Origin of the sequence: Streptomyces sp. NRRL F-2664 (genome assembly GCF_000719345.1) — a bacterium.
GTDB lineage: Bacteria > Actinomycetota > Actinomycetes > Streptomycetales > Streptomycetaceae > Streptomyces.
In genome coordinates, this window is sequence record NZ_JOFX01000002.1 from 396984 (window position 1) to 452487 (window position 55504).

Consider the following 55504-nt stretch of genomic DNA (forward strand, 5'->3'; position numbering starts at 1 on the left):
CGCCGCGTCCCCCTGCGCCAGGCGCAGGTCGCAGGGGTCCATCCCGCCCGGGGTGATCGCGATGGAGGTCTCGGCCGCGAACTTCTGGTCGTCCTCGAAGGCGCGCAGGGCGGCCTTCTGCCCGGCCGCGTCGCCGTCGAACGTGAAGATCACCTCGGCGGTGGCGTTGTCCATCAGCAGCCGGCGCAGGATCTTGATGTGGTCGCCGCCGAAGGCGGTGCCACAGGTCGCGATCGCGGTGGTGACGCCGGCCAGGTGGCAGGCCATCACGTCCGTGTAGCCCTCGACGACCACGGCCCGGGAGGTCTTCGCGATCTCCTTCTTCGCCAGATCGATGCCGTACAGGACCTGGGACTTCTTGTAGATCGCCGTCTCGGGGGTGTTCAGGTACTTGGGCCCGTTGTCGTCGTCGCGCAGCTTGCGCGCGCCGAAGCCGACCACCTCGCCGCTGATGTCGCGGATCGGCCACATCAGGCGGCCGCGGAAGCGGTCGATCGGCTTGCCGCTGCGGCTGTCCTGGGCGAGCCCCGAGGTGATCAGTTCCTTGTCGGTGAAGCCCTTGCCGCGCAGGAAGCGGGTCAGGTGGTCCCAGCCGGCCGGGCTGTACCCGACGCCGAAGTGGGCGGCCGCGGCCTGGTCGAAGCCGCGCTCCGCCAGGAACTTGCGGCCGATCTCGGCCTCGGGGCCCTCCAGCTGGCCGACGTAGAAGCGGGCGGCCTCCCGGTGGGCCTCGACCAGCCGGATGCGCTCACCGCGGCCGCTGGTGCCGGCGGTGTAGCCGCCCTCCTCGTACCGCAGGGTGATCCCGGCCAGGCCTGCCAGGCGTTCGACCGCCTCGGAGAAGGAGAGGTGGTCGATCTTCATGACGAAGTCGAGGGTGTCCCCGCCCGCCTGGCAGCCGAAGCAGTGGTAGAGGCCCTTGCTGGGGCTGACCTGGAAGGAGGGGGACTTCTCGTCGTGGAAGGGGCACAGGCCCTTGAGGTTGCCGCCGCCGGCGTTGCGCAGTTGGAGGTAGTCGGAGACCACGGCGTCGATCGGGACCGCGTCCCGTACCGCCTTCACGTCGTCGTCGTTGATCCGTCCTGCCACCCGTGAAGTCTACGGCCGGGCGCGGACAAACCCGTCAGGCCCCCTCCACCGGAACCAGCGAGGCAAGCGGAACCGACGGGTCCGAAAGGGCTTCGCGGTCCACGGCGGTCTTGGACCTGATCAGGGCCTGGATGTGCTCGGTGACGTCCCACACGTTCACGTTCATTCCGGCGAGGACGCGTCCCTCCGACAACCAGAACGCGATGAACTCCCGCTTGCCCACGTCCCCCCGGATCAGCACCTGGTCGTAGCCGCCCGGCGGGGCGTAGCCCGAGTACTCCAGGCCCACGTCGTACTGGTCGGAGAAGAAGTACGGCACCCGGTCGTAGCTGACCGGGTGGCCCAGCATCGCGCGGGCGGCGGCCGGGCCGCCGTTCAGCGCGTTCGCCCAGTGCTCCACGCGCAGCCGGGTCCCCACGGCGGGGTGGTGGGCGGCCGCCACGTCGCCCACGGCGTAGATGTCGGGGTCCGACGTGCACAGGGAGGCGTCCACGGCGATGCCGCCACCGTGCTCCCGGTCGACGAGGGCCAGTCCCGAGGTCTCCGCGAGCGCCGTCCGCGGCGCGGCCCCGATCGCGGCGAGCACCGCGTGCGCGGGGTGCTCCTCCCCGTCGTCCGTACGGGCGGCCAGCACCATGCCGTCCTGGCCGATGATCTCGGTCAGCCGGGCACCGAAGTGGAAGCGGACCCCGTGGTCGGCGTGGAGGTCGCCGAAGAGCCGGCCGATCTCGGGGCCGAGCACGGCGTGCAGCGCGGTGGCCTCCGGCTCGACGACGGTCACCTCGGCGCCGTACCCGCGGGCCGCGGCGGCGACCTCCAGGCCGATCCAGCCGGCGCCGGCGATCAGCAGATGGCCGTTGTCCCTGCCGAGGCCCGCCAGGACGTGGCGCAGCCGCTCGGCGTGCGCGAGCCGGCGCAGGTGGTGCACCCCGGCCAGCCCGGTGCCGGGGATGTCCAGGCGGCGCGGCTCGGCACCGGTGGCCAGCAGCAGCTTGTCGTAGTGCACGACCGTGCCGTCACCGAGGACCACCCGCTTGGCCTCCCGGTCGAGGTGGACCGCGGGCTGGCCGAGGTGCAGCTCGATGTCGGACGCCGCGTACCAGGACGGCTCGTGGACGAAGACGCTCTCGCGCTCCTCCTTGCCGGTCAGGTAGCCCTTGGACAGCGGGGGGCGCTCGTACGGATGGTCACGCTCGTCGCCGATCAGGATCACCCGCCCCGTGAACCCCTCGGACCTCAGCGTTTCGGCCGCCTTCGCCCCGGCGAGCCCCGCGCCGACGATGACGAACGTCCGGTGTGCGTCGACCACCTGATGCCTCCTCATAACCTCTGCGCCACATGCGAGCACATGCGAGCGTCCCGCACTGAGCCTGCCGCGTGAAGGGGGAGTGGCTCGATCGGCTCACCCCTCGGCGCGTCGGGTGCGCCGGGTGAGACGCGCGTGCAGGGAACGGGCGGAAGCGTCGGTGAGGCACGCGATCTGGTCGATGACCGCCCGCTTCCTGGCCTTGTCGTCGCCGGCGGCGTCGAAGATGGCGCGGAACTGCGGGTCCAGGCCCTCGGGGGCGCGGGCGCTGAGCGCCTCGGCCAGTTCGGCCAGGACGATGCGCTGGTCGGCGCGGATGCGCTCCTGCTCCTCACGCTGCATGACATACAGGTCGGCGACGGCCTTGAGGACCGCGCACTCCTGGCGCGCCTCGCGCGGGACCACCAGCTCGGCGCCGTACCGGGTGAGGCGGCCCGAGCCGTACGCCTCCCGGGTGGCGCCCTCCGCCGCCAGGCAGAACCGGCCGATCAGCTGGCTCGTGGCGTCCTTCAGCCGGGCCTGGGCGACGGCGGAACCGTCGTACCCGTGCGGCCACCACTCCTGCTCCATCAGCCGGTCGAGGGCGGCGCGCAGTTCCTCGGGGGAGGTGTCGGCGGGGACGTACCGGCCGATGGCGACCTGCCAGATCGCGGCCCGTTCGGGCTCGGCGAAGAGGAGGTTGGGATCGAGGTGCCCGGCGTGCAGGCCGTCCTCGAAGTCGTGGACGGAGTAGGCGACGTCGTCCGCCCAGTCCATGACCTGGGCCTCGAAGCACTTGCGGTCGGCGGGCGCGCCGCGGCGCAGCCACTCGAAGACCGGCAGGTCGTCCTCGTACGCGCCGAACTTGACCGAGTCGGGGTCGGTCGGGTGGCCGCCGCGCGCCCACGGGTACTTGGTGGCGGCGTCCAGGCAGGCCCGGGTGAGGTTGAGGCCGACGCTGACCGGCTGCCCGCTCGCCGGGTCGGGCACGAAGCGCTTCGGCTCCAGCCGCGTCAGCAGGCGCAGCGACTGGGCGTTGCCCTCGAATCCGCCGCAGTCCTTGGCGAACTCGTTGAGCGCCTCCTCGCCGTTGTGGCCGAAGGGCGGGTGGCCCATGTCGTGCGAGAGGCAGGCGGCCTCCACGAGGTCGGGGTCGCAGCCGAGGGCGGCGCCGAGCTCGCGTCCGACCTGGGCGCACTCCAGCGAGTGCGTGAGGCGGGTGCGGGGGCTGGCGTCCCAGTCGTAGGAGCGGGTGCCGGGGGTGACCACCTGGGTCTTTCCGGCGAGGCGGCGCAGCGCGGCGGAGTGCAGAACGCGGGCGCGGTCGCGCTGGAAGGCGGTGCGCCCGGGCCGTTTGTCGGGCTCGGCGGCGAAGCGCTCGGTGTCGGCCGGGTCGTAGGGCGAGTAGAGGTCGTCTGCGGGGGCGTGCGCGGTGCCTTCCATGACAAGACGGTAACCGCAACGACTGACAAACCGGGATCAGGCGGAGACGAGTTCCGGCCGGAGGCGGGCCGCGGGACGGCCCAGGGCCTCGTCGTAGCGGCGCAGCAGCAGCCGGGCCAGGGCCGGATGGTCGCCCAGCGGGGCGGCGGCGAGGGCGGGCGAGGCCGCGGCGGTCTGGGTGGCGAAGCGGCCGGGAGCGGCGAAGTACGAGGCCACGGCGATCCGGTGGTGGCCGCGGGCGGCGAGCGCCCGGACCGCCTCGGGCGCGCTGGGCGCGGCGGCCGAGGCGTAGGCCGGCACCACGGGGACGCCGCCGAGACGGCCGGAGAGCAGCGCGGCGGTGCGGCGGGTGTCGGCCGCCGAGTCGGGGTCGCGGGAGCCGGCGGCGGCCAGCACCACGGCGGTGCCGGCGCTCCAGCCGGCCTCCACGAGCCGGTCGCGCAGCGCCTCGGCGAGCAGGGGGTGGGGGCCCAGTGGGGAAGCCACGCGGATGCGCAGGTGGGGGGCCCGGGCGGCGGCCGCGGGAAGGTCGTGCTTGACGTGGTGCCCGCGGCCGAGCAGCAGCGGGACGAGCACGGCCGCGCCGGACGTCGCGCGCAGCGTGTCGTCGAGCAGCGGCTCGTTCAGCTCGATGTGGCCGAGCCGGACGTCGAGCCGCGGGCGGAGCTCGCGGACCCGTTCGAGGAGGGCGAGGGCGGTGCGCAGGGCGCGCGGGTCGCGGCTGCCGTGGGCCACGGCGACGAGGGTGGGCTGCTGCATGGGTGGTCTCCGAGGGGGCGGGTGCGGGGCGGTCGCAGTCCGCTGAGCTGCGTGCCGAGTTGGGTGGTGATCCGGGTCAGCAGCTCGGCCGCGCTGCCGAACGGGAGGGAGGGGATGTCGGGAGGGTGCACCGGCTCCGTCATGGACCGATCCTGCGGGGTGGACGTTGCCGCTGCGTTGCGCGGGGGTGACGGGTGTTTGCCGGGTGCTCACTCGGTCGTTCGTACGAGTGAAAGGGGGCGGGAACGGAACTCCGCGCCGGGCGGTGATCGTCAATGTGTGCGAACGGTGTGTGGTCCGGGCGGTGTGCGGGAGGGGCGGTCATGGAGATCAAGAGCCGGGTGGGGGCACGGGTGCTGGTGCCGGCGCTGGTGCGGATCCGGGTGGGCGTGCTGGTGCGGGCGCGGGCTGTGGTGGGCGCGGTGGGTGCCGTGGGGGAGTGGCGGCCGGAGCGATCGAGGCGGTCGGGGCGGCCGGAACGGCCGCGGTGGCCGAGACGGCCGCGCGGGGTACGGGGCAGGCGGCTGGCGGTGCAGGCGGTCATGGCGGGCTGCGTGCTGGCGCTGCTCCCGTCGGCGTGGACGCACGCGTCGGCCGCCGACCGGCTGCGGACGACGGCCGACGCGCCCGCCGCCGACGTGGCGGTGGTGTTCGGGGCCGGCCTGTGGCGCGGGCGGCCCACCCCCTACCTCGCCGACCGGCTGGACGCCGCCGCCGAGTTGTACCGCACCGGCAAGGTCAAGGTCGTCCTGGTCACGGGGGACAACAGCCGCCGGGAGTACGACGAGCCCGACGCCATGCGCACGTACCTGACGGGGAAGGGGGTCCCGGACGGGCGGATCGTCAGCGACTATGCGGGCTTCGACACCTGGGACTCCTGCGTGCGGGCCAAGGAGATCTTCGGGGTCGACCGGGCCGTGCTGGTCACCCAGGGCTTCCACATACGCAGGGCCGTCGCCCTGTGCCGGGCGGCCGGCCTGGACCCCTACGGCGTCGGAGTCGCCGATGTGCACGACTCCACGTGGTACTACGGCCAGGCGCGCGAGTTCTTCGCCTCGGGGAAGGCGGCTCTGGACGCCGCCTTCAAGCCGGCCCCGCACTTCCTGGGGCCGAAGGAACAAGGGGTGTCGCGGGCGCTGGCGGCTCTGGCAGACTGACGCACCGCTGGATTTTCCGCCTACGCGGTCGCCGAGTTCGGCCGGATCGACGGCCTCGTGAACAACCCCGGCATCGCCTCCGGCCGGTTGCTGGAGCACGAGAGCGTCGAGGCCTTCCGCCGGGTCGTCGAGATCAACCTGGTCGGCGTGTTCATCGGGATCAAGACCGCGATCCCCCTGCTGCGGGCGCAGGGCGGCGGTTCCATCGTCAACACCTCCTCCGCCGCCGGCCTGACCCCCATGGGCCGCGTCGGCGTCCCCGAGGAGGTGGCCGCCGCGGTCGCGTTCCTCCTGTCCGACGCCGCCGGGTACATGACGGGCGCCGAGCTCGCGGTGGACGGCGGCTGGACCGCGGGCTTCACGGTGCAGCACCTGAGGGGCCACTGACCGCTGGACGGCTGCCGCTGCCGTGGTGGCTGCCGGCCGCTGCCGCACCGGCGGCCGGTGGGCACCGCATCTCCGGCGGTCTCGGTCCGTAGGGGCCGTGAAAGGGGCGCGCCGCGGACGGGGGTGCCGGGTTACGGTCGGCCCGTGCACCAGGACGACCACACCGCCGCACCCCTCATGCGCGACGTCCTCCCCGGGCTGAGCGCCGAACTCGTGCGGCTGCTGGAGGAGGAGGGCGAACGCGATCTCGCCGTCTGCGCCCACGACCTCCGGCTCGTCGCCGACTGCGGCTGCGGCGACGACTTCTGCCAGAGCTTCCGCACCGCACCCCACCCGGCGGGGACGCCGTACGGGCCGGGCCACCGCTGCGTGCAGCTGCTCCCGGACCGGGGACACCTGATCCTCGACGTCGTCCACGGCCGGATCGTGTTCGTGGAAATCCTCGACCGGCCCGAGCTGCGGCCGGCTCTCACCGCAGCCCTCACCGGCGGCGGCGCACCGCGCTGAGGTGCAGCACCCCCATCCGTAACGCGGCAGTGGCGGCGGGCGTAACACCGCCGACGCACGCTGGACCGCATGCACACGCCGGAAGCCACCGCCACCGCCACGCACTGCCCCTACTGCGCGCTGCAGTGCGGGATGAACCTGCGCCCCCAGCCGGGCGGCACGGGCGTGACGGTGGAGGAGCGCGCCGACTTCCCGGTCAACCGGGGCGCGCTGTGCGGCAAGGGCCGCACCGCCCCCGCCGTGCTCTCCTCCCGGGTGCGCCTGACCGAGCCGCTCGTCCGCACCCACGCAGGGCGGCTCGAACCCGCCACCTGGGAGGAGGCCCTCGACGCGGTCGCCGCGGGACTCGCCCGCACGGCCCACGTGCACGGGCCGGACGCGGTCGGGGTCTTCGGCGGCGGCGGCCTCACCAACGAGAAGGCGTACGCGCTCGGCAAGTTCGCCCGCGTCGCCCTGCGCACCTCGCAGATCGACTACAACGGCCGCTTCTGCATGTCCTCGGCCGCCGCCGCCCACCAGAAGGCCTTCGGGCTGGACCGCGGCCTGCCCTTCCCGCTGGAGGACATCCCCCGTACCGGCTGCGTGATCCTCGTCGGCTCGAACCCGGCCGAAACCATGCCGCCCGCCCTGCGCTTCCTCACCGAGCTCAAGGCGAACGGCGGCACCCTCATCGTCGTGGACCCGCGCCGCACCCGCACCGCCGAACAGGCCGACCTGCACCTGGCTCCGCGCCCCGGCACCGACCTCGCCCTCGCCCTGGGGCTGCTGCACCTCGTGGTCGCCGACGGCCGCACCGACGAGGAGTTCATCGCCGCCCGCACCACCGGGTGGGAGGAGGCCCGGGCCGCCGCCATGGCCCACTGGCCCGAGCTGGTGGAACGCATCACCGGCGTCCCGGTCCCGGCCCTGCGCGAGGCGGTCGGCCTCTTCTGCGCCCCCGAGTCCGCGATGGTCCTGACCGCCCGCGGTCCGGAGCAGCAGTCCAAGGGCACCGACACAGTCGGCGCCTGGATCAACCTGTGCCTGGCCACCGGCCGGGCCGGCCGCCTCCACTCCGGCTACGGCTGCCTCACCGGCCAGGGCAACGGCCAGGGCGGACGCGAGCACGGCCAGAAGGCCGACCAGCTCCCCGGCTACCGCAAGCTCACCGACCCCGCCGCGCGGGCGCACGTCGCCGAGGTCTGGGGCGTCGACCCGGACGCCCTCCCCGGTCCCGGCCGCAGCGCCTACGAACTCCTCGACGCCCTCGGCACCGACGTGAAGTCCCTGCTGCTGATGGGCTCCAACCCGGTGGTCTCCGCCCCGCGCGCCGCCCACGTCGAGGACCGGATCCGCTCCCTGGACTTCCTCGCCGTGGCCGACGTCGTGCTCTCCGAGACGGCCGCCCTCGCCGACGTCGTCCTGCCCGTCACCCAGTGGGCGGAGGAGACCGGCACCACCACCAACCTGGAGGGCCGCGTCCTGCTGCGGCGCCGCGCCCTCACCCCGCCCCCGGGCGTCCGCAGCGACCTGGAAGTCCTGCACGGGCTCGCCGCCCGCCTGGGCGTGGAGAAGGGCTTCCCCACCGACCCCGAAGAGGTCTTCGGTGAACTGCGCCGTGCCTCGGCCGGCGGCCCCGCGGACTACTCGGGTATCACCTACGACCGCATCGTGTCCGAACAGGGCGTCTTCTGGCCGTGCCCGGAAGGGTCGCCCGGCACCGAGCGGCTCTTCCTGGACCGCTTCGCCACCGACGACGGCCGGGCCCGCTTCGTCCCCGTCGTCCACCGCGACGCCGCCGAGGTCCCCGACGCGGACTACCCGCTCCTGCTCACCACCGGCCGCGTGGTCGCCCAGTACCAGTCCGGTGCACAGACCCGCCGGGTGGACGAGCTCAACGAGGCCGCTCCCGGTGCCTTCGTGGAACTCCACCCGCGCCTCGCCGCCCGCATCGGTGCGGTCGACGGCAGCCCCCTGGCGGTCGTCTCCCGCCGCGGCCGCGCCGTGGCACCGGCGCGCATCACGGACGCCATCCGCGCGGACACGGTCTTCATGCCCTTCCACTGGCCGGGCGAGGGCCGCGCCAACACCCTGACCAACCCGGCCCTCGACCCCACTTCCCGCATGCCGGAGTTCAAGGTCTGCGCGGTCCGCATCGAGCCCGTCCAGCCGGACACCGTCTGAGGCGCGCCCGGGGGCCGGACCGGGCATACCGGGCATACCGGCAGACCATGGGCCGGGGGGCCGGCCCGGCCGGTCACCAGCGCCGCCCGGTCGAAGTACGCGGGCCGCACCAGTGCGAGGCGGCGCTCGACGCCGCTCATGGCCGTGCGGTCCCGCAGGGCCGGCATCGGCTGCGACACCAGCCGCCCCGCGCCGACCGGATGCGGGTGACCGCCAACTCCCTTGCAGGACACCGACGTCGCGTCGCACGGGCTTCGCCGCGTCCACGCCGCGCACCGGCAGGCGGGTTGCGTACCCGCGCCTGAAGACGATCATCTCGGACATGCGTCCGAGCCGCATCGGGGTTCCCGGGCGGGGGTAACCATCGGTCACGCGCCGGACTCAGAAAGTGCTCGCACGCCCCTCGTGGCAGCGATGTGTCTTACCCCACACTGAATGCGGTGCCCCCGTCCTCGGAGCCCTGGAGGTCGCCCCCGTGCAGACCCGGACCCTGACCGTGAACGCGAGCGAGTCCTCGGAGGCCGAAGCCGTGGACGAAGAGCCCGAGGTACTGGAGCTCATCGAGCCCGTGCCCGTGCAGCGCAGCCGGGACAGCGGCGACAACGCGGGCGGAGCGGGACCCTCCGCCGACCTGTTCCGCCAGTACCTGCGCGAGATAGGCAGGATCCCGCTGCTCACCGCCGCGGAGGAGGTCGACCTCGCGCGGCGCGTCGAAGCCGGGCTGTTCGCCGAGGAGAAGCTCGGCTCCACCCCGGACCTGGACTCCCAGCTCGCCCTCGACCTCGACCGGCTCGTCGTCATGGGACGCATGGCCAAACGGCGCCTCATCGAGTCGAACCTGCGCCTCGTCGTCTCGGTCGCGAAGCGGTACGTGGGCCGCGGACTCACCATGCTCGACCTGGTGCAGGAGGGGAACCTGGGGCTGATCCGGGCCGTTGAGAAGTTCGACTACGCCCGCGGGTACAAGTTCTCCACCTACGCCACCTGGTGGATCCGGCAGGCGATGTCCCGGGCCCTCGCCGACCAGGCCCGGACCATCCGCGTGCCCGTCCACGTCGTCGAGCTCATCAACCGCGTCGTGCGCGTCCAGCGCCGCATGCTCCAGGAACGCGGCTACGAACCCACCGCCGAAGAAGTCGCCGTCCACCTGGAGCTGACCCCCGAGCGGGTCCTGGAGGTACTGCGCCTCGCCCAGGAGCCGGTCTCCCTGCACGCCCCCGTCGGCGAGGAGGACGACGTCGCGCTCGGCGACCTCATCGAGGACGGGGACGCAGCGTCCCCCGTGGAGTCCGCCGCCTTCTTCCTGCTGCGCGAGCACCTGGAAGCGGTCCTGTCGACCCTCGGCGAACGCGAGCGCAAGGTCGTGCAGTTGCGGTACGGACTCGTGGACGGACGGCCGCGCACCCTGGAGGAGATCGGCCGGATCTTCGGCGTGACGCGCGAGCGGATCCGGCAGATCGAGTCCAAGACCCTCAACAAGCTGCGCGACCACGCCTTCGCCGACCAGCTGCGCGGGTACCTCGACTGAGACCGGTCGGGCCACGGCGCAGCGGACGGGAGAGGGGCGCCCCGCAGGACGCCCCCCGCCCCCTCGGGCCCCATCCGCTCGGGCCCTGCCCGCTCGCCCCCACCCCCCCGGCCGGCATGCGCTCGCGCTCCCATGCCGCCGCCGCGGTCAGTCGACCTCGGCGACCGCCTGGGCGAACTGCGCCGCGTACAGCCGGGCGTAGGCGCCGTCCGACGCCAGCAGCTCCTCGTGCGTGCCCTGCTCCACGATCGAGCCGCTCTCCATCACCAGGATCAGGTCGGCGTCGCGGATCGTGGAGAGCCGGTGCGCGATCACGAACGACGTGCGGCCGTGCGCGAGCCGCGCCATCGCCTTCTGGATCAGCACCTCGGTCCGGGTGTCCACCGAACTCGTCGCCTCGTCGAGGACCAGGATCACCGGGTCCGACAGGAACGCCCGCGCGATGGTGATCAGCTGCTTCTCGCCCGCGCTGACGCCCGAGCCCTCGTCGTCCAACACGGTGTCGTAGCCGTCCGGCAGGGTCCGGATGAACCGGTCCGCGTGCGCGGCCCGCGCCGCCTCCTCCACCTCGGCCCGCGTGACCTCGCGCGCAGCACCGTAGGCGATGTTCTCCGCGATGGTGCCCCCGAACAGCCACGTGTCCTGGAGCACCATGCCGATGCCGCCGCGCAGTTCCTCGCGGGTCATCTTGGCGATGTCGACCCCGTCCAGGGCGATCTCCCCGCCCGTGACCTCGTAGAACCGCATGAGCAGGTTCACCAGGGTGGTCTTGCCGGCGCCCGTCGGGCCCACGATCGCGACCGTGTGGCCCGGCTCCACCGACAGCGACAGGTTCTCGATGAGCGGCCGGTCGGGCTCGTAGCGGAAGGCCACCTTGTCGAAGGTGACCCGGCCGCGCAGCTCCTGCGGGCGCTCCGGCACGTCGGCGTCGCGCTCCTGCTCCGGAGCGTCGAGCAGCTCGTAGACCCGCTCCGCCGAGGCGACGCCGGACTGCACGAGGTTCGCCATCGACGCGACCTGGGTCAGCGGCATCGAGAACTGCCGCGAGTACTGGATGAAGGCCTGCACGTCACCGATCGACAGGGTGCCGGAGGCGACCCGGAGCCCGCCGACCACGGCGATCAGCACGTAGTTGATGTTCGAGATGAAGAACATCACCGGCTGCATGATGCCGCTGACCAGCTGCGCCTTGAACGAGGCCCGGTACAGCGCCTCGTTCTGCTCGGCGAAGACCGCCGCGGACTCCTTCTGCCGGCCGAACACCTTCACCAGGGTGTGCCCGGAGTACATCTCCTCGATGTGGGCGTTCAAGGCGCCGGTCGTCTTCCACTGCTCCACGAACTGCGGCTGCGACTTCTTGCCGATCTTCGCGGCCACGTACACCGAGACCGGGACGGTCCCGACCGCGACCAGCGCCAGCAGCGGCGAGATCCAGAACATCATCGCGAGCACACCGACGATCGTCAGCAGGGAGTTGAGCAGCTGCCCCATCGTCTGCTGGAGCGTCTGGCCGATGTTGTCGATGTCGTTCGTGGCCCGGCTCAGCACCTCGCCGCGCTTCTGCTGGTCGAAGTACGACAGCGGCAGGCGCGACAGCTTTGCCTGGAGCTCCTCGCGCATCCGGTACAGGGTGCCGTTCATGACGTGGTTCGACAGCCTGGTCGCGACCAGCATCAGCAGGCCGGCCAGGGTGAAGACCACCAGCGCCCAGACCGCCACCACGCCGACCGCGCCGAAGTCGATGCCCCGGCCCGGAGTGAAGTCGGTGCCCGACAGCATGTCCGCCATGCCCTCGTCGCCGCGGGCGCGCATCGCGTCCAGTGCCTGCTGCTTGGTGACACCGGCCGGCATCTCCCGGCCGACGATCCCCGCGAAGACCAGGTCGGTCGCGTCGCCGAGGATCTTCGGCCCCACGACGGCGCAGGCGACGCTGCCGACGACGGCGAGGACCATGCCCCACAGCTTGGCCCGGTCCTGCGCGAGCTGGGCCAGCAGCCGTTTGCCCGACCCCTTGAAGTCCAGGGACCGCTGGGCCGGCCCCATCATCATCCGTCCTCCGGGCCCGCTCATGCGGCCTCCGCCTCCGTCAGCTGGGAGAGCACGATCTCCCGGTAGGTCTCGTTGCCGGCCATCAGCTCGTGGTGGCGTCCCTCGCCCACGACCTGCCCCTCGTCCAGGACGATGATCCGGTCGGCGTCGCGGATCGTCGCGACCCGCTGGGCGACGATGACCACGGTCGCGTCCTCCGTCTCGCGGGCGAGCGCCGCGCGCAGCGCCGCGTCCGTCGCGTAGTCCAGGGCCGAGAAGGAGTCGTCGAAGAGGTAGATCTCCGGGCGCTGCACCAGGGTGCGGGCGATGGCCAGGCGCTGGCGCTGGCCGCCGGAGACGTTCGTGCCGCCCTGGGTGACGGGGGCGGCCAGGCCGCCCTCCAGCGCCGAGACGAACTCCTTGGCCTGGGCGACCTCCAGGGCCCGCCACAACTCCTCGTCGGTGGCGTCGGGGCGTCCGTAGCGCAGGTTGGAGGCAATGGTTCCGGAGAACAGGTAGGGCTTCTGCGGGACCATGCCCACCGTCTTGGCCAGGAGGTCGGGGTCGAGGCGCTGTACGTCCTCGCCGTCGACCAGCACCTGGCCGCCGGTCGCGTCGAAGAGCCGCGGCACCAGGCCCAGCAGGGTGGACTTCCCACTGCCGGTGGAGCCGATGACCGCCGTGGTCTCGCCCGGACGGGCCACCAGGTCCACGCCGCGCAGCACCGGAGCCTCGGCGCCCGGGTAGCGGAAGTCGGCGCCGCGCAGCTCCAGGACCCCTCGGCGGCCGAGCTCGCGCACCGGGTCGGCGGGCGGGACGACGCTGGACGCGGTGTCCAGCACCTCCTGGATGCGTTCGGCGCAGACCTCGGCGCGCGGCACCATCATGAACATGAAGGTGGCCATCATCACCGACATGACGATCTGCATCAGGTAGGCGAGGAAGGCCGTCAGCTGGCCGATCTCCATGCCGCCGCTGTCGACGCGCATGGCACCGAACCAGATGACGGCGACGCTGGAGATGTTCACGACCACGATCACGGTCGGGAACATCAGCGCCAGCAACTTGCCGGAGGCCAGCGAGACGCCGGTGAGGTCGGCGTTGGCCTCCCGGAAGCGGTCCTTCTCGTAGTCGTCGCGGACGAAGGCGCGGATCACGCGGTTGCCGGTGATCTGCTCGCGCAGCACCCGGTTCACGGTGTCCAGGCGGTCCTGCATCTGGCGGAACAGCGGCCGCGTCCTGAGGACGACGGCGCCGACCGAGACCCCGAGCACGGGGACGACGGCCAGCAGGACGCCCGACAGCTGCACGTCCAGCGAGAGCGCCATGGCGATGCCGCCGATGCACATGATCGGGGCCGAGACCATCAGGGTGAAGGTCATCAGCACCAGCATCTGGACCTGCTGGACGTCGTTCGTCGTACGGGTGATCAGCGACGGGGCGCCGAACTGGCCGAGCTCCCTGGCGGAGAAGCTCTGCACCCGGTCGAAGACGGCGGCGCGGACGTCGCGGCCGACGGCGGCGGCGGTGCGGGCGCCGTAGTAGACGGCTCCGACGTTGCAGACGAGCTGGACGAGCGAGACGCCGAGCATCAGCGCACCGAAGCGCAGGATGTAGCCGGTGTCGCCGTGGACGACACCGTTGTCGATGATGTCGGCGTTCAGGGTGGGCAGGTAGAGGCTGGCGCTGGTCTGCAGCAGTTGCAGCAGGATCAGCGCCGCGATGGGTTTCCGGTACGGACCCAGGTGGGTCCGCAGAAGTCGTATGAGCACGCGCAGGCTCCGGTCGGCACGATCGAGGGGTTCAACCCATCTTCGGCCAATCGGCTCTGCGACCCCACCCGATTTCGCAAAGGCCGGTCAAAAGGACGAGGCCCGGGCCGGGGACCGGGGCGGGGGTCCTACGACCCCGGCCCGGGGCCGGGCCGTACCGCTCAGAACGCCCCGGGGTGGATCTGCTCGCGCGTCGCGACGTACTGCTGCCGCACGCCCTGCCAGGCTGCGAAGTCCTCGTCCGGCTCGAACACCTGCGCCGCGGGGGCGGGCCAGACCGGCGGGGTGTGCGGAGCCAGAGTGCCCTGAGCCACACCGAGCGCCCAGGCGGCCTGGCGGGCCGCGCCCAGCGCCGCGTAGGCGGCCGGCGCCGGTACGACGATCTGCGTACCGAACAGCCCGGGGGCCGCGGCCTGCACGGCGGGCAGCTCGGCGGCCGCGCCGAGCAGGAACACCCGGCGAATCTCGACCCCGCGCGAACGCAGCACGTCGAGGGCGTCCACCAGGCCGCACAGCATGCCCTCGAAAGCCGCGCGGGCCAGGTGCTCCGGCTTCATCGAATCCCGGCGCAGCCCGGTGAGGGTCCCGGCGGCCAGCGGCAGGTTCGGGGTCCGCTCACCCTCCAGGTACGGCAGGAGGACGAGGCCGTGCGCGCCCGGCGTCGACTTCAGCGCCAGCTCGGACAGCCCCTCCAGGTCAGTGCCCAGCAACTCGGCGGTGCCGCGCAGGGCCCGTACGGCGTTGGAGGTGTTCACCACGGGCAGGTGCATCCCGGTGGCGTCGGCCAGGGAGGTGATCAGCCCGCCCGGCTCCGACAGCGCCTCATGGTGCACCGCCATGACCGAACCGGAGGCCCCGAGGGACACCACCGCGTCGCCGGGGCCCAGCCCCAGGCCGAGGGCGGCGGCCATCGTCTCGCCGGTGCCGGCGGATATCAGCAGCCCCTCGGGCGTGGTCCCGGCCGCGTCGGCCGGGCCGAGCACCTCGGGCAGCAGCGCCCGGTGCCCGAGCGCCAGTTCGACCAGGTCGGGCCGCCAGGCCCCGGCGGCCGCCGACCAGAAACCGGTGCCGGACGCGCCGCCGCGGTCGGTCGTCCGCCGCGCCGGGCGGCCCAGCAGCTGCCAGACGAGCCAGTCGTGCGGGGACATCAGCACCGCCACCCGGCGGGCCGCCTCGGGCTCGGTGCGGGCCAGCCAGGCCAGCTTGGCGACCGGCTGCGCGGAGTGCGGGACCGAGCCCACGGCCTCGGCCCAGGCGTGCCGCCCGCCGAGGGCCTCGGTGAGGTCGGCGGCCGCGACCTGGCCGCGCTTGTCGTTGCCGACGAGGGCCGGGCGGACCAGGGCGCCCTGCGGGTCCAGCGGCAGCAGGCCGTGCTGCTGCGCGGACACGCCGATGGCCTGGACCCCCTCCAGGATCCCGCCGCCGGCTGCCTCGCCGAGCGAGAGCAGCCAGGCCTGCGGGTCGGCCTCGTGGGGACTGGCGCCGTCCGGTTCGCCCACGGGCTGCGGATGGGGCGCGTACCCCTGGCGCAGCACCGCGCCGGTGTCGGTGTCACAGACGACGATGCGTGTGAACGCGGAAGAGCTGTCCAGCCCGGCGACTATCCCCATGCGGAGAATTCTGCCGCACGCGGCACAGGTGTCGCCCGTCCCGGAGCCCCTGGAACCGCAGGGGTCCCAGGGGCTCCGGGCGCGGCCGGTGCGCGTCAGGTGTTGCTGGTGCCCCAGTCGTCCTCGACGGCCTGGCCGTTGCTGCGACCGCGCAGCCCGCGCACCCGTCCGGCGAGCGACTCCGGCACGGCGTCGCCCACCTTCTCGCTCACCACGGCGAACGCCTTCCCGGCGTACTCGCGCCCGGTGTGGCCCGCGGTCTCGGCGGCGTTGCGCACCGCCGGATTCTGCGCGACCTGCCGGGCGGACTTCTTCAGCTTCTCGTAGCGCTCGCGTCCGGCCCGTGTTCCGAGCACGTACCCGAGAGCCAGTCCGACCACGAACGTGACCTTGTACCGCATGCCTGTCACCCTTCGTCGTGTGGTGCCCGGCCTGCTGTCGATACCGATTGGCGGAGCACCCCCCTGCTTGCGCTAATCTATGTCTCGCAACGGGCGCTCGCCCCCCGGCAAGGCCGGAGGTGGGCTGTTCGATGCACCGCAGCAATCCCCTGTAGCTCAATTGGCAGAGCAGCCGGCTGTTAACCGGCAGGTTACTGGTTCGAGTCCAGTCGGGGGAGCGCAGTCCCCTGTAGCTCAATTGGCAGAGCATTCGGCTGTTAACCGGAGGGTTGCTGGTTCGAGTCCAGCCGGGGGAGCAAGGAAGACAAGAGGGCCCCACGGGGCCCTCTTCTTTCTTTGCCGCCCCGTCCGGGAACCGGGCAGCCTTCAGCGCGGTCTCACTGAGCAGGCGAAGCCGATCATGCGGGGCATCCGAAGCAGGAGATCGTATGAGCGGCTATGCTGCGGCAGACGGCGCGCACAGGTGTACGCGCCACGCCGTGAAGGGGCGGTAGCTCAGCCGGTTAGAGCAGCGGACTCATAATCCGTCGGCCGTGGGTTCGAGTCCCACCCGCCCCACCGCAAGCCGCAGGTGCAGAAACGTTCGCACCTGCGGCTCCGGCGTTTTCCGGGGCTATCGCGCCGTCGGCGCGCACGAGGGACGCAGCCTTCCCGGCCGCGTCGCGCCCGACTCCACCCAGCAGGCGGGAGCACAGGTCTGTGGTGATCGTCACCGCGGAGTGCCCGTGGCGCTTCGGCACGTCGGCCGCCCAGGTGGGGTCCTGGACGGTGGTTGGCAGCGCCTGGCGGCAGTGCGGCGGCACAGACAGCCGAGCAGGCGTTGACCAGCAGCGGCAGGACGTCGGTAGCGACGGTGAGTGAGATCCACCGCTAGTGAAGTTCCTGCCCCTCCACCGGACCGTCGCAGACACTGCATGTGCTGATGGCTGTCGTGCCCCATTTCTTGGGGTCCAGCGCAGCGAGTGGCTGCCAGGAGCGATGTCACCCGTACTCCGGAGTCGGGGGAAGGGAGGGCGCAGCCTGAAGTTGCCGAACAGCGAGCGGGTGCTGACCGTGCTTCTCACCAGCTTTGAGCAGCGGGTGAGGCCGGCGTCAGGCCCGTTGACTCAGGCCATCGGTTCGGAAGCGGGGTGGGATCGGGGCGGGCGGCATCCATACGGTCACGACAGAAAACTGGCAGGGCGATCCCACCTGCGGCTCCGGCCTTTTCGGCCGAGGGGGTCGGGATCCGGTCGGCGGGGGCGGTCCGCCCGTCCGGTCCGGGGGATGTCCGAGGAGAGGTTCCGGGTGCTGACGTGTCGTCAGTGCAGTGAGGGTCACCGCCCGGGGAGGGGGCGAGCAGGAGACGGCGATGATCCCGACCGCCCTTCGCGGTCGGTGCTCCCTTGGTACGCTCGAACGGCCGCATGGGGGTACGGAGCCGGCGATGGAGTCCTGATTGACGGACGTTTACGTGAGCGTGCTCGGGGCCACCACGCTCGAACGGGGAGGCGCCCGCATCCGGCTCACCCCCCTCACGGCCAAACTGCTGTTACGCCTGGTCGCGGCGGAGGGCGAGGCCGTCGCCTCCGGGGAGCTGTACGCGGACCTCTGGGGCAGGCCGGAGCGGGGCCGGATCACCCGGGCCCACCGGACCGAGGTGCAAAAGCGCGTCCTTCAGCTGCGCCGGGCGCTGGAGCCGGCCCCCGGCGGCCCGGACGAGCCCGTGCTGCGGACCGAGAGCTCCTGACCTGCGGCGGCCAGGAGTCGGCCTACCGGCTGGTGCTCGGCCCGGACCGGCTCGACGCCCTGCAGTTCACCGAACTCTTCCACCGGGCCGCCCACACCGGCTCGGCCACGGCGACGATGCTCCTCAACCGGGCGCTCGGGCTGTGGCGGGGACGCCCGCTGGGCGAGGTGGCCGACGCGGAGTTCGCCCGGCCCCTCGTGCGGCGGCTGGCGGGGATGTACGAAGCGGCCTGCGCCGAATTGATCCGGACCCACACCCGGTGGGACCGGCCCGAGCTCGCCCTGCCCGTCGCGGAGCGGCTGGTGGCGCAGCGGCCCGACGACGAGGCGGCGCTTGCGACGCTCCGGGGCCTGTGGGCGCAGCTGCGCGAACGCGACGGCGCCGAGCTGCTGCGCCAGGAGTTCCCCCGGCTGCGGACCACGGTCGTCGTCAAGAGCGGCGACCTCTTCGAGGAGACCGACGCGAGCCTGGTCGCCGGCTTCGGGGACACCTTCGACACGGCCGTCGAGGACGGCCTCGACATCAGCCGGGGCAGCGTGCAGGGACAACTGCTGCGCCGGGTCTTCGGCGGCGACCGGGCGTTGCTCGACCGGGAACTCCGCAAGGGGCTGCGATCGGTGCAGCCGGTCGGGCGGGAGAGCGCCCGGGACAAACCGAGGGGCAAACGCCTGCGCTACCCGATCGGGACGGTGGTCCCGGTGCCGCTGGCCGAGCCCGGCCGCAGGGTGTTCGCGGTCGCCCACGGCAGACGGGGGCAGGACCTGATCGCCCGGTCGAGCTCGGACGCCCTGCGGGTCGCCCTGGACCGGCTGTGGGAGTCCGTCTCCGTCCACGGCCTGCTCAGACCGGTCGCGCTCCCTCTGGTGGGGTCCGGGCCGGCGGGGGTCACCGCTCTCCCGGGCCACGAGTTGATCGCCCTGATCGCGGACACCTTCCTGCGTGCCTGCCGGGACCGGCCGGTCACTCCGGAACTACGGGTCGTCGTACGGCCGGAGGAGCTGCGCGGGATCGGCCTCCCCGACGTCGCACGCTACTTCCAGGGACTCGACGGCGACGGGCTCCGCTCGCAGGAGGCGGCACCGCGATGATCCTCGACCAGCAGTCCGATCCCGGGTGACCCTGCGCCGCCACCACATCGCGCTCCTGCTGTCCCGTCATCGCCGTGCATCGTCGCGGCACCGGCTTCCCGTTGTCTCGTTCCCCGCCCCCGGCGGCCTTGCAGCCGCAGGTGCGGGCGGCGGCACCTGCGGCTGCGGCGTACCCGGGTGCCGTCGGGGCGCCGGCCGGGTCGCGGGTGGGTCAGAAGTCCTCCGTTTCGTCCACCAGGTGGCGCAGGACGTCCGTCAGGTCCTGGCGGCGGGCGTAGGCCGCGCGTTGGCGGTGGGCGCCCGAGCCGTCGCGCAGGAGGGCGGCCAGGGTCTTGGCCGCGTGGTCCAGGTCGCCGGAGGCGGCCAGTTCCGGTGCGACATGGTCGAGCAGGGCCTCCGCGAGGTCGGCCGCCGGCAGCTCCGTGCCGGTGTACGGGTCGAGGCCGAAGCCCTCCAGGCCGTCGTGGGCCGCCCGCCAGCGCGCCAGGCGCAGTACGTCGTCCCGTACGGCCGGCTCCGGGATCCGCTCGGCGGACTCGCGCAGCGCCGTGGCGACCAGTGCGCGGGCCAGTTCGGCCTGGAGGACCGCGCAGTCCACGCCCGGGGACATGTCCGGCGCCCGGAACTCCAGCGTCGGCCAGTGGCCGGAGGGGCGGAGGTCCCAGTAGACCATCTTGGTGTCCAGGGCCGCCCCGGAGCCGAGCAGGGTCTGCACGGAGCGCCGGAAGTGGGCCGTGGACGTGAAGTGCGGGGGCGGGCCCGCCGAGGGCCAGCCCGACCAGGCCATCGCCCGCCAGCTGGAGTGGCCGGTGTCACGGCCGCCCCAGAAAGGCGAGTTCGCGGCCAGCGCGATCAGCGTGGGCAGCCATGGTCTGATCCGGTTGGACACCGCCACCGCCGCGTCCACGTCGAGCGTGCCGATGTGGACGTGGCGGCCGCAGCTGACCAGGGTGTCGGTGAGCGCGCCGAAGCGGCGGTGCTGCTCGCGCTGGCGCGGCAGGTCGTCCGTCAGGTGCAGCGGCCCCTCCAGTGCGACGACCGGAGAGGGAGCGGCCAGCAGCCGGCAGCCGTGGGCGCGGGCGGCCCGTCCGAGCGTGCGCCGCAGCGCGACGAGTTCGGCGCGCAGCGAGGCCGCCGAGTCGGCGACCGGGGTGGATATCTCCACCTGGTAGCGGGTGCCTTCGGGGTGCATCTCGCCCGGCAGGCCGGCGGCCGTCGCCAGGACCAGCGGGGCGGCGGGGACCACCCGGAGGGTGCGGGCGTCGACGAGCAGGAACTCCTCCTCGACGCCGACGGTGAGGGGCACGGTGGGGCGCACCGTGTTCTGCGTCGTGCCGGTGCTCGCGGTGCTGTTGCCAGGTTCGATCACTACGCCTCCCTGGACATACGAGTCTTTTCATCATGAGCTGAACACGTAGGGAGGAGCGCACGTCGAATCAGTCAAATGTCCGGTGATAGTGGCGAGTTACCGGTAATGCGCCGCCCGCGCCGGGAGCCCGGAGCAGGATGGGGCGACTGGTGCCGGTGGGTGGCGCAGGCGGGCCGGGGCCCTGGGAGCGCCGACGGGCCGATGCTTATCATCCGATGTGACTCGTACCAGCGCGCCGACCCGCCCCCGGCGGCGGATATTCGCCGACCTCACTCCGCTCCGTACGTCCCCGGACTACCGCAGGCTGTGGTTCGGCGGAACGATCTCCTGGGTCGGCCAGGCGATGACCGCCCTCGCGATCTCGCTCCAGGTCTACGACATCACCCGGTCCAGTTTCGCGGTCGGGCTGGTGGGGCTCTTCACCCTCGTCCCGCTGATCGTCTTCGGCCTCTACGGCGGGGCCATCGCCGACACCGTCGACCGGCGCAAGCTCGGCCTGTACAGCTCCCTCGGCGCCGCCGCGCTGTCGGTCGCGCTCGCCGCGGCCGCACTGCTCGGCCACCACCGGTTGTGGCAGCTGTACACCGTCGTCGCGCTCCAGGCCGTCTGCGGGGCGTTGACCGGACCGGCGCGGTCAGCCATGATCCCGCGGCTGCTGCCGACGGAGCAGCTGCCCGCCGCGAACGCCCTGAACTCCGTGTCCATGACCTTCGGCACGATGGTCGGCCCCGCCCTGGGCGGGCTGATCGTCGCCGTCGGGGGCTACGCGTGGGCCTACGCGATCGACGCCGTCACCTTCACCGCCGCGCTGTACGCGATGTGGCGGCTGCCGTCGATGAAGCCGGACCGGGCCGAGGGCGCGCGGGGGAGGGCCTCGGTCGCCGACGGGCTGCGCTTCCTCGGGACCCGGCCCAACATCCGCATGACCTTCTTCACGGACCTGGCCGCCATGGTGCTGGCCCAGCCCAAGGCGCTGTTCCCGGCCATCGCCGTGCTGCGGTACGGGGACGACGCCAGGACGGTCGGCCTGATGGTGGCCGCGATCGCCGCCGGGGCGCTGCTGGGCGGGCTGTTCTCCGGCTGGCAGGCGCGGATCCGGCGGCACGGGTTGGCGATCCTGCTCGCCGTCACCGGATGGGGGCTGGCCATCGCCGTGTTCGGCCTCACCCGGAACCTGTGGCTGGGGCTGTTCTTCCTGGCCCTGGCCGGGTACGCGGACACCGTCTCGATGGTGTTCCGCACCACCATGCTGCAGGCCGCCACCCCCGACGACATGCGCGGACGCCTCCAGGGCGTCTTCATCGTGGTCGTCGCGGGCGGGCCACGGCTCGGGGACTTCCTCGCGGGCAGTGCCGCCGACCTGACCTCCCCGCCGGTCGCCGTCACCTGCGGGGGACTGGCGTGCGTCCTGGTGGTGGTCCTGCTCGCGCTGCGCTGGCGCAACTTCGCCCGCTACGACGCCCACCACCCCCAGGCCTGACCGACCCGGCCCGACCGGCCGGCCGCGGCACGCGCCCCCCGGCCGGCCGCCGGCGTCAGGCGGTGTCCGGGCCGACGATGCCGCGGGCCACGCCCAGCGCCACCAGGTCCTGGGGGCGGATGCGCAGCTGGTCCGCGGTGGCGGGGGCGGCCGACGGAGGGCGTTTGAGGATGGCCGCGGCCAGTTCCGGGGCGATGACGGAGAAGTAGCTGTCCGGGGTCACCCAGGTGTTGCCGGGCGCGGCCAGCGCGAGGGCGCCGCCCGAACCGCCCTCGCCGATCAGGAGGGTGGTGACGGGGACGGTGGCCGCGGCCAGCGCGGCGAAGGTGTCGGCGATGGCGGGGCCCGCTCCCGCGCGTTCGGCGTCCGCGTCGTTGGCCGCGCCCGGGGTGTCCACGAGGGTGAGGACCGGGATGCCGAGCCGGTCGGCGAGGCGGACCACGCGAGCGGCCGTGCGGTAGCCCGCCGGGCGGGTGGCGGTGCCGCACTGGGCGGCGTACGCCACGGCTCGGCCCCGCCGCAGTCCGAAGCCGCACAGCATCCCCGGATCCCTGCCGCCCGCCCGGTCCCCGGAGAGGTGCAGCCGGATGTCGAAGTACGCGTCCAGGTACGCCTCGGCGTGCGGCCGGCCCGGATCGCGGGCCAGCCGCACCGCGTCCCAGCCGGTCGTGGGCGGGGGTACGCGGGCCGGCGCGCCCGGGGGCTCGACCGGGTCGCCGGAGCGGGGCGCCGCCAGGACGCGGAGCCAGTTCGCGAGGGTGCCCGGCAGCCGGTCGGGCGGGACCACGGCGTCCACGTGCCCGGCGGCGTACTGCCCCTCGGCGGTGTAGGCCGCCGGGTCCGCGTCCGCCGGCCGTACCCGGGACCCGGCGAAGCCGACCTGGGCGCCGGGCAGCGCGAGGACCACGTCGGCCCCGGCGCCCAAGGTGGCCCAGCCGCCGCCGGTGGTCGGATCGCGCAGGACGGCGAGCTGGGGGAGCCCGGCGGCCCGGGTCAGCACGCTCTGGCGGGCCACGCGCTGCAGCTGGGTCAGCGCGAGCATGCCCTCCTGCATGCGGGATCCGCCCGTGGCGATCAGCGAGACCAGGGGGAGGCGCTGCGCGCGGGCGTGCGTGTACGCGGCTTCGAGCCGGTCCCCGGTGCGTCCGCCCAGCGAGCCGCCGAGGAAGCCGAACTCGAAGGAGACCAGGACCGCTTCGTGACCGCCGATGCGGCCGGTGCCGGTGACCACGGACTCCTGCTCGCCGGTGCGCTCGGTGGCACGGGCGCGGGAGTCGTCGTAACCGGCCCAGGCCAGCGGGCCGTCGGCGGGGGACTGCGCACCGGGGGCGGGCAGTTCGGTGAAGCTGCCCGGATCGGTCACGGAGGCGATGGCCGCGCGGGCCGAGAGGCGGGTCGTCGTCACGGGTTCACCCCAGGTCGGATCGTTCGAAACGGTGTCCGGGCGACAGTACTTCGGCCGGGCCGGCGGTGGTCAGCGCAGGAACGGGACGACGTAGAGCGTGCCCACTCCCGCGGCCAGGGTGCCGAGCAGGAGGCGGAGCGCGTTTTCGGGCAGGCGGGGTTGGAGCCGGGCGCCGAGGTGTCCGCCGAGCAGGCCGCCCAGCCCGCAGCACAGCCCGAGGAGCCAGTCCGGGGCGACCGCGCCCGTGGCGGCGAGGGAGAGCAGCCCGTAGGTGGCCGCGCCGACGACCGAGGTGACGAAGGTCGCGGCCAGCGCGGCGGGTGCGACGGCGGCGACCGGTGCTCCGCGGCCGACCAGGATCGGCCCGAGGAGGGAGCCGCCGCCGATCCCGTAGACGCCTCCGACCACGCCGACGGCCAGGGCCGTCGCCCTGGTGGTGCGGGGCGAGGGCGGGCGGGGCGCGCGGTCGGGCGCCGGGCGCAGCGTGCGCAGCAGCAGCCACAGGCCGAGGGGCAGCAGCAGGGCGGCGACGAGGAGCCGGAAGACCTGCGGGCCGGGGACGGCGAACACGCGCACCACCGCGCCGAGGACGACGCCCGGCACGGTGCCGGCGAGGAGCAGGCGGGTGAGCGGCCCCCGCAGACGTCCGGTCCTGTGGTGGCGCAGCAGGGCGCCGGGGCCGGCCACGACGTTGTAGAGGAGGTTGGTCGGTGTCACCGCCGGGCTGGGCACCCCCAGGACGCTGACCTGCACGGGCAGCAGGAAGACCGCCCCGGACACCCCGACGGGCGCGGTGACCGCGGAGATCAGCAGCCCGGCGGCGAACCCGAGCAGCCCTTGCGGCCACGTCACGCCCGCCCCCGTACGCGTTCCTCGTTCACCGTCCACCCTTCACCGGCCCAGGATCGCGCATCGCGTGCAGGCCGTACGTGACGATCTCGTGAACGCAGGCGGGGCGCGGGCCGGTGGCGGACGTGGTCCGGCGGGGCAGGGACCCGGCCGGGGTGGAGCCCGTTACGCGGCTGTCGGTGCCGTGCGGTGCCGGAGGTCTCCGTTCACGGCAGCGGCAGGGCGATCCTGACCGCGTAGGCGGCGACCAGGCCGTAGCCCAGGCGGAAGGTCCACAGGCGGGCCGTCGGGGAGATGCGCCCGCCCGCGAGGGAGCCGAGGGCGACCAGGGACTGCTGCCACACGAGGGAGGCCGCGCCGACACCGACGAGGAAGGCGGCACCCGCCGGGCCGGAGTCGAGGCCGGCGCCCTGGGCGGTGGTGAGCGCGGCGAAGTAGAGGGCGGTGGTGGGGTTGACGGCGGTCAGCGCCACGTAGCGGGCGAAGGCCCTGGAGGGGCGGAGTGCGGTGGCGGTCGGGGCGCCCCCCGCACGGCCGGCGGCAGCGCCCGGGCCGTCGGCCCCGGGGGACGGCGGGGCCGCAGCTCCGCGGCGGGCTCCGGCGAGGCCGTGGGCCGCGATGGCCAGCAGGATCGCGGCCGAGGCCAGCCGGACCCACGCCTCCACCGGCGTGACGTGGGAGGCCACCCAGGGGCCCACGGCCGTGGCGAGGGCGGCGTAGCCCAGGTCGACCACCGCGACCCCGGCGGCCGCGGCGACCGCCGTGCGGCGGTGCCGCATCGCCTCCTGGAGCAGCAGCACGCTCATCGCGCCCATCGGCATCGCCACGCCCAGACCGGCGGCGGCGCCCGCCACGGCCGGTGACATCAGATCGCTCATAGGGGGCAGCGTCCGCCCTCACCCCCGCGGTCCGCGCACGAATACCGGGCCGGACTGCGAGAATCGCGGTATGGACCGCCTCGACAGGGAAATCCTCGGCATCCTGCAGCTGGATGCGCGGATCTCGTACCGCGATCTCGGCGTTCGCGTCGGCCTCAGCGCCAACGCCACCGCCGACCGGGTGCGGCGGATGCGCCGCGAGGGAGTGATCCGCGGGTTCACCGTCGTGGTGGACCCGGCCGCCGACACCGGGGGCGGTCTCGTCGTCTTCATCGACGTCACCCTGCGCCAGGACACCACCAACGAGGAGTTCGAACGCCGGGTCGCCGGACTCCCCGGGATCACCGAGGTCGTGCACGTCACGGGCGCGCACGATTACCTCGTCCGCGCCCGGGCAGCCGATCCCGCCGCCCTCGACGCACTGCTGCGCCGCCTGAAGCGTGAGGCCGGGGTGGCGCAGTCCAACACCCGCATCGCCCTGCGCGCCGCCGACCGCCCCGGCCAGCCCTGACGCGGTCCGGGTTCGGCACAGGGTCAGAGCGCCGACTCCCACGTCACCGTCGCGCCCCGGCCGCCCGACTCCGTGCGGCCGTCGTCCGTGACCGTCAGGCGGACCCGACCGGGGGACGCGTCCACCAGTACCTCGATGGAGGTGACCCCGCTGCGCCGGTGCGCCGCGGCCAGGGCGCCGCGCAGGGCCGTCAGCACGCCGCCCGCCACGGCGGCCGGGAGCAGGGCGTCCACCGCACCCGTGAACTGCACCGACGGCTGGAAGCCGAGCAGCACCGCCGCGCCTCCCGTCTCGCGCAGGACCCGGCCCCGGAAGGTGGTCGGCGCCTCGCTCGGCGGCTGCTGGAGGGCGAAGATGGCCGTGCGGACCTCCTGGATCGTGGAATCCAGCTCGTCGACGGCACGGGTGAGTTCATCGCCGACGGTGTCCCCGCAGGGGGCCTTCTCGGCGCGCCGCCGGGTGCTCTCCAGCATCATCTCGGTGGCGAACAGCCGCTGGACCACGAGGTCGTGCAGGTCCCGCGCGATCCGGTCGCGGTCCTCGTACACGGCGAGCTGCTCGCGGTCGTGCTGGGCGTCCGCCAGGACGAGGGCCAGCGCGGCCTGGGAGGCGAACTGCGAGGCGAGCAGCCGGTCCACGGCGTCGTACGCCGGACCGCCCCGGGCGCGCGGCAGGGCCAGGGTGCCGATCAGCCGGCCGCCGCTCTGGAGCGGCAGCATCATGCTGGGCCCGAACCGTTCGCGGACGGGGGTGGTCATCCGGGGATCGGTGGCCGAGTCGTCGACGAAGACGGGCTCGCCGCCGAGGAGCTGCTCCAGGACCGGTGATCCGGGGGCGATCGCCGTTCCCACCAGGTCCCCGGGATCGCCGTGGGTGGAGGCGGCCACGATCTCCATGCCGCCCTCGGGGGTCGGCTGGAGCACCACGCCGGCCGCGGCGTCGGCGAGGAGCCGGGCCCGTTCGGCCACGCACCTCAGGGCGTCCGCCGCCGGACTTCCCGCCAGCAGGCTCGTCGTCACGGCGGCGGCCCCGTCGATCCAGCGCTCCCGGCGGCGCGCGGTCTCGTACAGCCTGGCGTTGCCGATCGCGATGCCCGCCTGCGCGGCCAGGACGCGGACCAGGGCGAGGTCCTCCTCCGTGAAGGGGCCGCCCCCGCGCTTCTCGGTGAGGTAGAGGTTGCCGAAGACCTCGCTGTGGACCCGGACGGGGACGCCCAGGAAGCTGTGCATGGGCGGATGGCCGGGTGGGAAGCCGGCGGCCCGCGGATCCTGGGTGAGGTCGGCCAGCAGCAGCGCCCGTGGGTCCTCGACCAGGACCCCGAGGAGGCCCGAGCGGCCGTCGGGCAGATGAGGGACGGCCGCCCGCTGCTCCTCGGTCAGCCCCGCCGTGAACAGCTCGGTCACCAGGACGCGCTCGGGATCGACGATCCCGAGCGCGCCGTAGCGGGCCGAGCACAGCTCGGCCGCCGAATCCACGATGTGCTGGAGGGTGGCGTGCAGTTCGAGCTCGGAACCGACGCTCAGCACCGCCTCCAGCAGCACCGGGAGGCTCGCCGCGTCCTCGTCGGGCCGGTGGGCGGGCCTCCCGTCGGGTTCCTCGGCCGGTTGCCGTGCGGCGTCCGTCATCCGGCCAGCGGGTCGAGGACCATGGGGGCGATCTTCCCTTCGAGCATCGCGCCGAGGCCCATGACGGCGCACACGTCCGGCCGTTCGGCGATGGCGACGGGCATTCCGGTGGCGTCGCGCAGCATCTGGTCCAGCCCGGGCAGCAGGGCGCTGCCGCCCACCATCATGATTCCCCGGTCCGTCAGGTCGGCCACGAGGTCGGGCGGGCAGTCCCGCAGGACCTTGCCGATGCCGTCGAGGACGGCGGTGAGCGGCGTGTGGATCGCGTCCCGCACGGCAGCGGTGTCGACGTGGACGGAACGAGCCAGTCCGGTGGCGACGTCGCGGCCGTGGATGAGGGTGGAGGCCGGCCCGCCGTCGGTGAGGCCGTTGCCGTGCAGGGCCAGCTGGAGCGGCCGGACGGCCTGGCTGGGCAGCATCAGCTCGTGGGCGTGGCGCAGGTGCTGGACGACGGCGTGGTCGATGGCCTCGCCGCCGACGGGGATCCGCTGGGCGGTGACGATCGAGCCGAGGGAGAGCACGGCGACCTGGGTGGCGGCGGCGCCGCACACCATGATCATCGTCGCGGTCGGCTGCTCCACGGGCAGTCCGCAGCCGACGGCCGCCGCGATCAGGGTGTCGACCAGTTCGACGCGGCGGGCGCCGAGCCCGACCAGGGTCTCCACCGCCGCCCGCTGGGCGAGCGGGTCCGCGTCGTGGGGGGTGCAGGCGGCGGCCCGCAGCCGCGGCTTGCGCCGCAGGGCGCGCCGCAGCTTCTCGCCGAGGAGGTGGCGCAGCATGCGCTGGGCCATCTCGATGTCGACGACGGTGCCGCCGGAGACGGGGCGCACGACCCGGATGTAGTCGGGGGTGCGGCCGGTCATGCGCTCGGCGAAGGTCCCGACGGCGATGAGGGCGCCGGTGCGGGTGTTGACCGCGGCGACGCTGGGTTCGTCGACCACGAGGCCGGCGCCCTTGACGTACACGCGGGTCCGGGCCGCCCCCAGGTCGACGGCGACGTGGCAGCGGCGCAACTGCTCAAGACTGACGGTCACGGCAGAACCTCCCGAGAGCGCTGACGCAAGAGAACCGGCGGAAGTGCCGGTTGCTTGTCCTATCATCGCGGGCATTTCGGACTATTCGCCCGCTGGAATGCTCCGGCCGTGGGTGTGTCGCGGCTGCATGGGGGTGGATTTCTGTACCGACAGGCAGCAGCATGCCCGCACTGCACGCGCTACTCGCGCGTAACAAGGTAAGGGGGGACCCATGCTGACGGCCCGACAGGGACTGGCCGCGCTCCTGACGCTCTGCCTGGCGTTCATGGCGCCCGCCGCGGCCCACGCCGCCGGACGAGGTCCGGCCGCCGCCCCTGACCGGGCATCACCGCGCACCCCGGTGGTCCTCGTGCACGGCTACAACGCGGACCCGGGCGTCTGGGGGTCCCTCCGCGCCGATCTGCGCGCGGACGGGTACACCGACGGGGAGCTCTTCTCCTTCGGCTACGACACCCACCAGTCCGTCAACGAGGTCCTCGCCGGCCGGCTCGCCGCGTACGTCGAGCAGGTCCGCCGGGAGACCGGCGCGGCCAGGGTCGACGTCGTCGCGCACTCCTTCGGCTCGCTGGTCAGCCGCTGGTACATCACGTTCGGCGGGGGCGCGGCCGTCGTCGACCACTGGGTCTCGCTCGCCGGGCCCAACCGGGGCACCTCCACCGCATGGGCCTGCGCCCTGTGGGACCAGGCATGCCGGGACATGACCCCGGGGTCGTACGTGGTGAAGAACCTGGGCAGCGGGGACCCGACCCCGGGCGCGGTGAAGTACGCGACCTTCTGGTCGAACTGCGACGAGGTGATCAACCCCGACGACAGCGTCCCGCTCACGGGCGCCACCAACACCCCGGTCGGCTGCCTGGCCCACAACGACCTGCTCGGCGACGACGCCGCCTCGGCCGGAGTGCGGGCCTTCCTCGCCTCGTAGGGGTGCCTTGCCGCTCGGGTCGCCCGTGCCGCCTACCGCTGAACGCTGACGCGCTGGAGGAGGCCGTAGGTGAACTCCGCCAGGCAGGGGCGGCCCCCGGCGGTGAAGGCGAGGCGCCAGCGCGTCGGCGCGGTCCCCTCCATCGGCCGGACCGGCGCGAAGGCCCGCGCCACCTCGTCGACCGTCGCCGACCAGGGCCGCAGGTCGTCCGCCGACCCCAGTACGGGCCCCGGCGCGCCCGGAGCCCGTACGAGCCATTCGTTCCACACCGCCCCGTCCGGTGCGGCCAGCACCTCGAAGCGCAGGTCCGGCCAGAGCGGCAGCGGCCACAGCAGTGCCTCGCACGTGAGGTCGCCGATCGTGCGGGGCTCGGCGGACTCCGGCGCCCCGAGCACCGAGCGGTACCGGGCCAGCGCCCCGCGGGAGCGCGGCGAGCGCACCATCGCCTGCCAGCGCTTGTTCGCCTCCCGCTGGTCAGCGAGCGAGGCGCCCAGCCGGTGCCGGGCCTCGTCGGCGAGGTCGGGCTGGAAGTCGGCCATCCGCCGCAACAGCACCAACTGGAACGCGGCCGGCCCGAAAAACGTCATGGAGCGAACGATTCCACACAGGATCCTTACGTTCTCGGGATCCTGATGTTGCCGGTCACGGCGTAGCCTGCGGGCGCCATGAACTATTGCCATGCCTGCCGGAGGCACCTCAACGGCGCGCTGGCGTGCGCCGGATGCGGAACGCCTGCCGAGTACCTGATACCCGCCGCGCCCGCCCCCGGGCCGCCCCGGCCGCCCGTCGTCGGGGGGCCGGCCGCGGATCCGCCGGCCGCCCTGGCCGACGTGTTCGCGGACTCGCTCGTGGTGCTCTCCGCCCCGGAGGGGCGCAGGGCCGGCGCCCGCCGCCGGGGCGCGAACCGGCGCCGTCGCCGGACCGTGGTGACCCTCTCCCTGGGGGTGCTGCTCGCGGCCGCGGGCTCCCTGATGGTGGCGGGCATGGCGGCCGACGGGGAGCCCACCGACCGGGCCTCCGCGGTGGTGCTGACCGATGACGGCCCCCAGCAGCCCGACCCGCTGCCGGACATGCCCACGGCCGGTGCGCCCACCGGCTCCGGCAAGGCCACGGCGAAGACCGGCGGCGGGGCGGCGAAGAAGTCCGGGACCGGCGCGCCCACCGCGGGCGCCGCTGGGCCGGGGCCGGACGAGGCCGTCCCCGACCCCGCCCCCTCCGCGTCCGGCCGCGCCTCCCGCAGCCCGGGCCCGAGGCCCTCCCTCCAAGGCGGCGGTTCCGGCTCGCCCTCACCCGGCGGGACCCGGGGCGGTCAGAGCCCGACGTCGACCCCGACCGGCGGCACCACCCCCTCGCCGACGCCGACGCCGACCAAGGACTGCTGGCTGTTCTGCTGGTTCTGAGGAGCGCCCGTGCGCTCAGGCCAGCATCCGCTTGAGCAGGTCCCTCAGCACGGCCCGCTCCGCCGGGGACAGCCCGGCCAGGGGCTCGCGCGCGAAGTCCAGCGACTCGCGCAGCCGCTCGGCCGTCCGCAGGCCCTCCTCGGTGGGGGCGGCCAGCTTGACCCGGCGGTCGGCGGGGTCCGGACGGCGCTCCACCAGCCCGCGCCCCTCCAGCCGGTCGATGATGCCGGTCACGTTCGAGGGCTCGCAGCGCAGCTTCTGCGCAATGCGCCGCATGGGTGTGGGCTCCGTCGCCAGCAGGTTCAGCACCTTCGCCTGGGCTCCGGTCAGCTGATGGCTGGCGGCCGCGTGCTCGTACTCCGCGTGGTAGCGGCTCACGACGTCACCGATGAGTTCGACGACTTCGACGGTCACTGGGTCTGCGCGACGAGTGGGCATGGGCCCAGCGTACCCATTTGCTTGACAACATGAAATATCCAGGCGCATGGTTGTTTCACCCAGTGAAGCATTCCGTTCTGACCAGGAGCGCCGTCATGTCTGAGATTCCCGCCGTGAGCCGCGAGTGGCACCTCGTCCGTCGCCCGCAGGGCTGGCCCGTCGCCGAGGACTTCGCCCTGCGCGAGGTGCCCGTGTCCGCCGAGCCCGCCGCCGGCCGGATCCTCGTGCGCAACCTGCACATGTCCGTCGACCCGTACATGCGCGGCCGGATGAACGACGTGAAGTCCTACATCCCGCCCTTCCAGCTCGACCGCCCGATGGAGGGCGGCGCGGTCGGCGAGGTCGTCGCCTCCGGCGCCGAGGGCTTCGCCGTCGGCGACCACGTCCTGCACGGCCTGGGCTGGCGCGAGTACGCCGAGGTCGACGCCCGGCACGCCACGAAGGTCGACGCCTCCCTCGCCCCGCTCTCCGCCTACCTCGGCGTCCTGGGCATGCCGGGCCTGACCGCCTACGCGGGCCTCTTCGAGGTCGCCTCCTTCAAGGAGGGCGACGCCGTCTTCGTCTCCGGCGCCGCGGGCGCGGTCGGCGGCCTCGTCGGCCAGTTCGCGAAGATCAAGGGCGCCTCCCGGGTCGTGGGCTCCGCCGGCTCGGACGAGAAGGTGACGCTCCTCACGGAGAAGTACGGCTTCGACGCCGCCTTCAACTACAAGAACGGCCCCGTCGCCGAGCAGCTGCCGGCCGCCGCCCCCGACGGCATCGACGTCTACTTCGACAACGTCGGCGGCGACCACCTGGAGGCGGCCATCTCGTCCATGAAGGTGGGCGGCCGCGCCACCCTCTGCGGCGCGATCGCCCACTACAACGACACCGAGGCCGCCCCCGGCCCGCGCAACCTGATGCAGGTCATCGGCAAGCGCCTGCGCCTGCAGGGCATCCTCGTCAACGACCACGCCGGGCTCCAGCAGCAGTTCGTCCAGGACGTCGCCGGATGGCTGCGTTCCGGCGAGCTGCGCTACGACGAGACGGTCGTCGAGGGCGTCGAGAACGCCGCCTCCGCCTTCCTCGGCATGCTCCGCGGGGAGAACACCGGAAAGATGATCGTTTCCTTCACCGGTTAGGCTCACCCCACGACCGTCGTGACCCGTGGGCGCGAGTCGCGGCGATTACCAGGAGGAACATTCTTCATGTCCATCCAGCAGTCCGACGTCGCGTACACCGCCGTGGCCACCGCCGAGAACGGCCGCGACGGCCGCGTCGCCACCGACGACGGCAAGCTCGACGTCGTCGTGAACCCGCCCAAGGAACTCGGCGGCAGCGGCGCCGGCACCAACCCGGAGCAGCTCTTCGCCGCCGGCTACAGCGCCTGCTTCCAGGGCGCCCTGGGTGTCGTCGCCAAGAACGTGAACGCCGACATCTCCGGCTCCACGGTCACCGCCGAGGTCGGCATCGGCAAGAACGACGAGGGCTTCGGCCTGATCGTCAAGATCTCCGCCGTGATCCCGAACGTGGACGCCGCCACCGCCAAGGAGCTCATCGAGAAGGCCCACGAGGTCTGCCCGTACTCCAAGGCCACCCGCGGCAACATCACCGTCGAGCTCGCCGTCTGATCCGGCAGCCGTACAGCGAGGGCCGCACCCCGATCGGGGTGCGGCCCTCGCCGTAGACTGGCGCCATGCACGATCTTGCGGGGGGCTTCCGGTACCTGTTGGCCGGACAGCGATGGGTGTTGCGCCACGGCCGGTGGCTGGGCTTCGGGCTGCTGCCCGGGCTGGTCTCGCTCGCCCTGTACGCCGGAGCCCTCATCGGGCTCGGATACGGGGCCGACGACCTGACCGCCTGGGCGACCCCCTTCGCCGACGACTGGGCCGCCCCCTGGCTCGGCCTCTTCCGCGGTTTCCTCACCGCGCTGTTCTTCGGACTCGGCCTCTTCCTCGCGGTGATCACCTTCACCGCCGTCACCCTGCTGATCGGCCAGCCCTTCTACGAGTCCCTCTCGGAGCAGGTCGACCGCAGCGAAGGCGGCGAGGTCCCCGAGTCCGGCCTCCCGCTCTGGCGCGAGCTGTGGATCTCGGCCCGGGACAGCCTGAAGGTGCTGGGGCGGGTCGTGCTCTACGGCGCCGGGCTCTTCGTCCTCGGCTTCGTCCCGGTGGTCGGCCAGACCGTCGTCCCGGTGCTCGGGTTCTGTGTCTCCGGGTACTTCCTGACCCAGGAACTCACCGCCGTCGCCCTCCAGCGCCGCAAGATGGAGCTGCCCGAGCGGCTGGTGCTGCTGCGGTCCCGGCGGCTGCTGGTGCTGGGCTTCGGCGTGCCGCTGGTGCTGGCGTTCCTGGTACCGCTCGTCGCGGTGTTCCTGATGCCGGGCGCCGTCGCCGGAGCCACGCTGATGGCACGCGACCTGATGCGCAGCGACGAGCAGCCGGCCCCCGACGCCACCCCCGCGGGCTTCGGACCGCCGCCGCCGGCCTTCCCGTAGGCCCGGCCCCGCCGGCCTTCCCTCAGACCCGGCCCGGCGGGCTGCTAGCTCTTCAGCAGCAGGATGGCGCCCGCCGTGTCCTCCCCGCCGTGGGCGGCCGGGTCCGCCGTCAGCCGCCGGCGCATCAGGTCCAGGTACGGGGAGATCAGCTCGGCACTGACCCCCTGCTCCTGCGCGGTGCGCAGCAGGGTGCCGCTCGCCGCCACCTGCATCGCGAGGTTGGACACCACCCCGGTGGTGAAGTCCCGCGACGTGAGCCGCTCGGCTGCGTTGCCCACGAAGAAGCCCATCGCCCCCAGCCACTCGGACAGCAGCGGAGCCAGGTCCTTGGGGGCGACGTCCTCGCCCTCGGTCAGCGCGTAGGCGTGCGAGATGCCGGCGAACAGGCCGTACCTCGCGCTGAGCAGCGCCACGTCGTGCAGGGCGGCGTGCCCGGGGTCCTCTCCGACGAAACGCGCCCCGGCCGGGACCTCCAGCGTCGAGCGGTGGGTGTCGAAGGCGGCGCGCGAGCCGCTGTAGAAGACGTACCCGCCGGCCTCCGGGACGCCGATCATGTCCGGCGTGGCCATGATCCCGCCGTCCGTGTACCGGGCGCCGCGGGCCTCGGCCCAGGCGGCCCGGGCGCGTGCCTCGGCAGGGGTGCCGGTGGTGAGGTCGACGAGGTCCTTGCCGGCGAGGTCGGTGCCCTCCAGGGTGGAGCGGACGCTGGCGTCGTCCAGCAGACAGGTCACGACCAGCCGGTTGGCCGCGACCGCGGCCGCGGCGCTCGCGGCGACGTCGGCACCCTCGGCGGCGAGCGGCCCGGCCTTGGCGGGCGTGCGGTTCCAGACGGTCAGATCGTGCCCGGCGGCGAGCCAGGTGCGGGCGAGGGCGGTGCCCATGTCGCCGAGTCCGAGCAGGGTGAGGGAAGTGCGTGATGTGGTGTCGGTCATGCCGTTTAGCCTGGTGGCAGGCAATGGGGGCGCTCAAGTACGCACTTGGGAGTGGGTGGTTACCCCCAGGTGAGCGAGCAGGTCGGGAGGGTGCGCGATGGCGGTGACACGGAGGCCCGGTGCGGATCACTGCGGGATCGCCGCGGCGATGTCCGTGATCGACGGCAAGTGGAAGGTGTCGCTCCTGTGGGAGCTGGAGCAGTGTCCGCGCCGCTTCGGTGAACTGCGCCGGCTGGTCCCCGGCGTCTCCGAGAAGGTGCTCGCCGCCCAGCTGCGCGAGCTGGAGGCCGACGGCATCGTGCACCGCGAGGTGTACGAGGAGGTCCCACCGCGCGTCGAGTACTCGCTGACGCCGCTGGGCCAGGAGCTGAACGCAGCCCTGGAACCCCTCGGGCAGTGGGGATCCCGGCACCTCCTCCCGGATTCGGCCCGGCCCGCGGGGCCCGTAGGATGCATGGCAACACATGCCAAGGCTGTCACTCGCTGCCCTTGAGTCCGCCCTGGCCCGCAGCCGCGGCGGGGGCCGGAGTCGCGCAGCGGCTTGCGCGCCACGAGCGGCCACGGGCCGAGGACCGACCAGCAGTAGGGACCCAGCAGTGACAGTCAGTACCGAGGGCACGGCCACCGTGCTGCCCCCGGGCGGGCCGGCCGCGTCCGCCCGCCGCATACCGGCCGCCCGGCGCGGGCTCGGCTCACGCGGCACGCTCCTGTTCCTCGAAGCCGCCGTCGCCTTCGCCGCGGCGCTCGTGCTCCCGCTGCTGGCACGCGGCTTCAACTTCAACCCCCTCGACCGCATCGCGCAGGTCAGCGGCCTCGCCGCGATCCAGCTGCGGTTCGCGCTCATCGGCCTGGTCTGCATCGGAGCGGTCGGCCTGGCCGTGCGGCTGCGCCGGGGCCGGCACTTCGACCTGGCCACCCGGTTCGCCTCCGCCGCCCTCGCCGGCCTGGCCAGCGGCTTCGTCGCCGCCGGTGCGGTCGTCGCCCTGCACGGAACCCCCTGGCCGATGTTCGGCCTCAACGGCGACAGCGGCCGCATCGTCGAGTGGGCCCACGCGCTCGCCAACGGCCGTCCCTCCGGCTCGCCGGTCTACCCGCCCGCGCCCCTGTACACCCTCGGCCACTACGCCGAGTGGTTCCGCGGCGGAAACACCGCGTACGCCTTCAAGGACCTGCAGATCCTCGGCGCCGCCGCGTTCGGACCGCTGGTCTACCTCGCGTGGCGCATGCTGCTCGGCCCGGTCCGGGCCCTCGCCTTCGGCGTGGCCCCCGCCTTCGCGCTGATCGACGCGTACAAGCCGTACAGCCAGACCGTCCTCGTGGTGCTCGTCCCCGTCCTGGTGGCGATGGTGGTGTCGCTGAGCCGCAGCGCCTCGCAGAGCTGGCGTCCGCTCCTGCTCAAGGGCGCGGGATTCGGCGCACTCCTCGGCGTGCTCTTCCTCACCTACTCGGGCTGGTTCCTGTGGAGCGCGGCGGGCGTGCTGTTCGCCGCACTGCTGTACTTTCCGTGGCGCGACGGCCGGCTCGGCCGGCTCAAGGGCGCGGGATTCCTCGGGGCCTCCCTGGCGGCGTTCCTCGTGGTCGCCGGGCGCTACCTGATGGTCATGCTGACCGAGGGGCAGACCACCAAGGACTACAACTTCCGGTTCGACAACTTCACCGACCCGGCGTACTACCTCATGTGGCGCACCGACATGCCCGGCAAGGTCGGTGAGTGGCCGCTGCCCGGCGAGTACGGCGGGGTCGGGCTGTTCGCGCTGGTCACCTTCGCCGGCCTCGGCGCCGCGATCTGGCTCGGCATGCGCAAGCCGCTGGTCGTCACGATCGCCGCCATGTTCATCAGCGCGTGGGTGATGCGCATGTACATCGCCTCGCACATGTACGAGACGCAGACCGTGCAGCTCTACACCCGCACCAACAACCAGCTGCTCTACTGCGGGCTGCTGCTGTGCGCGCTGGTCGTCCACCTGGTCTCGCAGCGGATGGCCGGGCGCCGGGAGGCGCAGAGCGCGGCCGGCGCCGAGCCCGCCCCGGCGGGTGCGGCTGCCGCGGGCCCGGGTTTCCCGGGCCGCGAAGGCGCGGTCATCGGGACCATGTGCGCTCTGCTGCTGCTCCTCGGTACCGTCTCCTCCTCGATGGCCGACCGCTACATGCCGGCCAAGGAGAACACGTACCGGATCCTGCCGTGGGTGTCGCACACCATCACCGAGCAGGACGGCAGCTGCCCGAAGTACGCGCCCGGCGGCACGTGCTCCAAGGACGGCGACCAGAGCTGGCTCAGCTTCATCCGATGACCCCGGGGGACCGATGACTTCCGCACTGACGCGGCTGGCCGAGCGGTCGGCCAGGACACCCAAGCGGCTCTGGCTGATCTCGTTCGCGCTGTTCTTCACGCTCACGGGTGCCTGGGCGGCCGCCAGCCCCCTGGGCAGCTCCCCCGACGAGCACGCGCACTTCATCCGCGCCGCCGCCGTCGCCCGGGGCCAGATCGGCGGCACCGAGGTGATGGTCCCGCACACCGTGGCGGGCATCGAGGGCCACTTCGCCGAGACCGGCGTGCAGCTCCCGGAGTGGTACCGCAACCTGCCCACCGTGCACGAGTGCTACTCGTGGCGGCAGGCGCAGCCCGCGTCCTGCGCGCCGTCCCTCGGCAACTCCGGGAAGACCGCGCAGGCCACCACCGCCGCAGGCCGCTACCACCCCGGCTACTACCTGGTGACCGGCTGGCCGAGCCTGCTCGTCGACGGCCCCAAGGGGCTGTACCTGATGCGTTTCATGGCGGCGCTGCTGTGCTCGGCCCTGCTCGCGAGCGCGGTGGTCACGGCCGCCGAATGGCGTCGCCGCTCGCTGGCGATGCTCGGCGTGTTCGCCGCGGCCACGCCGATGACGCTCTACATGGCCGGCATGGTCAACCCCAGCGGCGGCGAGATCGCGGCCGGGATCCTGGTGTGGACGGCCCTGCTGTCGATCGTCCTGTCTCCCGACCCGGTGCTGCTGAACCGCCGGCTGGCCAGGCTCGGCGTCGGCGGTCTGGTACTGATCAACATCCGGCCGCTGGGACTGATCTGGTTCGGCGGGGCGGTCGTCTTCTGCCTGCTGCTGGCGCAGCGCCGCGGGGTGCTGGGGCAGGTGCTGCGCCGCAAGGCGCTGTGGCTGTGGACGGGCCTGCTGGGCCTGGCGACCGCCGGTGCGCTGCTCTGGGCGGCGCGGCACCCCGACAACTCGAAGATAGACATCCCCGACACGCTGACCACGGGCGTCGCGGCGAAGAAGACCCTGGGCAACACCGAGGTCTACATCAAGCAGATGCTCGGCTTCTTCGGTTGGCTGGACACTCCCGCCCCGGCCCTCACGTACCTGGTGTGGACGGCGGTCCTCGCGGCCCTCGTCGCGCTGGCCCTGGCGTACGGCCGCGGGCGCGACGTGGTGGCGGTGCTCGGCATGCTCGTCGCCGTCGTGATGGTGCCGGTCGTCGCGCAGGCCTCCCAGGCGGAGCGGATCGGCATGGTGTGGCAGGGCCGCTATCTGCTGCCCTTCGCCGTCGGCCTGCCGCTCATGGCCGTGCTGATCTGCGCCACTCGCGCCCCCGCGCAGGGCTTCCCCTGGCGGCGGCTGGCCGGCTTCGCCGTCGCCGGCCTCGCCCTGGCCGACGTGGCGGCCTTCTACTGGACGCTGCGCCGGTTCGCCGTCGGCACCAAGGGTTCGTGGGTGGCGACCTCCGCGCACTGGGCCCCGCCGGGCGGCTGGGCCCTGTGGACCTGCGTGTACGCGCTGGCCGCGGTCGCCGTCGTCCTGCCGGCCCTGCTCCCGGACCGCAAGGACGCGGGTGCGCAGCTGCCCGGTCCGGCCGCCCCGCGCCCGGACCGCCACCCCCGGGTGCCCGAGCCGGCCTGACGCACGCCGGGCGGCGGCTTCGCTAGTCGATGCGGAGCTCGCCCATCCGGCTCCAGCCGTTCGCGCCCTGGATGGTGGTGCTGACGATCTCGGGCGTACGGGTCACCATCGGGCGCATGGTCTCCAGTGCGGCCTTGAAGTGATCGGAGGTGACGTGCGCTTCGGCGGCGTCGTCCTGGAAGGCCTCGACCAGGACGTAGGTGTCCGGCTCCTCCAGGCTGCGCGACCACTCGAACCAGAGGTTGCCGGGTTCGGCGCGGGTGGCTCGGGTGAAGGGCGCGACCTTGTCGGGCCACGCGTCGACGTATTCGGGCTTGACGGGGAATTTCACCACAATGAAGATCACACCGGCATTTTATGCAGGTCGGTCCGCACCGCGGGAGGACTGAGGGGTGTCCGGCCCCCGCAGCAGGGTCAGGAAGGCGCGGAAGGCGGCCGGCATGTCCACGGACTCGGGGGACAGCAGCCACTGGTACTGGAGGCCGTCCATCACCGCCGTCAGCAGCGGGGCCGCCTGCTCCGGGGTGAGGCCCGAGGGCAGGCGGTCGCCGAACTCGGCGCGCAGCACCGCCGCCATCTCCGCGCGGACCTGCGCGTAGCGCTCGGTGAAGAACTCCCGCGCCGGGTGCCCGTCGGTGACGCTCTCGCCCAGCAGCGCCGAGAAGGTCTGCACGATGCCCGGGCGCATGGCGTTGTACTCCACCAGCGAGGCCAGCAGGTCGAGCCGCCAGGAGTCCGCCGCGGCGCGCGAGCCGCCGCCCGTGTCCCAGCGGTCGCGCTCCTCCAGTACCGCGACGAGCAGCGCCTCCTTGGTCGGGAAGTAGTGCAGCAGCCCCTGCTGGGTCAGGCCCACGCGCTCGGCGACCGTGCCCAGGGACGCGCCCCGGTAGCCGCGCTCCGCGATCACCTCGACGGCCGCGCGGACGATCTCCCCGCGCCGCTCCTCGCTCCTCGCCCTGGCCATCGCCGCGGCACCCCTTCCGTCCACTGCCGTCCGCAGGACCGTAGGAGGACCGTACGACATTTATATATCACGAAGAGATAACAAACCCTACCGTCCGACAGGTGGCGGGTCCACGATGGAGCATCGCGCCCCACCGCACCCGCGCAACCGCACGGTGCACCGCTCCCCACGAGGAGGCACGGCCGTGACCCCTGCCGATCAGGCCCGCGACCGGATACGGGACGACGCCGTGGAGGCGGCGTTCGGCAAGCTCGACCTCGACACCAAGACCCTGCTCCTGGCGGGCCGCGACATGTGGTCCCTGCCCGCGGTCCCCGCCATCGGCCTGCAGCCCCTGGTCATGTCCGACGGCCCCGTCGGGGTCCGCGGCGTGCGCTGGACCGCCGACGACCCGTCCGTCGCCCTGCCCTCCCCGACGTCGCTCGCCGCCGCGTGGGACCCGCGACTCGCCCGCCGCGCCGGTCGGCTCCTCGCCCAGGAGGCCCGCCGCAAGGGCGTCCACGTGCTGCTCGCGCCCACCGTGAACCTGCACCGCTCCCCGCTCGGCGGCCGGCACTTCGAGTGCTACTCCGAGGACCCGTACCTCACCGGCGCCATCGGTAGCGGCTACGTCGGCGGCGTGCAGGACGGCGGCGTCGCCACCACGGTCAAGCATTTCGTCGGCAACGACGCCGAGACCGACCGCTTCACCGTCGACAACGTCATCGCCCCGCGCCCGCTGCGCGAGCTGTACCTGGCCCCGTTCGAGGCCATCGTCCGGGACGCCCGCCCGTGGGGCATCATGACCGCCTACAACCAGGTCAACGGCGCGACGATGACCGAACACCAGTACCTCGTGCAGGAGGTCCTGCGCGGCGAGTGGGGCTTCGACGGCGCCAACGTCTCCGACTGGATGGCCGCCCGCTCCACCGCCGGCGGCATCCTGGGCGGCCTGGACGTGGCCATGCCCGGCCCGACCACCGTCTACGGCCCCGCCCTCGCCGAGGCCGTGCGCGCCGGCGAGGTCCCCGAGTCCGCCGTCGACGACGCCGTGCGCAACGTCCTGCGACTCGCCGCCCGCGTCGGGGCCCTGGAGGGCGCCCCGGCGGTCGTCGAGAGCGCCCCGGCCCCCGTCGACGGCCGGGCGCTGGCCCGTGAGCTCGCCGCCCGCGGGTCCGTCCTCGTGCGCAATAAGGACGGGGTGCTGCCGCTGGACACCTCGGCCGGCCGCACCGTCGCCCTCCTCGGCGCCGCCGCGCGCGACGCCCGGGTGCTCGGCGGCGGCAGCGCCACCGTCTTCCCGGAACGGGTCGTCTCCCCGCTCGACGGACTCTCCGCGGCCCTTCCGGAGGGAGCCCTGACCTACGCCGTCGGCGCCGACCCCTGCGAGGAACTCACCCCCGCCGACCAGGGCTTCGAGCTGGTCGCCGTGTGCCGCGACGCCTCGGGGACCGTCCTCGGCGAGGGCGGCCTGCCGACCGGCCAGGTCCAGTGGATCGGCGACGACCTCCCCGCAGGCGCGACGTACGAGGCCATGGCGAGCATCGAGGTCCGCGGTACCTTCGTGCCGCGCGAAAGCGGCGAGCACGCCTTCGGCACCCGCGGGCTCGGCGGCTTCGACCTGTCCGTCGGCGGACGGCGGCTGTGGAGCGGCGTCCAGGAGGCGGGCGAGGAGACCGACCCCTTCGAGGCCTTCCTCGGGGCGCCCCACGAGCGCGCCCGCGTCGCCCTCGCCGCGGGCGAGCCCGTCGAGGTGTCGCTGACCTTCCAGGTCCCCGACATGAGTGCGCTGCCGCTGAGGGCGGTCATGTTCTCGCTGCTCCACCTCGCACCGCGGCGCGATCCCGACGAGCTGATCGCGGAGGCGGTGGAGGCCGCCCGTGCCGCGGACACCGCGGTCGTGGTCGTCGCCACCACCGAACGCGTGGAGTCCGAGGGCTTCGACCGCAGCGACCTCACCCTCCCGGGCCGCCAGGACGACCTCGTGCGGGCCGTCGCCGCCGTCAACCCGAACACCGTCGTCGTCGTCAACGCCGGCTCCCCGGTGGAGCTCCCGTGGCGCGAGGACGTCGCCGCCGTCCTGCTCACCTGGTTCCCGGGGCAGGAGGGCGGGGCCGCGCTGGCCGACGTACTCCTCGGGGAGGTGGAGCCGGGCGGCCGACTGCCCACCACCTGGCCCGCGCGGTTCGCGGACGCGCCCGTCACCGGGGTCGTCCCCGCGGACGGGCGCCTGGAGTACGGCGAGGGCCTCTTCATCGGCTACCGGGCCTACGAGAGGCACGGCGTCGCCCCCGCCTACCCCTTCGGTCACGGCCTCGGCTACACCGACTGGGCGTACGACCGGCTGGAGGTCACCGCCGACGCCGTACGGGTACGCGTCACCAACACCGGCGCCCGGCCCGGCCGCGAGGTCGTCCAGGTCTACCTGGCGCCCGTCCGGGACGCCGTGGAGCGCCCGGCGAGCTGGCTGGCGGGCTTCGCGAGCGTCACCGCCGGCCCCGGCGAGAGCGTCGAGACCGAGATCGCACTGCCCGCCCGCGCCTTCGAGATCTGGGACGAGGAGGTCCGCGGCTGGCGGCGGATCGGCGGCACCTACGAGGTCCGGGCGAGCCACGCGCACGGCGACACCCGGTTGACCGCGACGCTCGACATCGACTGACACACCGTATGGCCGGAAATCACCCCTGGGAACCGCTCCGGGGGCGGGACCTGACACCCGCTCCCGGGCCCCCGGCCCGGGCCGGCGTCAACGCGGCGGTTCCGCCGCCGTCACCTGGCGGTGCGCAAGTTCCGCCAGCCGCGCCTGACCGTCCTTGCCCGGGTGGAACCAGTCCCACCGGCTCAACTGCTCCGCCGCGAAGGGGTACTGGAAGACGGCCCCGCCGTCGTAGCGGCAGAGCGGGTCCTTCCCGCAGACCTCGCGCAGCACCTGGTTGTACTCGACCACGCGGGCCCGCACCTGCTCGCGCCGGGCCGTGGCGCCCGTGGCCAGCGACAGCGGATCGGCCAGCATCGACTGGCAGATGCCGAGCTTCCAGACCTGGCGCACCATCGGGAGGTCCTTGCCCTGCTCCCAGAGCCGCTGCAGGTCCGGCACGCTGGAGACGTACACCTGGGAGGTGGGGGACGCGGCCCGCAGCTGCGCCAGGGCCTGCTCGAAGCCGGACCTGAACTCCGCCACCGGGGTCATCGACGAAGCGGTCGGACGGCAGGCGTCGTTCGAGCCGACCATCACGGTGACCAGGTCGGGCTTGTGCGCGGCGGCCGCCGTGAGCTGGGCCGGCAGGTCCGCCATCCGCGAGCCGGTCACGGCGTAGTTCCAGCTGCGCTCGGGCACCGCCGCATCCCCCAGCAGACGGCTCGCGAGGGAGCGCACGGCGGGGTCGCTGCCGGTGGCCCAGGACACCTCGGGGCAGTCGGCGAGGACCGAACAGGCGTCGAAGCCCCGCGTGATGGAGTCACCGGCGGCCGCGATCGAGGTGGGTGCCGTGTTCCACCGGGGCGCGGAGGGCGCCCCGCGTTCGCCGGAACCGCCCGGACCTTCCGCCTGACACCCGCTCAGGAGCCCTGCCAGCAGCGCCGCCACCGCGCCCGCGCCCGAGAGACCACGGCGCGCCCGGCGGTCGGCGGTGGTGCTGCGCATGGGAAGGACCCCTCCTTCTGGCCCCCACGTCGTCCGGGAGGTCCTGCTGAGTGAAAGCTCTGTGTTCGGCTGCCTCGGAGCGACCGTACGTCACACCACGACCCCTGGCGCACGGTAGCTTTTCCCCGTGGCGTTTCGGCCGCAGGTCCCGTAGCGCAATGTCAAATAATTTCCGTTACATTACATCACGTCACAAACTGTCCGTTTTCTGGAGTTTATTCCCGACCTCGTCCACCACTGGAGGTCCCGGTGACGACACGTGGAGTTCTGTACGTGCATTCCGCACCGCGCGCGCTGTGCCCGCACGTGGAATGGGCCGTAGGGGGCGTGCTCGGGGTGCGGGTGAACCTCGACTGGATCAGGCAGCCCGCCTCTCCGGGCACCTGGAGATCCGAGTTCTCCTGGCAGGCCGAAGCGGGCACCGCCTCGAAACTCGCCTCCGCGCTGCGCGGCTGGCACCTGCTGCGCTTCGAGGTGACCTCGGAGCCCTGCCCGACCGCCGAGGGTGAGCGCTACAGCTCCACGCCGGTGCTGGGCATCTTCCATGCCGTCACCGGGATGCACGGCGACATCATGGTGCCGGAGGACCGGCTGCGCGCCGCCCTGGCCCGGTCGGCGCGCGGCGAGACCGACCTGGAGGCGGAGATCGCCAAACTGCTCGGCAAGCCCTGGGACGACGAACTGGAGCCCTTCCGCCACGCGGGCGAGGGCGCACCCGTGCGCTGGCTCCACCAAGTGGTCTGACCGACCCCCGCCGCGCACGAAGGCCCACCCGGGATCGTCCGGGTGGGCCTTCGTGCGAGGTGCGGCTACACGCTGCGGAACGCCAGGGTGACGTTGTGGCCGCCGAAGCCGAAGGAGTTGTTGATCGCGGAGATCGGACCGTCGGCCGGCAGCTTGCGCGGCTCGTCCCGGACGATGTCCGCGTCGATGTCGTCGTCGAGCGCGTCGACGTTGATCGTCGGCGGGGCCAGGCGGTGGTACAGCGCCAGCACGGTCGCGACGGTCTCGATACCACCGGCGCCGCCCAGCAGGTGACCGGTCATCGACTTCGTCGCGGAGATCGCGATGTGGTCGAGGTCGTCGCCCAGGACCTTGCGCAGGGCCTTGATCTCGGCCGTGTCACCCTGCGGGGTGGATGTGGCGTGCGCGTTGACGTGGACCAGCTCCGCCGGGTCGAGACCCGTGTTGTCGAGCAGGTTCTGCACCGCCGCGGCGACACCGCGGCCGGTCGGCTCGGGCTGCGCGATGTGGTGGCTGTCCGCGGACAGGCCCTGGCCCAGCACCTCGCAGTAGACGCGGGCACCGCGCTTGGCGGCGTGCTCGGCCGACTCCAGGACGACGACGCCCGCGCCCTCGCCCAGGACGAAGCCGTCGCGGGCCTTGTCGTACGGACGGGAGGCCGTCTCGGGGCTCTCGTTGTTCTTCGACATCGCCATCATGTTGGCGAAGGCGGCGATCGGCAGCGGGTGGATCGCGGCCTCGGTGCCGCCCGCGACGACCACGTCGGCGCGGCCGGTGCGGATCATCTCGACGGCGTAGCCGATCGCCTCGGCGCCGGACGCGCAGGCGCTGACCGGGGTGTGCACGCCCGCCTGGGCGTTGACCTCCAGGCCGACGTTGGCCGACGGGCCGTTCGGCATCAGCATGGGGACGGTGTGCGGGGAGACCCGGCGCACGCCCTTCTCCTTCAGTACGTCGTACTGGTCGAGCAGCGTGGTGACACCACCGATGCCGGAGGCGATCACGGTGCCCAGCCGGTCGGGCGCGACGGACTCGTCCTCGCCGGCCGGGGCGGTGTAGCCGGCGTCGGCCCACGCCTCGCGGGCCGCGATGACGGCGAACTGCGCCGAGCGGTCCAGCTTGCGGGCCAGCGGCCGGGGCAGGACCTCACTCGGGTCCACGGCGACAGGGGCGGCGATCCGTACCGGGAGTTCGGCGAAGCGCTCGCCCTCCAGGGGCTTGACACCGGAACGGCCGGCGAGCAGACCTTCCCAGGTCGAAGCGCTGTCGCCACCCAGCGGAGTGGTTGCGCCGATACCGGTGACGACCACGGTGTGATTGGTCGGGCTCACAGGAATTCTTTCTCCACGTCTCAGAGGGTGCTGAATTGTCACGGCGCCACCGCCGGGTGGCGACAAACGCTCGTCAGGCTCAGGCCTGGTGCTTCAGGATGTAGTCCGCAGCGTCGCCGACCGTCTTGAGGTTCTTGACGTCCTCGTCCGGGATCTTGACGTCGAAGCGCTCTTCGGCGGCGACGACGACCTCGACCATGGACAGGGAGTCGACGTCCAGGTCGTCGGTGAAGGACTTGCCGATCTCGACGTCCTCGACCGGGATGCCCGCGATCTCGTTGACGATCTCGGCGAGGCCCTCGACGATCTCTTCCTGCGTGGCGGCCATGTGGCGCTCCTTCTCTGGTAACTGGGTAAAGAGACCGGGATGTGGATCCCGGCCCTAGGGGAGGGTAACGACCGTGGCGGCGTAGACGAGCCCCGCCCCGAAGCCGATGACGAGCGCGGTGTCGCCGCTCTTCGCCGCTCCGGTCGCCAGGAGCCGCTCCATGGCGAGCGGGATCGAGGCGGCCGACGTGTTGCCGGTGGTCTCCACGTCACGGGCGACCGTGACGTGCTCCGGCAGCTTCAGAGTCTTCACCATCGAGTCGATGATCCGCATGTTCGCCTGGTGCGGGATGAAGACGTCCAGGTCCTCCGCGGTGATCCCGGCGGCGTCGAGCGCCTGCTGGGCCACCTTGGCCATCTCGAAGACGGCCCAGCGGAAGACCGCCTGACCCTCCTGCGTGATGGCCGGGAACTTCTCTCCGGCGTCCTTGCCGAGGTACTCGTCCCACGGCACGGTCTGCTTGATCGTCTCGGACTTGTCGCCCTCCGAACCCCACACCGTGGGGCCGATCGCCGGCTCGTCCGAGGGACCGACGACCACGGCGCCGGCGCCGTCGCCGAACAGGAAGGCCGTCGCGCGGTCCTCCAGGTCCGTGAGGTCCGAGAGCCGCTCCACGCCGATGACGAGGACGTACTCCGCGGAACCCTCCACCACCATGCCCTTGGCGAGGGTGAGGCCGTAGCCGAAACCGGCACAGCCCGCGGAGATGTCGAAGGCGGCGGGCTTGACCGCGCCGATCCGGTGCGCGATCTCGGTCGCGACCGCCGGGGTCTGCTTGAAGTGCGAGACCGTCGAGACGATCACCGCACCGATCTGCTCGGGGGCCACGCCGGCGTCGGCCAGCGCCTTGCCCGAGGCCTCCACCGACATCGCGGCGACGGTCTCCTGGGGCGAGGCCCAGTGCCGGGTCGCGATGCCGGAGCGCGAGCGGATCCACTCGTCGGACGAGTCGATGGTCTCGAGGATGACCTCGTTGGGCACCACACGGGTCGGGCGGTAGCCGCCGACACCGAGGATGCGGGCGTAGGGGGAGCCCTTGGGTGGCTTGATCTTGGACATGCGGTGTGGGCTCCTTCTCTCAGGCCGTCAGTTCGGCGACGAGCGCCGCGGCCTTGTCGAGATCGTCCGGGGTCTTCAGCGCCACGCTCGGTACGCCCTTCAGCGCGCGCTTGGCCAGACCCGTCAGGGTGCCACCGGGGGACAGCTCGATGATCCCCGTGACGCCCAGCTCGGCGAACGTCTCCATGCACAGGTCCCAGCGGACCGGGTTCGCGACCTGGCCGACCAGGCGGGCGACGACGTCGGCACCCGTGGTGACGACGAGGCCGTCCTTGTTCGAGACGTACTTCACGGCCGGGTCGGCCGGGGAGAGCGCCTCGGCGGCCTTCGCCAGCTCGGCGACCGCGGGTGCCATGTGGTGCGTGTGGAACGCGCCCGCGACCTTGAGCGGAACGATCTTCATGGAACCCTCGGGCTTGTCGGCCTGCAGGGCTTCGATCTGCTCCATCGTGCCGGCAGCCACGATCTGGCCCGCGCCGTTGATGTTGGCCGGGGTCAGGCCGAGCTTCTCGAGGTGTGCGACGACGACGGCGGGGTCCCCGCCGAGCACCGCTGCCATGCCCGTCTCGGTGACGGCGGCGGCTTCCGCCATGCCCAGACCACGGGTCCGTACGAACGACAGCGCGTCCGTCTCCGGCAGCACGCCGGCGATGGCCGCGGCGGTGATCTCACCCACGCTGTGACCGGCGACGGCGCCGAAGGCGGAGGCGGAGCCCAGCGCGGAGGCCGACAGCAGGCCGGCCGCCACCAGCAGGGGCTGGGCCACCGCGGTGTCGCGGATCTCCTCGGCATCGGCCGTCGTGCCGTAGCGCGCGAGGTCCAGCTGGATGGCCTCCGACCATGCGGCGACGCGGTCGGCGGCACCGGGAAGGTCGAGCCAGGGAGTCAGGAAGCCGGGCGTCTGAGCGCCTTGGCCGGGAGCGACGAGTACGAGCACCCTCACACTCTCTCTTGTGGATGGTTCCTGCCGCCCGTGGGGACAGGGACCAAGAACCGTCGGGGTAATTGTTGATGTCCCACAAAACTCTAGGACTGGGTATCACCGTCGGCCAGACGCCCCAGAATCAGGGCGATTCGCAGCGTGAACGCCGATCGGACATCCGACGGCGACCAGCCGGTGACGTCCGTCACACGTCGTAGCCGGTAGCGCACCGTATTGGGGTGCACGAACAGCATCCGGGCAGCCCCTTCGAGGCTGCTCGCCTGCTCCAGATAGACGCTCAACGTTTCCAGCAGGGCCGACCCCGCCTCCTCAAGCGGTCTGTAGATCTCCTCCACCAGCTGTTCCCTCGCAGCCGGATCGGAGGCGATCGCGCGTTCCGGCAGGAGATCATCCGCCAGGACCGGCCGCGGAGCGTCCTGCCACGCCGTACAGGCCTTCAGACCGGCCGCCGCGGCCTGCGCCGACTTCGTCGCGTTCAGCAGGTCGGCCACCACCGGGCCGGCCACCACCGGACCCGCCGCGAACGGTCCGATCAGGGACTTCGCCACCTGCATCGGGTTGTCGCTGCCGCCCGCGATGACGACCAGCCGGTCCCCCAGCACACCCGTGAGGACCTGCAGCTTGTGGTGCCGGGCCGCCCGCCGGATCGCCTCGACCGTCAGCTCGCTGTCGCCCTCCGGGGCGGTGCCGAGGACCACGCACACGTGCTCCGGCGAGTTCCAGCCCAGCGCCGCCGCCCGCGACAGCGCACCCTCGTCGGCCTCGCCCGACAGCACCGCGTTGACCACCAGGGACTCCAGCCTGGCGTCCCACGCACCGCGCGCCTCGGCGGCCTGCGCGTACACCTGGGCGGTCGCGAAGGCGATCTCCCGCGCGTACACCAGCAGCGCCTCGCGCAGGATCGACTCGTCACCGGGGGCCGCCACCTCCTCGATCGCGGTCTCCATGACCTCGATCGTGGTGCGGACCATCTCGACGGTCTGCCGCAGGGTGATCGCCCGGGTCAGTTCGCGCGGCGCGGTGCCGAAGACGTCGGTGGAGATCGCCTGCGGCGTCTCCGGATGCCGGAACCACTCGGTGAACGCGGCGATACCGGCCTGCGCGACCAGGCCGATCCACGAACGGTTCTCGGGTGGCATCGCCCGGTACCACGGCAGGGTCTCGTCCATCCGCGCGATCGCGTTGGCGGCGAGCCGGCCGGAGGACTTCTCCAGGCGGCGCAGCGTCGCGGCGTGCGGATGGGCGGCAACTGGATGCGCGGCGTGTGTGGCGGGCGAATGCTCACGTTCGGGTTGGGGCACGGGACAAGACTGCCTTATCGGGAGGGCTGCGCCGAGTCCGGTCCCGTGTCAGGACCCGGCCCCGTCCCGCGCCGGGCACTACCGTGGCCCCCATGATTGATGTACGCCGCGGCGCCGACCGGTACGAGGGAGGGGACCCGGCCGCCGGGATCGCCACCCGGCACGCCTTCTCCTTCGGGTCCTTCTACGACCCGGACAACCTGCGCTTCGGCCCCGTCCTGGCCTGCAACGAGGAGAGCCTCGCGGCCGGCGCCGGCTTCGACGAGCACCCCCACAGCCACACCGAGATCGTCACCTGGGTGATCGACGGCGAACTCACCCACCAGGACAGCACCGGCGAGAAGAGCACCGTCCGGCCCGGCGACGTCCAGCGGCTCAGCGCCGGCTCCGGGGCGCGCCACGTCGAGCGCAACGACGGCGACCGGCCGCTGCGCTTCGTGCAGATGTGGCTCTCGCCGCTCGCCGCCGGCGGCGAGCCCTCGTACGAGGTGCTGCGCGGCCTCCCCGACGGCACCCCCTACGAAGTCCCCGCGGCCGGCGCCGTCCTGCACGTGCGGCGACCGGGAGCGGGCGAGCGGGTCGCCGTACCGGCCGCCGAGCGGGTGTACCTGCACGTGGTGCACGGGGACCTGCGCCTGGACGGGGCGGAGCTGGGCCCCGGCGACTCGGCGCGGATCACCGCCGAGAAGGGGCTGGAGGTCGTCGCCGGGTCCCCGGGCGAACTGCTGATCTGGGAGCTGCCGGCCCCTCAGGCCCCTTGAGCGGAGCGCAGTTCGGCCAGGACCGCGTCGGTGAAGGGGGTCCAGGCCTCGACCGCCCACGGGCCGAAGGGGCGGTCCGTGAGAGCCACGCACGCGGCGCGCGCGTCCGGGTCCACCCACAGGAAGGTGCCGGCCTGCCCGAAGTGGCCGAAAGTGCGGGGCGAGGAGGTCAGGCCCGTCCAGTGCGGGGACTTGCCGTCGCGGATCTCCATGCCGAGGCCCCAGTCGTTGGGGGACTGGCTGCCGTACCCGGGCAGGACGCCCCTGAGTCCGGGGTGGACCACCGAGGTGGCCTCGGCGACCGTGCGGGCGTCGAGCAGCCGGGGCGCCTGCAGCTCGGCGGCGAAGCGCAGCAGGTCGCCGACGGTGGAGACGCCGTCCTTGGCGGGCGACCCCTCCAGGGTGGTCGACACCATGCCCAGCGGCTCGAAGACGGCCTGGTGCACGTACTCGGCGAAGGGGATGCCCGTGGCTTTGGCGATGTGGTCGCCGAGCACCTCGAAGCCGGCGTTCGAGTACAGCCTGCGCGTACCGGGGGCGGCCATCGCGCGGTGCTCGTCGAAGGCCAGACCGCTGGTGTGCGCCAGCAGGTGACGGACCGTCGACCCTTCGGGTCCGGCCGGCTCGTCCAGCTCGACCGCCCCTTCCTCGTGGGCGACTAGGGCGGCGTAGGCGGCGAGCGGCTTCGTGACCGATGCCAGCGCGAAGCGGTGCCCGACGGGCCCGTGCGAGCCGGCGAGGCTGCCGTCGGCCCGGACGACGGCCGCAGCGGCCGTGTCCACGGGCCAGGTCTCGATGATCCGCAGACTTTCCATGCCGCTCACGGTCTCCTTGCTGTCCATGCCGCCGAGCCTACTTGCTTGGAGTGCACTCAAGGGTTTTAGCGTGGGGCCATGAGCCAGAGCCCGAGCCTGACGCAGACGCGGTACACGATCAGCGAGGTGGCGGCCCGGACCGGTCTGAGCCAGCACACCCTGCGCTGGTACGAGCGGATCGGCCTGATGCCGCACGTGGACCGCTCCCACTCGGGTCAGCGCCGCTTCACCGACCGGGACCTCGACTGGCTGGGCTTCGTGGGCAAGCTGCGCGCCACGGGGATGTCGGTGGCGGACATGGTCCGCTACGCCGAGCTGGTCCGCGAGGGCCCGCACACCGTGGGGGAGCGCCGTGCGCTGCTGGAGCGGACGCGGTGCGAGGTGCAGACACGGATCACGGAGCTGACGGACGCACTGGCCGTACTGGACTACAAGATCGGCATGTACGCGGGGACGCGATGAGAGCGGCCCCCGGGGGAGGGACAGCAATGACGGAGTACGGCACCACCCTGGAGCGGACCGAGCTGGGCAGGGGCGGCCCCCGGGTCGGCGTCCAGGGTCTGGGCTGCATGGGCATGAGCGAGTTCTACGGCGACACCGACGAGGCGGCCGCCCGCGAGACCCTGGAGGCGGCGCTGGCCGCCGGGGTCACCCTCTTCGACACGGCCGACGCCTACGGCCGCGGCCGCAACGAGGAGTTCCTGGCGCCGTTCGCGGCCGCGCACCGGGACGAGATCACGCTGGCGACGAAGTTCGCCCTGGAACGCACCGACGACCCCGCCCACCGGGGCGTCCGCAACGACCCCGGATACATCCGCAGCGCGGTCGAGGCCAGCCTGCGCCGGCTCGGCGTCGACGTCATCGACCTCTACTACATGCACCGCCGCGACCCGGCCGTGCCGCTCGCCGAGTCGGTGGGCGCCATGGCGGAGCTGGTGCGGGAGGGCAAGGTGCGCCACCTCGGGCTGAGCGAGGTCACCGGCGCGGAGCTGCGTGAGGCACACGCCGTGCACCCGATCGCGGCGCTCCAGTCGGAGTGGTCGCTGTTCAGCCGGGACGTGGAGCGCAGCGCGGTGGCCGCGGCGGCGGAGCTGGGCGTGGCCTTCGTGCCCTACTCGCCGCTCGGCAGGGGTTTCCTGACGGGCGCCTTCGCGGACGCCGCGGCGGAGCTGTCCGACGGCGACTTCCGCCGCCACCAGCCGCGCTTCACCGGCGACAACGCGCGGACCAACGCGGCGCTGCTGGCCCCGGTCCGGGAGATCGCGCGGGAACTGGACGCCAGCCCCGCGCAGATCGCCCTCGCCTGGGTCCAGCAGCGGGCGTCGGTGCACGGGCTGACCGTGGTCCCGATCCCGGGCACGCGCCGGGTGGAGCGGCTGCGGGAGAACATCGCGGCGACCCGGATCACCCTCACGCCGGCGCAGCTGGCGCTGCTGGAGCCGATCGCCGCGCAGGTCGCCGGCGACCGCTACCCGGACATGACCTTCACCTCGGTGACCCGGGAGGCGTAGCGGCCGCCGGCCCCCTCAGGGGTACCGCTTCCGCAGCGCCGCGAAGGCGCCCATGCCCCGGCGCCCCTCCACCAGGCCCGCGCGCTCCAGCTCCCGGTAGGCCGTGAGCACCGTGTTCGGGTTGATGGCCGTCGCCTCGACGACCTCGCGCGCGGTGGGCAGCTTGTCGCCCGGCTCCAGCAGTCCCAGGCGCAGGGCCTGATGCGTCTGGCGGCCGGGCTCTTTCGGTGGTCGGCTCAGGCGGTGAAACGGTCCCGCAGAGTGGCGTACTCGACGTCGGTCAGCAGGCCGGCCGAGTACAGCTCGCCCAGGTGCCGCAGCCGTTCGTCGCCGGAGCGGCCGCGCGCGGCGGTGACCGGCGTGCGGCTGCGGGTGGCGGCGAGGACGGCCGCGGCGAACGGCAGCGACTCGTGCACGGCGCCGTAGCCGACGCTGAAGACGGCCGTCGCGAGGTCGTGGTCCGGGCGGGGGTCGGCCGGCTCCTGCTGCGGCTCCCGCAGCAGGAGCCGCAGGTGGCCGCCGGTGCCGCCGGGGGAGCGCCACTCGACGCCGGTGACCTCGGACAGCGGGTACTGCTGGTCGCCGGCCTTCCACTTCGTGCCGGTGGCGCCGGTGCGGGACCAGTGGAAGGCGACCGACGAGCCGTCGAACCCCACCCGTGCGTCGTACGCCTTCAGTTGGAGCGGCGGCTGCGGCACCTCGACCAGGAAGCCCGCGGCCGGCTCGGCGGCTTCGGGTGAGAGTTGCGAGCGCAGGGCGGCGGCGAAGGCTGCGGCCGATGTCGCGCGCTCGCCCGGCAGCACCATCCGGTACGGGTCGCAGGCGTCCTTCAGTTGCCCGGCGGCAGCCTCCATCAGCGGATCGGCGCCGGGCCGCGGGACGGCACGGAGCACCACCGTGTCCCGCCTCCCGGCGGTCACGGTCACGGTGGACACCGCTTCGAGGGGAATCCGGCGAGAACCCAGCGCTTGCCACAGTCTCGGCGTTCGCATCCCCCGAGCGAAGCGGATGAGCACCGACTCCGAGTCGAACTCCCAGACGGCATGGTTTCCGGCCAGTACGTCACCCATGCGCCACATGGTAAAGGGAGCCGACCCCGTGCGTCCCCCTCGAAGCGGTGGCCGATTTCCGCTCCTCTACGCCCGTCAGTACTGCTCTGTCCCGGAAATTCCGCGCCGGCAGGCGTCGTCCCCGGTCGCGCAGACAACGGAAGCGAACGCGCCGGTTCCGATCCTGGCGAAGTTCGCCACCGAGTCCGTCCCTGGCGCGAAATAGCCGGTGTGGCTCCTCGCCCTGGCCGAGGACAGCAGTCGCGCGCCGAACTCCGGGGACACCGGGTCAGCGCCGTGGCCCACCCCGCCGACCTCCAGGTGCGGCACGTCCGCGATCCAGTCGCCCTCGTCGCGCGTCGCCCAGACCCGCGCCGACGTCCGCAGTCCCGCGACGTTCTGGGCCCGCATGCCCGGGCTGCCCGCCACCACCACGTCCGTCACGCGCTTCGGCAGCTCGCGCGCGGCCACCCCGCACACCACCGACCCGTAGCTGTGGCAGAACAGCGCCACGCTCGCATCCCCGGGCAGCGCCACCGTCAGGGCCTTCAGCCGGACCGCGCCGTCGAAGGCCATGCGGCCCGTGGCGGCGTCCATGCCGACGCCGGTGGGCGCGGTGTAGCCGGCCCAGGCGATGACCGCCGTCCGGCCTTTCGGCGCGGCCGCCCGCTCCGCCTCGTACAGGGCCTCCGCCATGCCGACCGGGGAGGTCAGCCGGCGCTGGGTGCGCTCGAAGGTGATGAGGTCGGTGTCCACCCCGGGAACGATCACCGAGACCCGCTCGGCGCCGACGAGGTCGCCGAAGACCTCGGCCACGCGGCCGCCGCCGGTGGGGTCGAAGGTGAGGATCTGCCGCCCCGGTTCGGCCAGCGACGCGAAGCGGTGCGCGCGCCGGGTGGCCTCGGCCCGGTCGGCCGGGGTCAGCGCGACATCGTGGCTGCGGGCCTCCTCGACCAGGCGGGCCTGCTCCAGGCCCCGCCGGTTGGCGCGGTAGCGGGTGGCGACCGGCGCCCCCTCCAGATTGCCCACGACGAGCGGGTAGCCGTCGGCGAGCCGCGCCCGCTGCGCCCCGTCGAGCGAGGCGAAGAAGCGGGCCACCGTCCGCACCGGAGCATCGGCCGGCGGTACCGGACGGCCGGCCAACCGCGCCTTGGACCAGGCGTCGAGAGCCGCGGTCCGCAGCGGCGTGCCGCCCTCGGGCCGGTGCACGGCCGTCCAGCCGGTGGTCGCCAGCAGGATGAAGACCACCGCCAGCGCGAGCAGGGCGCGCAGGGCGGCAGGGCGCGGGTCGGCGCCGGAGGCACTGGGGTGGGCGAGGCCGGGCAGATTCACTGGGACCAGCGTAGGAGACCGATTCCGGCCGCGGCGCGCCGGGTGACGGGGTTCACGCCCGACCGTGGGACCTCCACGGGGCGAACCGGGCGACCCGGGGGGACCGGGCGAAAGATCCCAATTGCCGTTTTCTGTGGCCGGTTCAGCGCCAGCGTCCCGCCAGAGCTGGGCCGATGCCGTCGAGGTAGGTGTCCGTCAATCGGCGGATCGCCTCCACGCTCGTGTCGTCGCCCTGCCCCCACAGCCGCCCCGTGACCCTCATCACTCCGAAGAACGCGGCGACGGCCACCCGCGGCCGCGGGTCGGTGTCCACGTCCAGGCCCTCACGGGCGGCGATCAGCCGGGCGATGCGCTCCTCCAGGGCCGTGGAACGCCGCAGGTGCACGGCCAGCAGGGCCGGCGTGGACTCGATCAGCCGGTAGCTGCGCATGTAGAGGTCCACGGGGACCACCTCGCGCAGGGCGTCGTCCACGGAGTCCCACGCGGCGAGCGCCGCACCCCGCATCGCCTCCAGGGGCCCCTCGGCCGGCGGCCGGGCCTGCAGCTCGGCGACGAAGTGCGACTCCATCAGCTCCTGGACGGCGAAGACGACCTCCTCCTTGTTGGCGAAGTAGCGGAAGAAGGTGCGCTGGGACACCGCGACGGCCGCGGTGATCTCGTCCACGGTGGTGCGCTCGTACCCCTGGGAGACGAAGAGCACGAGCGCGGCGCGCACCAGCGCGCTGCGCGTGCGGCGCTTCTTGCGTTCGCGCAGTCCGGCCACCGGCGCGGCCGGCGCGGTCTGCTCGTCGATCGTCACCGCCGGGCTCCTTTCTGACGCCTGGTGGGCGGTCAGATTACCCGCGACCGACGCCGCCGCGGCCGACGCGTCGAGCCGTTCGCCCAGAGGAATTCCTGGCGAGGTCCGGCGGTCGCGGATGACACGATCGGGTCGGCGGCACGCAGCGCCCGCAGCCGGACCGGGGCGGCCGCGGGGCCCGACGGTGCAGGCCATCGGCCGGGCCGGACGGGTCAACTCCGCACGCCGCAAAGGCCCGCCGAAGGGTTCCGCACGGGCTGTCGCCTATCAGGGTGGACCCGCCCCCGACCTCTTCCGCCCGACCGTCACCGCAGGTCAGCGTGGTGTCGGCGGAGCGCCGGAAGCAGTCCGGGAGCCCGCCGTCCACAAGGAGTTGACCCGTCATGCGTACGAGTGGAACCACCCGCGTCACCACCACCCGTGTCACCACCACCCTGGCCGCGACCGCCCTGGTGCTGACCGCCCTCATCCCCAGTACCGCCGGCACGGCGCACGCAGCGGGCCCGCCGGGCCTCGGCGCCTGCGCGAGCGGACAGCTGTGCCTGTGGGCGAAACCCGACTTCAAGGGAACCCGGCAGACCCACGAGCTGAGCACCCTCGACATCAACAGCTGCACCGCCCTGCCCGCGGGCACCAGCGCCCAGTCGCTGGTCAACCGCACCGGGCGGCCGGTCACCACGTACCAGTCGGCGGAGTGCGTGGAGACCGGGGAGTTCCAGACGTACCCGGGCGACGGGGTCTGGCTGCCCCAGTCCCCCTACCAGGTGCGGGCCTTCAAGGTGTGGGAGAGGT

General features: G+C 73.2%; 52 protein-coding genes, 3 tRNA genes and 2 pseudogenes (3 of these 57 cut by a window edge). 26 read left to right on the top strand and 31 right to left on the bottom strand.

From position 1 onward, the window contains the following. The 4 genes from dnaG to IF89_RS0104055 all read right to left on the bottom strand — a co-directional run. Window positions 1–1089, bottom strand: partial view of a DNA primase gene (gene dnaG / locus IF89_RS0104040; protein ID WP_030761170.1) — the 5' portion only. Its footprint begins 849 nt before the window's first position; only the first 1089 of its 1938 coding nucleotides appear in the window; its start codon is at window positions 1087–1089; its stop codon lies beyond the left edge, outside the window. A 34-nt stretch (window positions 1090–1123) separates the two neighbouring features. Then, window positions 1124–2398: an NAD(P)/FAD-dependent oxidoreductase gene (locus IF89_RS0104045; protein WP_030761174.1), complete on the bottom strand. Its 1275-nt coding sequence runs from the start codon at window positions 2396–2398 to the stop codon at window positions 1124–1126. 93 nt (window positions 2399–2491) lie between these two features. After that, the gene (locus IF89_RS0104050; protein ID WP_030761177.1) at window positions 2492–3817 is read right to left on the bottom strand and encodes a deoxyguanosinetriphosphate triphosphohydrolase; all 1326 of its coding nucleotides are present in this window, start codon (window positions 3815–3817) and stop codon (window positions 2492–2494) included. Between the two features lie 36 nt (window positions 3818–3853). Then, a complete protein-coding gene (locus IF89_RS0104055) occupies window positions 3854–4576 on the bottom strand; it encodes a sirohydrochlorin chelatase (RefSeq protein ID WP_051806758.1) in 723 nt (240 codons plus the stop codon). 323 nt (window positions 4577–4899) lie between these two features. Here IF89_RS0104055 and IF89_RS0104060 point away from each other — a divergent pair, with 323 nt between their 5' ends. The 5 genes and pseudogenes from IF89_RS0104060 to IF89_RS0104080 all read left to right on the top strand — a co-directional run bounded on the left by IF89_RS0104060 (window position 4900) and on the right by IF89_RS0104080 (window position 10318). Then, complete coding sequence (locus IF89_RS0104060) at window positions 4900–5733, top strand: SanA/YdcF family protein (RefSeq protein ID WP_324605298.1); 834 nt, start codon at window positions 4900–4902, stop codon at window positions 5731–5733. 18 nt (window positions 5734–5751) lie between these two features. After that, a pseudogene (locus IF89_RS0104065) lies at window positions 5752–6120 on the top strand (SDR family oxidoreductase); the annotation flags it as partial. Between the two features lie 144 nt (window positions 6121–6264). Beyond that, a complete protein-coding gene (locus IF89_RS0104070) occupies window positions 6265–6627 on the top strand; it encodes a hypothetical protein (RefSeq protein ID WP_234327648.1) in 363 nt (120 codons plus the stop codon). A 69-nt stretch (window positions 6628–6696) separates the two neighbouring features. Further along, window positions 6697–8790 (top strand): molybdopterin oxidoreductase family protein, encoded by a 2094-nt coding sequence (locus tag IF89_RS0104075; RefSeq protein ID WP_030761189.1) that lies wholly within the window; start codon window positions 6697–6699, stop codon window positions 8788–8790. Between the two features lie 475 nt (window positions 8791–9265). Beyond that, on the top strand, window positions 9266–10318 hold the full coding sequence (locus IF89_RS0104080; RefSeq protein ID WP_030761192.1) for an RNA polymerase sigma factor: 1053 nt from the start codon (window positions 9266–9268) through the stop codon (window positions 10316–10318). 147 nt (window positions 10319–10465) lie between these two features. On the opposite strand, the gene IF89_RS0104085 is transcribed toward IF89_RS0104080, so the two are convergent. The 4 genes from IF89_RS0104085 to IF89_RS0104100 all read right to left on the bottom strand — a co-directional run bounded on the left by IF89_RS0104085 (window position 10466) and on the right by IF89_RS0104100 (window position 16129). Continuing rightward, window positions 10466–12388 carry an ABC transporter ATP-binding protein gene (locus tag IF89_RS0104085; RefSeq protein WP_030761195.1) on the bottom strand — a complete coding sequence of 641 codons (1923 nt, stop codon included), beginning with the start codon at window positions 12386–12388 and terminating at the stop codon, window positions 10466–10468. Continuing rightward, on the bottom strand, window positions 12385–14118 hold the full coding sequence (locus IF89_RS0104090; RefSeq protein ID WP_030761198.1) for an ABC transporter ATP-binding protein: 1734 nt from the start codon (window positions 14116–14118) through the stop codon (window positions 12385–12387). The genes IF89_RS0104085 and IF89_RS0104090 overlap by 4 nt, the downstream gene beginning before the upstream one ends. Window positions 14119–14279: 161 nt before the next feature. Beyond that, the gene (locus IF89_RS0104095; RefSeq protein ID WP_030761202.1) at window positions 14280–15728 is read right to left on the bottom strand and encodes an FGGY family carbohydrate kinase; all 1449 of its coding nucleotides are present in this window, start codon (window positions 15726–15728) and stop codon (window positions 14280–14282) included. Between the two features lie 95 nt (window positions 15729–15823). Next, window positions 15824–16129: a hypothetical protein gene (locus IF89_RS0104100; RefSeq protein WP_030761205.1), complete on the bottom strand. Its 306-nt coding sequence runs from the start codon at window positions 16127–16129 to the stop codon at window positions 15824–15826. Between the two features lie 145 nt (window positions 16130–16274). Here IF89_RS0104100 and IF89_RS0104105 point away from each other — a divergent pair. From IF89_RS0104105 to IF89_RS37625, 5 genes are all read left to right on the top strand, one after another. Then, a tRNA-Asn gene (locus IF89_RS0104105) sits at window positions 16275–16347 on the top strand. A gap of 5 nt (window positions 16348–16352) precedes the next feature. Continuing rightward, window positions 16353–16425, top strand: a tRNA-Asn gene (locus IF89_RS0104110). A 188-nt stretch (window positions 16426–16613) separates the two neighbouring features. Next, window positions 16614–16687, top strand: a tRNA-Ile gene (locus tag IF89_RS0104115). Window positions 16688–17567: 880 nt separating this feature from the next. After that, a complete protein-coding gene (locus IF89_RS45815; RefSeq protein ID WP_158717795.1) occupies window positions 17568–17858 on the top strand; it encodes a winged helix-turn-helix domain-containing protein in 291 nt (96 codons plus the stop codon). A gap of 32 nt (window positions 17859–17890) precedes the next feature. Beyond that, window positions 17891–18946 carry a macro domain-containing protein gene (locus IF89_RS37625; protein WP_158717796.1) on the top strand — a complete coding sequence of 352 codons (1056 nt, stop codon included), beginning with the start codon at window positions 17891–17893 and terminating at the stop codon, window positions 18944–18946. 211 nt (window positions 18947–19157) lie between these two features. Here IF89_RS37625 and IF89_RS0104135 read toward each other — a convergent pair whose 3' ends face one another. After that, window positions 19158–20315, bottom strand: a complete 1158-nt coding sequence (locus IF89_RS0104135; RefSeq protein ID WP_051806760.1) for a carboxylate-amine ligase — start codon at window positions 20313–20315, stop codon at window positions 19158–19160. A 217-nt stretch (window positions 20316–20532) separates the two neighbouring features. Between IF89_RS0104135 and IF89_RS0104140 the strand changes: the two genes are divergently transcribed. Further along, the gene (locus tag IF89_RS0104140; protein WP_030761213.1) at window positions 20533–21795 is read left to right on the top strand and encodes an MFS transporter; all 1263 of its coding nucleotides are present in this window, start codon (window positions 20533–20535) and stop codon (window positions 21793–21795) included. 55 nt (window positions 21796–21850) lie between these two features. Here the strand turns inward: IF89_RS0104140 and IF89_RS0104145 are convergent, their stop codons facing one another. The 3 genes from IF89_RS0104145 to IF89_RS0104155 form a co-directional block, all read right to left on the bottom strand. Then, window positions 21851–23200 (bottom strand): carboxyl transferase domain-containing protein, encoded by a 1350-nt coding sequence (locus IF89_RS0104145; protein ID WP_030761216.1) that lies wholly within the window; start codon window positions 23198–23200, stop codon window positions 21851–21853. A gap of 69 nt (window positions 23201–23269) precedes the next feature. Then, window positions 23270–24052, bottom strand: a complete 783-nt coding sequence (locus IF89_RS0104150; protein WP_030761219.1) for a sulfite exporter TauE/SafE family protein — start codon at window positions 24050–24052, stop codon at window positions 23270–23272. Window positions 24053–24255: 203 nt separating this feature from the next. Further along, window positions 24256–24927 (bottom strand): LysE family transporter, encoded by a 672-nt coding sequence (locus IF89_RS0104155; RefSeq protein WP_051806761.1) that lies wholly within the window; start codon window positions 24925–24927, stop codon window positions 24256–24258. Window positions 24928–24997: 70 nt separating this feature from the next. Between IF89_RS0104155 and IF89_RS0104160 the strand changes: the two genes are divergently transcribed. After that, on the top strand, window positions 24998–25438 hold the full coding sequence (locus IF89_RS0104160; RefSeq protein WP_030761224.1) for an Lrp/AsnC family transcriptional regulator: 441 nt from the start codon (window positions 24998–25000) through the stop codon (window positions 25436–25438). A gap of 23 nt (window positions 25439–25461) precedes the next feature. Here IF89_RS0104160 and IF89_RS0104165 read toward each other — a convergent pair whose 3' ends face one another. Together IF89_RS0104165 and IF89_RS0104170 are read right to left on the bottom strand one after the other, a co-directional pair. Continuing rightward, entirely contained in the window at window positions 25462–27063 is a 1602-nt protein-coding gene (locus IF89_RS0104165; RefSeq protein ID WP_030761227.1) for a GAF domain-containing protein, read from the bottom strand. Beyond that, window positions 27060–28097: a rod shape-determining protein gene (locus IF89_RS0104170; RefSeq protein WP_030761231.1), complete on the bottom strand. Its 1038-nt coding sequence runs from the start codon at window positions 28095–28097 to the stop codon at window positions 27060–27062. Before IF89_RS0104170 ends, IF89_RS0104165 begins: the two co-directional genes overlap by 4 nt. Before the next feature lie 211 nt (window positions 28098–28308). Here IF89_RS0104170 and IF89_RS0104175 point away from each other — a divergent pair, with 211 nt between their 5' ends. Beyond that, window positions 28309–29019 carry an esterase/lipase family protein gene (locus tag IF89_RS0104175; RefSeq protein WP_030761233.1) on the top strand — a complete coding sequence of 237 codons (711 nt, stop codon included), beginning with the start codon at window positions 28309–28311 and terminating at the stop codon, window positions 29017–29019. A 32-nt stretch (window positions 29020–29051) separates the two neighbouring features. Here the strand turns inward: IF89_RS0104175 and IF89_RS0104180 are convergent, their stop codons facing one another. After that, complete coding sequence (locus IF89_RS0104180) at window positions 29052–29606, bottom strand: hypothetical protein (RefSeq protein ID WP_030761237.1); 555 nt, start codon at window positions 29604–29606, stop codon at window positions 29052–29054. A gap of 78 nt (window positions 29607–29684) precedes the next feature. On the opposite strand from IF89_RS0104180, the gene IF89_RS40615 reads away from it, so the two are divergent. Beyond that, a complete protein-coding gene (locus IF89_RS40615; RefSeq protein WP_051806762.1) occupies window positions 29685–30419 on the top strand; it encodes an SCO2400 family protein in 735 nt (244 codons plus the stop codon). A gap of 15 nt (window positions 30420–30434) precedes the next feature. On the opposite strand, the gene IF89_RS0104190 is transcribed toward IF89_RS40615, so the two are convergent. Continuing rightward, complete coding sequence (locus IF89_RS0104190) at window positions 30435–30857, bottom strand: MarR family winged helix-turn-helix transcriptional regulator (RefSeq protein WP_030761242.1); 423 nt, start codon at window positions 30855–30857, stop codon at window positions 30435–30437. 95 nt (window positions 30858–30952) lie between these two features. Between IF89_RS0104190 and IF89_RS0104195 the strand changes: the two genes are divergently transcribed. The 3 genes from IF89_RS0104195 (at window position 30953) to IF89_RS0104205 (ending at window position 33330) form a co-directional block, all read left to right on the top strand. Then, complete coding sequence (locus tag IF89_RS0104195) at window positions 30953–31975, top strand: NADP-dependent oxidoreductase (RefSeq protein WP_030761244.1); 1023 nt, start codon at window positions 30953–30955, stop codon at window positions 31973–31975. A gap of 66 nt (window positions 31976–32041) precedes the next feature. Next, window positions 32042–32464: an organic hydroperoxide resistance protein gene (locus IF89_RS0104200; protein ID WP_030761246.1), complete on the top strand. Its 423-nt coding sequence runs from the start codon at window positions 32042–32044 to the stop codon at window positions 32462–32464. A gap of 65 nt (window positions 32465–32529) precedes the next feature. Further along, window positions 32530–33330 (top strand): EI24 domain-containing protein, encoded by an 801-nt coding sequence (locus tag IF89_RS0104205; RefSeq protein ID WP_030761249.1) that lies wholly within the window; start codon window positions 32530–32532, stop codon window positions 33328–33330. Window positions 33331–33374: 44 nt separating this feature from the next. Here IF89_RS0104205 and IF89_RS0104210 read toward each other — a convergent pair whose 3' ends face one another. Beyond that, window positions 33375–34262, bottom strand: coding sequence for an NAD(P)-dependent oxidoreductase (locus IF89_RS0104210; RefSeq protein WP_030761253.1), 888 nt, complete (start codon window positions 34260–34262; stop codon window positions 33375–33377). Between the two features lie 148 nt (window positions 34263–34410). Between IF89_RS0104210 and IF89_RS0104215 the strand changes: the two genes are divergently transcribed. The 3 genes from IF89_RS0104215 (at window position 34411) to IF89_RS0104225 (ending at window position 38153) form a co-directional block, all read left to right on the top strand. Continuing rightward, entirely contained in the window at window positions 34411–34755 is a 345-nt protein-coding gene (locus IF89_RS0104215) for a winged helix-turn-helix transcriptional regulator (protein WP_234327649.1), read from the top strand. Between the two features lie 103 nt (window positions 34756–34858). Continuing rightward, window positions 34859–36553 (top strand): hypothetical protein, encoded by a 1695-nt coding sequence (locus IF89_RS0104220; protein ID WP_030761258.1) that lies wholly within the window; start codon window positions 34859–34861, stop codon window positions 36551–36553. Window positions 36554–36566: 13 nt separating this feature from the next. Beyond that, complete coding sequence (locus IF89_RS0104225) at window positions 36567–38153, top strand: DUF2142 domain-containing protein (RefSeq protein WP_030761261.1); 1587 nt, start codon at window positions 36567–36569, stop codon at window positions 38151–38153. A 22-nt stretch (window positions 38154–38175) separates the two neighbouring features. On the opposite strand, the gene IF89_RS0104230 is transcribed toward IF89_RS0104225, so the two are convergent. Together IF89_RS0104230 and IF89_RS0104235 are read right to left on the bottom strand one after the other, a co-directional pair. After that, window positions 38176–38499 (bottom strand): putative quinol monooxygenase, encoded by a 324-nt coding sequence (locus IF89_RS0104230; RefSeq protein WP_030761264.1) that lies wholly within the window; start codon window positions 38497–38499, stop codon window positions 38176–38178. Between the two features lie 9 nt (window positions 38500–38508). Continuing rightward, the gene (locus IF89_RS0104235; RefSeq protein ID WP_030761267.1) at window positions 38509–39117 is read right to left on the bottom strand and encodes a TetR/AcrR family transcriptional regulator; all 609 of its coding nucleotides are present in this window, start codon (window positions 39115–39117) and stop codon (window positions 38509–38511) included. Between the two features lie 115 nt (window positions 39118–39232). On the opposite strand from IF89_RS0104235, the gene IF89_RS0104240 reads away from it, so the two are divergent. Next, window positions 39233–41755 (top strand): beta-glucosidase family protein, encoded by a 2523-nt coding sequence (locus IF89_RS0104240; RefSeq protein WP_078628069.1) that lies wholly within the window; start codon window positions 39233–39235, stop codon window positions 41753–41755. A gap of 87 nt (window positions 41756–41842) precedes the next feature. Here IF89_RS0104240 and IF89_RS0104245 read toward each other — a convergent pair whose 3' ends face one another. Continuing rightward, complete coding sequence (locus IF89_RS0104245) at window positions 41843–42739, bottom strand: SGNH/GDSL hydrolase family protein (RefSeq protein ID WP_030761273.1); 897 nt, start codon at window positions 42737–42739, stop codon at window positions 41843–41845. Window positions 42740–42988: 249 nt separating this feature from the next. Between IF89_RS0104245 and IF89_RS0104250 the strand changes: the two genes are divergently transcribed. Then, the gene (locus tag IF89_RS0104250; protein WP_030761275.1) at window positions 42989–43483 is read left to right on the top strand and encodes a DUF3145 domain-containing protein; all 495 of its coding nucleotides are present in this window, start codon (window positions 42989–42991) and stop codon (window positions 43481–43483) included. Window positions 43484–43548: 65 nt separating this feature from the next. Here the strand turns inward: IF89_RS0104250 and fabF are convergent, their stop codons facing one another. The 5 genes from fabF to IF89_RS0104275 all read right to left on the bottom strand — a co-directional run bounded on the left by fabF (window position 43549) and on the right by IF89_RS0104275 (window position 48445). Then, entirely contained in the window at window positions 43549–44814 is a 1266-nt protein-coding gene (gene fabF, locus IF89_RS0104255; protein ID WP_030761279.1) for a beta-ketoacyl-ACP synthase II, read from the bottom strand. A gap of 79 nt (window positions 44815–44893) precedes the next feature. Further along, on the bottom strand, window positions 44894–45142 hold the full coding sequence (locus tag IF89_RS0104260; protein WP_030227178.1) for an acyl carrier protein: 249 nt from the start codon (window positions 45140–45142) through the stop codon (window positions 44894–44896). Window positions 45143–45196: 54 nt separating this feature from the next. Beyond that, window positions 45197–46201 (bottom strand): ketoacyl-ACP synthase III, encoded by a 1005-nt coding sequence (locus IF89_RS0104265; RefSeq protein WP_030761283.1) that lies wholly within the window; start codon window positions 46199–46201, stop codon window positions 45197–45199. A 19-nt stretch (window positions 46202–46220) separates the two neighbouring features. Continuing rightward, a complete protein-coding gene (locus IF89_RS0104270) occupies window positions 46221–47138 on the bottom strand; it encodes an ACP S-malonyltransferase (protein WP_030761286.1) in 918 nt (305 codons plus the stop codon). Between the two features lie 89 nt (window positions 47139–47227). Beyond that, entirely contained in the window at window positions 47228–48445 is a 1218-nt protein-coding gene (locus tag IF89_RS0104275; RefSeq protein WP_030761289.1) for a PucR family transcriptional regulator, read from the bottom strand. Between the two features lie 92 nt (window positions 48446–48537). On the opposite strand from IF89_RS0104275, the gene IF89_RS0104280 reads away from it, so the two are divergent. Then, window positions 48538–49206: a pirin family protein gene (locus IF89_RS0104280; RefSeq protein ID WP_030761292.1), complete on the top strand. Its 669-nt coding sequence runs from the start codon at window positions 48538–48540 to the stop codon at window positions 49204–49206. On the opposite strand, the gene IF89_RS0104285 is transcribed toward IF89_RS0104280, so the two are convergent. Continuing rightward, window positions 49194–50021: a serine hydrolase domain-containing protein gene (locus IF89_RS0104285; protein WP_030761295.1), complete on the bottom strand. Its 828-nt coding sequence runs from the start codon at window positions 50019–50021 to the stop codon at window positions 49194–49196. The genes IF89_RS0104280 and IF89_RS0104285 overlap by 13 nt on opposite strands. Window positions 50022–50099: 78 nt before the next feature. On the opposite strand from IF89_RS0104285, the gene IF89_RS0104290 reads away from it, so the two are divergent. Next, on the top strand, window positions 50100–50483 hold the full coding sequence (locus tag IF89_RS0104290; protein ID WP_030761298.1) for a MerR family transcriptional regulator: 384 nt from the start codon (window positions 50100–50102) through the stop codon (window positions 50481–50483). A gap of 26 nt (window positions 50484–50509) precedes the next feature. Next, a complete protein-coding gene (locus tag IF89_RS0104295; RefSeq protein ID WP_030761301.1) occupies window positions 50510–51532 on the top strand; it encodes an aldo/keto reductase in 1023 nt (340 codons plus the stop codon). Window positions 51533–51574: 42 nt separating this feature from the next. On the opposite strand, the pseudogene IF89_RS41745 reads toward IF89_RS0104295, so the two are convergent. The 4 genes and pseudogenes from IF89_RS41745 to IF89_RS0104315 all read right to left on the bottom strand — a co-directional run. Continuing rightward, a pseudogene (locus tag IF89_RS41745) lies at window positions 51575–51772 on the bottom strand (GntR family transcriptional regulator); the annotation flags it as partial. Then, window positions 51769–52602 carry a DUF4429 domain-containing protein gene (locus tag IF89_RS0104305; RefSeq protein ID WP_030761304.1) on the bottom strand — a complete coding sequence of 278 codons (834 nt, stop codon included), beginning with the start codon at window positions 52600–52602 and terminating at the stop codon, window positions 51769–51771. The gene IF89_RS0104305 and the pseudogene IF89_RS41745, both read right to left, overlap by 4 nt. Window positions 52603–52677: 75 nt before the next feature. Continuing rightward, complete coding sequence (locus tag IF89_RS0104310; RefSeq protein WP_420706872.1) at window positions 52678–53913, bottom strand: alpha/beta hydrolase; 1236 nt, start codon at window positions 53911–53913, stop codon at window positions 52678–52680. A 142-nt stretch (window positions 53914–54055) separates the two neighbouring features. Further along, window positions 54056–54712 carry a TetR/AcrR family transcriptional regulator gene (locus IF89_RS0104315; RefSeq protein WP_234327650.1) on the bottom strand — a complete coding sequence of 219 codons (657 nt, stop codon included), beginning with the start codon at window positions 54710–54712 and terminating at the stop codon, window positions 54056–54058. 383 nt (window positions 54713–55095) lie between these two features. On the opposite strand from IF89_RS0104315, the gene IF89_RS0104320 reads away from it, so the two are divergent. Further along, window positions 55096–55504, top strand: partial view of a peptidase inhibitor family I36 protein gene (locus IF89_RS0104320; RefSeq protein WP_030761312.1) — the 5' portion only. The gene runs 2 nt beyond the window's last position; the window shows 409 of its 411 coding nt (coding positions 1–409); the start codon lies at window positions 55096–55098; its stop codon straddles the right edge of the window (only 1 of its three bases is visible, at window position 55504). Further along, window positions 55487–55504, bottom strand: the 3' portion of a protein-coding gene (locus IF89_RS0104325) for a potassium channel family protein (RefSeq protein ID WP_051806764.1). It continues 804 nt past the right edge of the window; only the last 18 of its 822 coding nucleotides appear in the window; its start codon lies off the right edge, out of view; its stop codon occupies window positions 55487–55489. The two genes, IF89_RS0104320 and IF89_RS0104325, sit on opposite strands and share 20 nt — an antisense overlap.

What these genes read in the sequence shown, in the direction of transcription:
- IF89_RS0104050 (WP_030761177.1), bottom strand. Translation starts at nt 3,817, where the DNA reads ATGGAAGGCACCGCGCACGCCCCCGCAGACGACCTCTACTCGCCCTAC.
- IF89_RS0104055 (WP_051806758.1), bottom strand. Translation starts at nt 4,576, where the DNA reads ATGCAGCAGCCCACCCTCGTCGCCGTGGCCCACGGCAGCCGCGACCCG.
- IF89_RS0104060 (WP_324605298.1), top strand. Translation starts at nt 4,900, where the DNA reads ATGGAGATCAAGAGCCGGGTGGGGGCACGGGTGCTGGTGCCGGCGCTG.
- IF89_RS0104075 (WP_030761189.1), top strand. Translation starts at nt 6,697, where the DNA reads ATGCACACGCCGGAAGCCACCGCCACCGCCACGCACTGCCCCTACTGC.
- IF89_RS0104085 (WP_030761195.1), bottom strand. Translation starts at nt 12,388, where the DNA reads ATGAGCGGGCCCGGAGGACGGATGATGATGGGGCCGGCCCAGCGGTCC.
- IF89_RS0104095 (WP_030761202.1), bottom strand. Translation starts at nt 15,728, where the DNA reads ATGGGGATAGTCGCCGGGCTGGACAGCTCTTCCGCGTTCACACGCATC.
- IF89_RS0104100 (WP_030761205.1), bottom strand. Translation starts at nt 16,129, where the DNA reads ATGCGGTACAAGGTCACGTTCGTGGTCGGACTGGCTCTCGGGTACGTG.
- IF89_RS0104155 (WP_051806761.1), bottom strand. Translation starts at nt 24,927, where the DNA reads ATGAGCGATCTGATGTCACCGGCCGTGGCGGGCGCCGCCGCCGGTCTG.
- IF89_RS0104160 (WP_030761224.1), top strand. Translation starts at nt 24,998, where the DNA reads ATGGACCGCCTCGACAGGGAAATCCTCGGCATCCTGCAGCTGGATGCG.
- IF89_RS0104165 (WP_030761227.1), bottom strand. Translation starts at nt 27,063, where the DNA reads ATGACGGACGCCGCACGGCAACCGGCCGAGGAACCCGACGGGAGGCCC.
- IF89_RS0104175 (WP_030761233.1), top strand. Translation starts at nt 28,309, where the DNA reads ATGCTGACGGCCCGACAGGGACTGGCCGCGCTCCTGACGCTCTGCCTG.
- IF89_RS0104180 (WP_030761237.1), bottom strand. Translation starts at nt 29,606, where the DNA reads ATGACGTTTTTCGGGCCGGCCGCGTTCCAGTTGGTGCTGTTGCGGCGG.
- IF89_RS40615 (WP_051806762.1), top strand. Translation starts at nt 29,685, where the DNA reads ATGAACTATTGCCATGCCTGCCGGAGGCACCTCAACGGCGCGCTGGCG.
- IF89_RS0104190 (WP_030761242.1), bottom strand. Translation starts at nt 30,857, where the DNA reads ATGCCCACTCGTCGCGCAGACCCAGTGACCGTCGAAGTCGTCGAACTC.
- IF89_RS0104195 (WP_030761244.1), top strand. Translation starts at nt 30,953, where the DNA reads ATGTCTGAGATTCCCGCCGTGAGCCGCGAGTGGCACCTCGTCCGTCGC.
- IF89_RS0104200 (WP_030761246.1), top strand. Translation starts at nt 32,042, where the DNA reads ATGTCCATCCAGCAGTCCGACGTCGCGTACACCGCCGTGGCCACCGCC.
- IF89_RS0104205 (WP_030761249.1), top strand. Translation starts at nt 32,530, where the DNA reads ATGCACGATCTTGCGGGGGGCTTCCGGTACCTGTTGGCCGGACAGCGA.
- IF89_RS0104210 (WP_030761253.1), bottom strand. Translation starts at nt 34,262, where the DNA reads ATGACCGACACCACATCACGCACTTCCCTCACCCTGCTCGGACTCGGC.
- IF89_RS0104215 (WP_234327649.1), top strand. Translation starts at nt 34,411, where the DNA reads ATGTCCGTGATCGACGGCAAGTGGAAGGTGTCGCTCCTGTGGGAGCTG.
- IF89_RS0104225 (WP_030761261.1), top strand. Translation starts at nt 36,567, where the DNA reads ATGACTTCCGCACTGACGCGGCTGGCCGAGCGGTCGGCCAGGACACCC.
- IF89_RS0104235 (WP_030761267.1), bottom strand. Translation starts at nt 39,117, where the DNA reads ATGGCCAGGGCGAGGAGCGAGGAGCGGCGCGGGGAGATCGTCCGCGCG.
- IF89_RS0104240 (WP_078628069.1), top strand. Translation starts at nt 39,233, where the DNA reads ATGGAGCATCGCGCCCCACCGCACCCGCGCAACCGCACGGTGCACCGC.
- IF89_RS0104245 (WP_030761273.1), bottom strand. Translation starts at nt 42,739, where the DNA reads ATGCGCAGCACCACCGCCGACCGCCGGGCGCGCCGTGGTCTCTCGGGC.
- IF89_RS0104260 (WP_030227178.1), bottom strand. Translation starts at nt 45,142, where the DNA reads ATGGCCGCCACGCAGGAAGAGATCGTCGAGGGCCTCGCCGAGATCGTC.
- IF89_RS0104265 (WP_030761283.1), bottom strand. Translation starts at nt 46,201, where the DNA reads ATGTCCAAGATCAAGCCACCCAAGGGCTCCCCCTACGCCCGCATCCTC.
- IF89_RS0104280 (WP_030761292.1), top strand. Translation starts at nt 48,538, where the DNA reads ATGATTGATGTACGCCGCGGCGCCGACCGGTACGAGGGAGGGGACCCG.
- IF89_RS0104285 (WP_030761295.1), bottom strand. Translation starts at nt 50,021, where the DNA reads ATGGAAAGTCTGCGGATCATCGAGACCTGGCCCGTGGACACGGCCGCT.
- IF89_RS0104290 (WP_030761298.1), top strand. Translation starts at nt 50,100, where the DNA reads ATGAGCCAGAGCCCGAGCCTGACGCAGACGCGGTACACGATCAGCGAG.
- IF89_RS0104295 (WP_030761301.1), top strand. Translation starts at nt 50,510, where the DNA reads ATGACGGAGTACGGCACCACCCTGGAGCGGACCGAGCTGGGCAGGGGC.
- IF89_RS0104305 (WP_030761304.1), bottom strand. Translation starts at nt 52,602, where the DNA reads ATGGGTGACGTACTGGCCGGAAACCATGCCGTCTGGGAGTTCGACTCG.